The 57,052-nt window shown below is 58.3% G+C and carries 53 protein-coding genes, 1 other RNA gene, 1 pseudogene and 1 other annotated feature (1 of these 56 running past the window's edge); of the genes and pseudogenes, 39 read left to right on the forward strand and 16 right to left on the reverse strand.

Going from position 1 to position 57,052, the window contains the following annotated elements:
• Nucleotides 1-31: 31 nt before the first annotated feature.
• Complete coding sequence (gene ghoS, locus KHA73_RS10835) at nt 32-331, reverse strand: type V toxin-antitoxin system endoribonuclease antitoxin GhoS (RefSeq protein ID WP_234590832.1); 300 nt, start codon at nt 329-331, stop codon at nt 32-34.
• 109 nt (nt 332-440) lie between these two features.
• Between ghoS and KHA73_RS10840 the strand changes: the two genes are divergently transcribed.
• The 5 genes from KHA73_RS10840 (at nt 441) to KHA73_RS10860 (ending at nt 6,817) form a co-directional block, all read left to right on the forward strand.
• Entirely contained in the window at nt 441-1,109 is a 669-nt protein-coding gene (locus KHA73_RS10840) for a transglycosylase SLT domain-containing protein (protein ID WP_234590833.1), read from the forward strand.
• A gap of 308 nt (nt 1,110-1,417) precedes the next feature.
• The gene (locus tag KHA73_RS10845) at nt 1,418-2,143 is read left to right on the forward strand and encodes a gluconate 2-dehydrogenase subunit 3 family protein (protein WP_234590834.1); all 726 of its coding nucleotides are present in this window, start codon (nt 1,418-1,420) and stop codon (nt 2,141-2,143) included.
• A gap of 2 nt (nt 2,144-2,145) precedes the next feature.
• Entirely contained in the window at nt 2,146-3,927 is a 1,782-nt protein-coding gene (locus KHA73_RS10850; protein WP_234590835.1) for a GMC family oxidoreductase, read from the forward strand.
• A 12-nt stretch (nt 3,928-3,939) separates the two neighbouring features.
• Complete coding sequence (locus KHA73_RS10855) at nt 3,940-5,277, forward strand: c-type cytochrome (protein ID WP_234590836.1); 1,338 nt, start codon at nt 3,940-3,942, stop codon at nt 5,275-5,277.
• 256 nt (nt 5,278-5,533) lie between these two features.
• Entirely contained in the window at nt 5,534-6,817 is a 1,284-nt protein-coding gene (locus tag KHA73_RS10860) for an SLC5/6 family protein (RefSeq protein ID WP_234590837.1), read from the forward strand.
• 62 nt (nt 6,818-6,879) lie between these two features.
• On the opposite strand, the gene KHA73_RS10865 is transcribed toward KHA73_RS10860, so the two are convergent.
• Together KHA73_RS10865 and KHA73_RS10870 are read right to left on the reverse strand one after the other, a co-directional pair.
• A protein-coding gene (locus KHA73_RS10865) for an IS3 family transposase (protein ID WP_234585830.1) occupies nt 6,880-8,237 on the reverse strand; the annotation gives its coding sequence in 2 pieces (ribosomal slippage) (nt 6,880-7,760 and nt 7,760-8,237; 1,359 coding nt in all).
• A gap of 77 nt (nt 8,238-8,314) precedes the next feature.
• Nucleotides 8,315-9,004 carry a MarC family NAAT transporter gene (locus tag KHA73_RS10870; protein ID WP_314725587.1) on the reverse strand — a complete coding sequence of 230 codons (690 nt, stop codon included), beginning with the start codon at nt 9,002-9,004 and terminating at the stop codon, nt 8,315-8,317.
• A 100-nt stretch (nt 9,005-9,104) separates the two neighbouring features.
• On the opposite strand from KHA73_RS10870, the pseudogene KHA73_RS10875 reads away from it, so the two are divergent.
• The 9 genes and pseudogenes from KHA73_RS10875 to ihfA form a co-directional block, all read left to right on the forward strand.
• A pseudogene (locus KHA73_RS10875) lies at nt 9,105-9,332 on the forward strand (hypothetical protein); the annotation flags it as partial.
• Between the two features lie 181 nt (nt 9,333-9,513).
• Nucleotides 9,514-11,442 (forward strand): threonine--tRNA ligase, encoded by a 1,929-nt coding sequence (gene thrS / locus KHA73_RS10880; RefSeq protein WP_234590838.1) that lies wholly within the window; start codon nt 9,514-9,516, stop codon nt 11,440-11,442.
• Between the two features lie 3 nt (nt 11,443-11,445).
• Entirely contained in the window at nt 11,446-11,997 is a 552-nt protein-coding gene (gene infC / locus KHA73_RS10885; RefSeq protein WP_071586675.1) for a translation initiation factor IF-3, read from the forward strand.
• A gap of 98 nt (nt 11,998-12,095) precedes the next feature.
• Nucleotides 12,096-12,293 (forward strand): 50S ribosomal protein L35, encoded by a 198-nt coding sequence (rpmI, locus tag KHA73_RS10890; RefSeq protein WP_004931418.1) that lies wholly within the window; start codon nt 12,096-12,098, stop codon nt 12,291-12,293.
• A 43-nt stretch (nt 12,294-12,336) separates the two neighbouring features.
• Nucleotides 12,337-12,693, forward strand: coding sequence for a 50S ribosomal protein L20 (gene rplT / locus KHA73_RS10895; protein WP_004931417.1), 357 nt, complete (start codon nt 12,337-12,339; stop codon nt 12,691-12,693).
• 113 nt (nt 12,694-12,806) lie between these two features.
• Nucleotides 12,807-12,929 (forward strand) — a sequence feature (Phe leader region).
• A complete protein-coding gene (gene pheM, locus KHA73_RS10900) occupies nt 12,811-12,855 on the forward strand; it encodes a pheST operon leader peptide PheM (RefSeq protein ID WP_121626058.1) in 45 nt (14 codons plus the stop codon). (Overlaps the previous feature by 45 nt.)
• Nucleotides 12,930-13,131: 202 nt before the next feature.
• Nucleotides 13,132-14,115, forward strand: coding sequence for a phenylalanine--tRNA ligase subunit alpha (gene pheS, locus KHA73_RS10905; RefSeq protein ID WP_061795483.1), 984 nt, complete (start codon nt 13,132-13,134; stop codon nt 14,113-14,115).
• A gap of 14 nt (nt 14,116-14,129) precedes the next feature.
• Nucleotides 14,130-16,517 (forward strand): phenylalanine--tRNA ligase subunit beta, encoded by a 2,388-nt coding sequence (pheT, locus tag KHA73_RS10910; RefSeq protein WP_234590839.1) that lies wholly within the window; start codon nt 14,130-14,132, stop codon nt 16,515-16,517.
• A gap of 4 nt (nt 16,518-16,521) precedes the next feature.
• Nucleotides 16,522-16,818: an integration host factor subunit alpha gene (gene ihfA / locus KHA73_RS10915; protein ID WP_004943604.1), complete on the forward strand. Its 297-nt coding sequence runs from the start codon at nt 16,522-16,524 to the stop codon at nt 16,816-16,818.
• A gap of 187 nt (nt 16,819-17,005) precedes the next feature.
• Here the strand turns inward: ihfA and KHA73_RS24545 are convergent, their stop codons facing one another.
• Complete coding sequence (locus KHA73_RS24545; RefSeq protein WP_261082595.1) at nt 17,006-17,137, reverse strand: hypothetical protein; 132 nt, start codon at nt 17,135-17,137, stop codon at nt 17,006-17,008.
• Nucleotides 17,138-17,373: 236 nt separating this feature from the next.
• Between KHA73_RS24545 and KHA73_RS10920 the strand changes: the two genes are divergently transcribed.
• From KHA73_RS10920 to KHA73_RS10990, 15 genes are all read left to right on the forward strand, one after another.
• Nucleotides 17,374-17,799, forward strand: coding sequence for a DUF2502 domain-containing protein (locus tag KHA73_RS10920; RefSeq protein ID WP_234590840.1), 426 nt, complete (start codon nt 17,374-17,376; stop codon nt 17,797-17,799).
• Nucleotides 17,800-17,973: 174 nt separating this feature from the next.
• On the forward strand, nt 17,974-18,981 hold the full coding sequence (gene btuC, locus KHA73_RS10925; RefSeq protein WP_234590841.1) for a vitamin B12 ABC transporter permease BtuC: 1,008 nt from the start codon (nt 17,974-17,976) through the stop codon (nt 18,979-18,981).
• A 43-nt stretch (nt 18,982-19,024) separates the two neighbouring features.
• The gene (locus KHA73_RS10930; RefSeq protein ID WP_234590842.1) at nt 19,025-19,576 is read left to right on the forward strand and encodes a glutathione peroxidase; all 552 of its coding nucleotides are present in this window, start codon (nt 19,025-19,027) and stop codon (nt 19,574-19,576) included.
• 6 nt (nt 19,577-19,582) lie between these two features.
• Nucleotides 19,583-20,338 (forward strand): vitamin B12 ABC transporter ATP-binding protein BtuD, encoded by a 756-nt coding sequence (gene btuD, locus KHA73_RS10935; RefSeq protein WP_234590844.1) that lies wholly within the window; start codon nt 19,583-19,585, stop codon nt 20,336-20,338.
• A gap of 391 nt (nt 20,339-20,729) precedes the next feature.
• Entirely contained in the window at nt 20,730-21,884 is a 1,155-nt protein-coding gene (gene arnB / locus KHA73_RS10940) for a UDP-4-amino-4-deoxy-L-arabinose aminotransferase (RefSeq protein WP_234590846.1), read from the forward strand.
• On the forward strand, nt 21,871-22,851 hold the full coding sequence (gene arnC / locus KHA73_RS10945; RefSeq protein ID WP_234590848.1) for an undecaprenyl-phosphate 4-deoxy-4-formamido-L-arabinose transferase: 981 nt from the start codon (nt 21,871-21,873) through the stop codon (nt 22,849-22,851). Before arnB ends, arnC begins: the two co-directional genes overlap by 14 nt.
• The gene (gene arnA / locus KHA73_RS10950) at nt 22,851-24,833 is read left to right on the forward strand and encodes a bifunctional UDP-4-amino-4-deoxy-L-arabinose formyltransferase/UDP-glucuronic acid oxidase ArnA (RefSeq protein ID WP_234591249.1); all 1,983 of its coding nucleotides are present in this window, start codon (nt 22,851-22,853) and stop codon (nt 24,831-24,833) included. Before arnC ends, arnA begins: the two co-directional genes overlap by 1 nt.
• A complete protein-coding gene (arnD, locus tag KHA73_RS10955; RefSeq protein WP_234590849.1) occupies nt 24,830-25,735 on the forward strand; it encodes a 4-deoxy-4-formamido-L-arabinose-phosphoundecaprenol deformylase in 906 nt (301 codons plus the stop codon). The genes arnA and arnD overlap by 4 nt, the downstream gene beginning before the upstream one ends.
• Nucleotides 25,732-27,399: a lipid IV(A) 4-amino-4-deoxy-L-arabinosyltransferase gene (gene arnT, locus KHA73_RS10960; protein WP_234590850.1), complete on the forward strand. Its 1,668-nt coding sequence runs from the start codon at nt 25,732-25,734 to the stop codon at nt 27,397-27,399. Before arnD ends, arnT begins: the two co-directional genes overlap by 4 nt.
• Entirely contained in the window at nt 27,396-27,740 is a 345-nt protein-coding gene (arnE, locus tag KHA73_RS10965; RefSeq protein WP_234590851.1) for a 4-amino-4-deoxy-L-arabinose-phosphoundecaprenol flippase subunit ArnE, read from the forward strand. Before arnT ends, arnE begins: the two co-directional genes overlap by 4 nt.
• A complete protein-coding gene (gene arnF, locus KHA73_RS10970; protein ID WP_234590852.1) occupies nt 27,737-28,129 on the forward strand; it encodes a 4-amino-4-deoxy-L-arabinose-phosphoundecaprenol flippase subunit ArnF in 393 nt (130 codons plus the stop codon). The genes arnE and arnF overlap by 4 nt, the downstream gene beginning before the upstream one ends.
• 177 nt (nt 28,130-28,306) lie before the next feature.
• On the forward strand, nt 28,307-28,771 hold the full coding sequence (locus KHA73_RS10975; protein ID WP_234590853.1) for a C40 family peptidase: 465 nt from the start codon (nt 28,307-28,309) through the stop codon (nt 28,769-28,771).
• 56 nt (nt 28,772-28,827) lie between these two features.
• Nucleotides 28,828-29,841 carry a lipoate--protein ligase A gene (locus KHA73_RS10980; RefSeq protein WP_234590854.1) on the forward strand — a complete coding sequence of 338 codons (1,014 nt, stop codon included), beginning with the start codon at nt 28,828-28,830 and terminating at the stop codon, nt 29,839-29,841.
• Nucleotides 29,842-30,355: 514 nt separating this feature from the next.
• Nucleotides 30,356-31,093 (forward strand): EAL domain-containing protein, encoded by a 738-nt coding sequence (locus KHA73_RS10985; protein WP_234590855.1) that lies wholly within the window; start codon nt 30,356-30,358, stop codon nt 31,091-31,093.
• 251 nt (nt 31,094-31,344) lie between these two features.
• Nucleotides 31,345-32,787, forward strand: coding sequence for a protein adenylyltransferase SelO (locus KHA73_RS10990; RefSeq protein ID WP_234590856.1), 1,443 nt, complete (start codon nt 31,345-31,347; stop codon nt 32,785-32,787).
• 35 nt (nt 32,788-32,822) lie between these two features.
• Here the strand turns inward: KHA73_RS10990 and KHA73_RS10995 are convergent, their stop codons facing one another.
• The 9 genes from KHA73_RS10995 to ppsR form a co-directional block, all read right to left on the reverse strand.
• Nucleotides 32,823-33,608 (reverse strand): heme ABC transporter ATP-binding protein, encoded by a 786-nt coding sequence (locus KHA73_RS10995; protein ID WP_234590857.1) that lies wholly within the window; start codon nt 33,606-33,608, stop codon nt 32,823-32,825.
• On the reverse strand, nt 33,601-34,605 hold the full coding sequence (locus tag KHA73_RS11000) for a FecCD family ABC transporter permease (protein WP_234590858.1): 1,005 nt from the start codon (nt 34,603-34,605) through the stop codon (nt 33,601-33,603). Before KHA73_RS11000 ends, KHA73_RS10995 begins: the two co-directional genes overlap by 8 nt.
• On the reverse strand, nt 34,605-35,435 hold the full coding sequence (locus tag KHA73_RS11005; protein WP_234590859.1) for a heme/hemin ABC transporter substrate-binding protein: 831 nt from the start codon (nt 35,433-35,435) through the stop codon (nt 34,605-34,607). Before KHA73_RS11005 ends, KHA73_RS11000 begins: the two co-directional genes overlap by 1 nt.
• Nucleotides 35,432-36,469, reverse strand: coding sequence for a hemin-degrading factor (locus KHA73_RS11010; RefSeq protein ID WP_234590861.1), 1,038 nt, complete (start codon nt 36,467-36,469; stop codon nt 35,432-35,434). The genes KHA73_RS11005 and KHA73_RS11010 overlap by 4 nt, the downstream gene beginning before the upstream one ends.
• A gap of 67 nt (nt 36,470-36,536) precedes the next feature.
• Nucleotides 36,537-38,621 (reverse strand): TonB-dependent hemoglobin/transferrin/lactoferrin family receptor, encoded by a 2,085-nt coding sequence (locus KHA73_RS11015; RefSeq protein ID WP_234590863.1) that lies wholly within the window; start codon nt 38,619-38,621, stop codon nt 36,537-36,539.
• 93 nt (nt 38,622-38,714) lie between these two features.
• Complete coding sequence (hemP, locus tag KHA73_RS11020; RefSeq protein WP_380739682.1) at nt 38,715-38,900, reverse strand: hemin uptake protein HemP; 186 nt, start codon at nt 38,898-38,900, stop codon at nt 38,715-38,717.
• Nucleotides 38,901-39,073: 173 nt separating this feature from the next.
• On the reverse strand, nt 39,074-39,556 hold the full coding sequence (locus KHA73_RS11025; protein WP_234590866.1) for a glutathione peroxidase: 483 nt from the start codon (nt 39,554-39,556) through the stop codon (nt 39,074-39,076).
• Nucleotides 39,557-39,659: 103 nt separating this feature from the next.
• Nucleotides 39,660-40,706 carry a 3-deoxy-7-phosphoheptulonate synthase gene (locus KHA73_RS11030; RefSeq protein ID WP_234590868.1) on the reverse strand — a complete coding sequence of 349 codons (1,047 nt, stop codon included), beginning with the start codon at nt 40,704-40,706 and terminating at the stop codon, nt 39,660-39,662.
• 185 nt (nt 40,707-40,891) lie between these two features.
• Complete coding sequence (gene ppsR / locus KHA73_RS11035; protein ID WP_234590869.1) at nt 40,892-41,713, reverse strand: posphoenolpyruvate synthetase regulatory kinase/phosphorylase PpsR; 822 nt, start codon at nt 41,711-41,713, stop codon at nt 40,892-40,894.
• Nucleotides 41,714-42,122: 409 nt separating this feature from the next.
• Between ppsR and ppsA the strand changes: the two genes are divergently transcribed.
• Nucleotides 42,123-44,501: a phosphoenolpyruvate synthase gene (gene ppsA, locus KHA73_RS11040; protein WP_234590871.1), complete on the forward strand. Its 2,379-nt coding sequence runs from the start codon at nt 42,123-42,125 to the stop codon at nt 44,499-44,501.
• Between the two features lie 105 nt (nt 44,502-44,606).
• Here the strand turns inward: ppsA and rprA are convergent.
• Both rprA and ydiK read right to left on the reverse strand, forming a co-directional pair.
• Nucleotides 44,607-44,716, reverse strand: an RNA gene (gene rprA, locus KHA73_RS11045) — antisense sRNA RprA.
• A gap of 259 nt (nt 44,717-44,975) precedes the next feature.
• A complete protein-coding gene (gene ydiK, locus KHA73_RS11050) occupies nt 44,976-46,076 on the reverse strand; it encodes an AI-2E family transporter YdiK (RefSeq protein ID WP_234590873.1) in 1,101 nt (366 codons plus the stop codon).
• Nucleotides 46,077-46,329: 253 nt separating this feature from the next.
• Here ydiK and ydiJ point away from each other — a divergent pair, with 253 nt between their 5' ends.
• From ydiJ to arsC, 5 genes are all read left to right on the forward strand, one after another.
• Nucleotides 46,330-49,386 (forward strand): D-2-hydroxyglutarate dehydrogenase YdiJ, encoded by a 3,057-nt coding sequence (gene ydiJ / locus KHA73_RS11055; protein ID WP_234590875.1) that lies wholly within the window; start codon nt 46,330-46,332, stop codon nt 49,384-49,386.
• Nucleotides 49,383-49,799 carry a 1,4-dihydroxy-2-naphthoyl-CoA hydrolase gene (menI, locus tag KHA73_RS11060; protein WP_234590877.1) on the forward strand — a complete coding sequence of 139 codons (417 nt, stop codon included), beginning with the start codon at nt 49,383-49,385 and terminating at the stop codon, nt 49,797-49,799. Before ydiJ ends, menI begins: the two co-directional genes overlap by 4 nt.
• A gap of 160 nt (nt 49,800-49,959) precedes the next feature.
• Nucleotides 49,960-50,310: a metalloregulator ArsR/SmtB family transcription factor gene (locus tag KHA73_RS11065; RefSeq protein WP_234590879.1), complete on the forward strand. Its 351-nt coding sequence runs from the start codon at nt 49,960-49,962 to the stop codon at nt 50,308-50,310.
• Between the two features lie 113 nt (nt 50,311-50,423).
• Nucleotides 50,424-51,707 carry an arsenic transporter gene (locus KHA73_RS11070; RefSeq protein WP_234590881.1) on the forward strand — a complete coding sequence of 428 codons (1,284 nt, stop codon included), beginning with the start codon at nt 50,424-50,426 and terminating at the stop codon, nt 51,705-51,707.
• 66 nt (nt 51,708-51,773) lie between these two features.
• The gene (gene arsC / locus KHA73_RS11075; protein WP_234590882.1) at nt 51,774-52,202 is read left to right on the forward strand and encodes a glutaredoxin-dependent arsenate reductase; all 429 of its coding nucleotides are present in this window, start codon (nt 51,774-51,776) and stop codon (nt 52,200-52,202) included.
• A gap of 51 nt (nt 52,203-52,253) precedes the next feature.
• Here arsC and KHA73_RS11080 read toward each other — a convergent pair whose 3' ends face one another.
• Nucleotides 52,254-52,658, reverse strand: coding sequence for a hypothetical protein (locus KHA73_RS11080; RefSeq protein WP_234590884.1), 405 nt, complete (start codon nt 52,656-52,658; stop codon nt 52,254-52,256).
• 523 nt (nt 52,659-53,181) lie between these two features.
• Between KHA73_RS11080 and sufA the strand changes: the two genes are divergently transcribed.
• The 4 genes in view from sufA to sufD are tightly spaced (at most 41 nt apart) and all read left to right on the forward strand, a layout consistent with a single transcriptional unit that may run on beyond the window.
• The gene (sufA, locus tag KHA73_RS11085) at nt 53,182-53,553 is read left to right on the forward strand and encodes a Fe-S cluster assembly scaffold SufA (RefSeq protein ID WP_234590886.1); all 372 of its coding nucleotides are present in this window, start codon (nt 53,182-53,184) and stop codon (nt 53,551-53,553) included.
• 14 nt (nt 53,554-53,567) lie between these two features.
• Nucleotides 53,568-55,064, forward strand: coding sequence for a Fe-S cluster assembly protein SufB (sufB, locus tag KHA73_RS11090; RefSeq protein WP_234590888.1), 1,497 nt, complete (start codon nt 53,568-53,570; stop codon nt 55,062-55,064).
• A 41-nt stretch (nt 55,065-55,105) separates the two neighbouring features.
• Complete coding sequence (sufC, locus tag KHA73_RS11095) at nt 55,106-55,852, forward strand: Fe-S cluster assembly ATPase SufC (protein WP_234590890.1); 747 nt, start codon at nt 55,106-55,108, stop codon at nt 55,850-55,852.
• On the forward strand, nt 55,827-57,052 hold the 5' portion of the coding sequence (sufD, locus tag KHA73_RS11100; protein WP_234590891.1) for a Fe-S cluster assembly protein SufD. It continues 61 nt past the right edge of the window; the window shows 1,226 of its 1,287 coding nt (coding positions 1-1,226); the start codon lies at nt 55,827-55,829; its stop codon lies off the right edge, out of view. The genes sufC and sufD overlap by 26 nt, the downstream gene beginning before the upstream one ends.

Here is a 57,052-nt window from a genome sequence, read left to right on the forward strand (position 1 = left end):
AAAATAATACCGTCTGGTGAGTTATAGCATTTTATGTATCAGTATGTAACTGCTTAACGTAGTCATCATAGGTGCAGATCTCCACCTCGGGCGTTTTTCCCAAGGCTACCTGCCCGAGGCCTTGCGCCAGCTGTTGTACATCCTCTTGATTCATAGGGGTTATAAAAGCAAAGCTGTTGCTGCCCAGCTCATGGTGAACGCCGTTTTCGTCTGTCACCGACGTGACAAATCCATCTCGGGTTAATTGCCCCGTCAGCTTGGCCAAATCAGTTAATCCTGCTTCCTGGTAGTGAAAAGTCACCACAAAGCATGTCGTTGCAGATTGACTCATAAATCACCTCTTGGTATATGGATAGCTTGAGATTAGACCAAAAAATTAATGCAGGCGTCCTTACAAGTTGTATATGCTACGCAACCCATTGAAAGGAGTGAGGGATTCTGTGAAAACCAAAATAGGTTGTCTGACGGCAATTTTGCTTTTGTCCGGGTGCGCCAAAGAGCCGCAAACGGCGAGCAATATTTCAGGCAGTGGCACCACGCGCGGCGGTTGGCTGAAGCAGCCCCCTCCGCAGGCTCCGGTAAACCGCACGGGCACGCCGGTAGCCTATAACGATTACATTCGTCAGGCCGCCAGCAACTATGGCGTTGACGAGACTTTAATCAAGGCGATTATTCAGGTGGAGTCCGGCTTTAACCCGAATGTGGTCAGCACCTCGAACGCCGTGGGATTAATGCAGCTGAAGGCTTCTACCGCCGGGCGCGACGCCTATCGGATGAAGGGAAGAAACGGGCAGCCAAGCTCACGTGAGTTGAAGGATCCGGCGGTCAATATTGATCTGGGAACGGCCTATATCAATATTCTTCAAAGCCAGCAGCTAGCCGGGATCAACAACCCACAGACGTTGCGTTATGCCACCATCGTTTCTTACGTTAACGGAGCGGGCGCCATGCTGCGCACCTTCTCGTCGGATAAGCGCGTGGCGGTGAACCGCATCAACCAGATGAGCCCGGATGAGTTTTATCAACACATCCAGAAAAAGCACCCGGCCCCGCAGGCGCCGCGCTATTTGTGGAAGGTCACCACCGCCTATCAGGCGATGTCGCAGTAACCCCCAGCCTTGGCAAAAACGGCCGCTTTATGCGGCCGTTTTTATCCTGAACCACCGCCAAAATGGCGACCCACCTCTCATTTCTCGTTATTTCCCATCCTGTTACCTGAAAAACCGCACAAAAAGTTAAATTTACACTAGCGGCAAAATCTTTACGCTTATTCAGTAAGTTACCGGTAACATTTTTGCCAGTGCTCACATTGTGGTCTTCAATAAATATACAAATAAGTAACAAATTATTTTAAAAACCCGTATCGACCGCAAGGTTGAGGTTAAATAGTTGTGATTATCTTTGGATGGAATGTGACATGTCGAACGATAAAACTAACAATTCACGGCGCGATTTTTTGCTGAAATCGATGACCTTAATTCCTGCGGCGGTGATCGGCGGCAGCGGCGTTAGCGCCCTGACGGCGCCAGCCCCTGCGGTTGCTGCAGCAGACACCCCAAAAACTACCGACTACCAACCGACCTTTTTCACCCCGGAAGAGTGGGCGTTCGTCAAGGCGGCGGTTGCGCGGCTGATCCCGGCCGATGAGCGCGGCCCCGGTGCGCTGGAAGCCGGCGTGCCGGAGTTTATCGACCGCCAGATGAACACCCCGTACGCCACCGGCTCCATCTGGTACATGCAGGGGCCATTCAACCCGGACGCGCCGAAGGAAATGGGCTACCAGCTGCCGCTGGTGCCGAAGCAAATCTACAACCTCGGCATCGCCGATGCCGACGCCTACAGCAAGAAAACCGCCGGCAAAGCGTTTGCCGAGCTGGACGCCGCGCAGCAGGACGCTATGCTGCAGAAGTTTGAGTCCGGCGATGCGCAATTCGAGCAGTTACCGGCCAAGCTGTTCTTCTCTTACCTGCTGCAAAACGCCCGCGAAGGTTTCTTCAGCGATCCGATCCATGGCGGCAATAAAGACATGGTCGGCTGGAAGCTGATTAATTTTCCTGGCGCGCGCGCCGACTTTATGGACTGGGTTGAGCGAGGGGAGCGATATCCCTTCCCACCGGTATCAATTCGTGGGGAGAGAGGCTAACCATGGCAACGGTAATGAAAAAAGTAGACGCAGTGATCGTCGGCTTCGGCTGGGTCGGTGCGATCATGGCCAAAGAGCTGACCGAAGCGGGCCTCAACGTGGTGGCGCTGGAGCGCGGCCCGATGCGCGACACCTACCCGGATGGTTCCTATCCGCAGGTGATCGACGAACTGACCTATAACATCCGCCGCAAGCTGTTCCAGGATCTGTCGAAAAGCACGGTGACCATCCGCCACAACGGCAGCCAGACCGCGGTGCCTTACCGTCAGTTGGCGGCGTTCCTGCCGGGAACCGGCGTGGGCGGTGCGGGCCTGCACTGGTCCGGCGTGCATTTCCGCGTCGATCCTATCGAGTTGCGCATGCGCAGCCACTACGAAGAACGCTACGGCAAAAGCTTTATTCCGAAGGACATGACCATTCAGGACTTCGGCGTGACCTACGATGAGCTGGAGCCGTTTTTCGACAAGGCGGAAAAAGTGTTCGGCACCTCCGGCACCGCCTGGACCATCAAGGGCCAGAAGGTAGCGCAGAAGGGCGGCAACCGCTTTGCGGCCGATCGTTCCAGCGATTTCCCGCTGCCGGCACAGAAGAATACCTTCTCCGCCCAGCTGTTCGAGAAGGCGGCGCTGGAGGTGGGCTATCATCCATATAACCTGCCTTCCGCCAACACCTCAGACTCGTACACCAACCCGTACGGCGCGCAGATGGGGCCGTGCAACTTCTGCGGTTTCTGCAGCGGCTACGCCTGCTACATGTATTCCAAGGCTTCGCCGAACGTCAACATTCTGCCGGCGCTGCGCATGGAGAAACGCTTCGAGCTGCGCACCAACGCCAACGTGCTGAAGGTGAATCTGACCGACGATAAGTCCCGCGCCACCGGGGTGAACTATATCGATGCGCAGGGCCGTGAAATCGAACAGCCGGCCGAGCTGGTGATCCTGGGCGCGTTCCAGTTCCACAACGTGCACCTGATGCTGCTGTCGGGCATCGGCAAGCCTTACGATCCGGTGACCGGCGAAGGGGTGGTCGGGCGCAACTTCGCCTACCAGAACATGACCACCATCAAGGCGTTCTTCGACAAGGACGTGTTCACCAACCCGTTCATCGGCGCCGGCGGTAACGGCGTGGGCGTGGACGATTTCAACGCCGACAACTTTGACCACGCCAAAGAAGGCTTCGTCGGCGGTTCGCCGTTCTGGGTCAACCAGGCGGGCACCAAGCCGATCTCCGGCCTGCCGACCCCGCCGGGCACCCCGGCCTGGGGCAGCAAGTGGAAAGCGGCGGTGGCGGATGCCTATACCCATCACATCTCGATGGACGCCCATGGCGCGCACCAGTCGTACCGCAACAACTATCTGGATCTCGATCCCAACTACAAGAACGTGTTCGGCCAGCCGCTGCTGCGCATGACCTTCGACTGGCAGGAAAACGACGTCAAGATGGCGCAGTTCATGTACGACAAGATGGCGCCGATCGCCAAGGCGATGAACCCGAAACTGATCGCCGGCAGCCCGAAAAACGCCAACAGCCACTTCGACACCACCAGCTACCAGACCACCCATATGAACGGCGGCGCGGTGATGGGGGAAGATCCCAAGACCAGCGCAGTGAACCGCTATCTGCAGAGCTGGGACGTGCACAACGTGTTCTCGATCGGCGCATCGGCCTTCCCGCAGGGGCTGGGCTACAACCCGACCGGCACCGTGGCCGCGTTGGCTTACTGGTCTGCCCGCGCCATTCGCGAGCAGTATTTGAAGAACCCAGGCCCCTTGGTGCAGGCATAAGGACGGCGAGCGATGAAAGCATTTGTACCGGCACTGGTTCTCAGTGCACTGAGTTTTTCCGCGTGGGCGCAGGATGCGACGGTCAGCAGTGAGCTGATCAAACGCGGCGAGTATCTGGCGCGCGCCGGCGACTGCGTAGCCTGCCATACCAACGGCAAGAGCGGCAAAACCTTCGCCGGCGGTCTGGCGATGGAAACGCCGATCGGCACCATTTACTCCACCAATATCACGCCGGACAAGAAAACCGGCATCGGCGATTACAGCTTCGAAGACTTCGATAACGCGGTGCGCAAGGGCGTAGCCAAAAATGGCAGCACCCTGTACCCGGCGATGCCGTATCCGTCGTTTGCGCTGGTGAAAGAGGACGATATGCGCGCCATGTACGCCTATTTCATGCACGGCGTGCAGCCGATAGAGCAGGCCAACAAGGATTCCGATATCCCCTGGCCGCTGTCTATGCGCTGGCCGTTGAGCATCTGGCGCGGCATTTTTGCCCCGGCGCCGGCGGACTTTGTTGCCGATGCGAAAGCGGATCCTGTTCTCGAACGCGGCCGCTATCTGGTTGAGGGCCTGGGCCACTGCGGCGCCTGCCACACTCCGCGCAGCATCACCATGCAGGAGAAGGCGCTGAGCAATAACGACGGCGATGACTATCTGTCCGGCAGCAATGCGCCGATCGACGGTTGGGTGGCGTCCAGCCTGCGCGGCGACCATAAGGACGGGTTGGGGAGCTGGAGCGAAGCCGAGCTGACCGAATTCCTGAAAACCGGCCGCAATGACAAGTCCATCGTGTTCGGCGGCATGAGCGACGTGGTGGAGCACAGTCTGCAGTATCTGAGCGACGAAGACCTGACGGCGATTGCGCGCTACCTGAAATCGCTGCCGGCGAAAGACGGCCAGCAGCAGGCGGCACCGGTGGAAGACAGCGTCGCCAAGGACCTGTGGCGCGGCGACGACAGCAAGCCCGGAGCGGCGTTGTATGTCGATAACTGCGCCGCCTGCCACCGCACCGATGGCGTGGGCTATAAACGCGCCTTCCCGGCGCTGAAGGGCAACCCGGTGGTGCAGACCGAGGACGCGACCTCGCTGATCCACATCGTGCTGACCGGCAACACTACGCCGGCGGTGAAGGGGGCGGTGTCCAACATCACCATGCCGCCGTTCGGCTGGCGGCTGAACGATCGGCAGGTCGCGGACGTGGTGAACTTCATCCGTTCCAGCTGGGGCAACAGCGCCAAGCCGGTGAGCGCCGCCGACGTGGCCGATGTGCGTAAGGATCGCACGATGATCCGCGACGAGAAAGAGATGGGCAGCGCGGCGGTACCGGACCATCCGGACGCCAATAAGTAACTCCTTTAGGGCCTCGCGAGAGGCCCTAGTTTTTGCGGGGGTGCGACGATTTTTCCAGCATTTTATGCTCGCAAATCACTCAATCAGCCGATAAAACATAGACCCGGACGCCGTTTTTCATTATCCTTTGCCGTCCTTCCATCAGTCGCAAGTATGAAATATCGCTTTAATTCACTGATTAATATTAAAAAACTCGCGGAGAAGGATATCCCGTTAAGCGCAATCGTTGTCGCTGCAGATTAAGGTAGACTGTCTCATGAGTACGATTTCCCCCGATTCGGGCAGGCTGGCGACCGCTCAGCCGAACAAATGGAACAAAACCGACACCGTTTGGATGTTCGGCCTCTATGCCACCGCCGTAGGTGCAGGCACGTTGTTCCTGCCGATTAACGCCGGTCTGAATGGCCCGCTGGTGCTGTTGCTGATGGCTCTGTTCGCTTTCCCGCTCACCTATTTACCGCACCGCGCCCTGAGCCGCTTTGTGCTCTCCGGCTCCAGCCGCGACGGCAACATTCATGACGTGGTGGTGGAGCACTTCGGCGTGCTGGCCGGCAAGATCATCATGGTGCTGTACCTGATGGCGTTTTTCCCGATCGTGCTGGTGTACAGCATCTCGATCACCAATGCGCTCGACAGCTTTCTGATCCACCAGTTCCAGATGCAGCCGCTGCCGCGCATCTGGCTGAGCCTGGCGGTGGTGGTGGCGCTTAACCTGGTGCTGCTGCGCGGCAAGGACAGCATCGTTGCCGCGATGGGCATGCTGGTGTTCCCGCTGTTGGTGTTCCTGATGGGCATCTCGCTGTACCTGGTGCCGACCTGGCAAACCGCCAACTTCGTCAACGGTCTGGTCAGCACCCCGCTCGACAGCCCGGCGCTGTGGCACTCGCTGTGGCTGGCGGTACCGGTGATGGTGTTTTCCTTTAGCCATGCGCCTATCATCTCTTCCTTCGCCTCGACCCAGAAAAGCCTGTATGGCGACCAGGCCGAGCGCCGCTGCGCGCGCATCATGCGCTATAGCTACGTGCTGATTTGCGTTACCGTGCTGTTCTTCGTGTTCAGCTGCGTGCTGAGCCTGTCGCATGAAGACATGCAGCAGGCGAAAGAGCAAAACATCACCGTGCTGACCACGCTGGCCAATAAGTTCTCCAACCCGCTGATCGCCTATCTTGGGCCGGTGATGGCGATGTTGGCGATGGCCAAATCCTATCTCGGCACGTCGTTGGGCGTGACCGAAGGCGCGACCAGCCTGATCGACGGGCTGACGCGTGCGGTCGGCAAGCCGCTGAGCTCACGCCTGACTCACCGCATCTCTGCGGTGGCGCTGTTCCTGCTCACCTGGGCGGCGACGGTGTGGAACCCCAGCGCCTTGCACATCATCGAGACCATCAGCGGGCCGTTGATTGCGGCGATCCTGTTTATCCTGCCGATGTATGCGGTGCGCGCGGTGCCGGCGATGCGTCGTTATCGGGCGCTGAGCAACCTGTTCGTGCTGGTGATGGGATTAATTGCGCTGTCGGCGTTGATCTACAACCTGGTTTGAATGCGGGTAAAACCGAAGGGGCGCGATTATGAACTGCACCCCAGAAGTTGGACGGTGTAAATTCACGCAGCCTTCGAGGCCTGAGTTCGGTACTCCACCGGACTCAGGCCTTTCAGTTTCTGCCTGATACGATGAGAGTTGTAGTAATCAATGTAAATGTCTATCTCTTGCGCCAGGTGTTCCACACTCTCAAAACGCTGCAAGTAATACAGCTCCGCTTTCAGATGTCCGAAGAAGTTCTCCATCACGGCATTGTCCAGGCAATTTCCCTTGCGAGACATGCTCTGCTTTATCCCGTTAACCCGCAACGCATGCTGATAAGCCGCCATCTGATAGTGCCAACCCTGGTCACTGTGCAACAGCAACTGCTCACCCGGCTTCATCCTGCTTACCGCCTTGTCCAACATCCTTTTAACCAGCCTAAACTCTGCCCGGCGAGCCACTTCATAAGCGATGATTTCACCGTTGTACAAGTCGAGCACCGGTGATAAATACAGCTTATCCTCACCAACCCGGAACTCCGTTACATCCGTTACCCACTTTTGATTGGGGCATTGAGCGGTAAAATTACGCTGCAGGAGATTGGGTGCCAACTTGCCTGTATTCCCCTTGTATGAGCGGTACTTTTTACGGCGAACCGGTGACTTCAGCTGCAGCGCTGTCATCAGTTTTTGCACGGTTTTATGATTTAAACCGTACCCTTCCTTTCGCATTACGCAGGTTATGCGACGATAGCCGTAACGGCCTTTATGGACGTTAAAGACTTCGGCTATTCGTTGTTTAGCCTCACGGTATTTATCCGGCACTCGACCGACTTTACAGCAATAATAGTACGTGCTGCGCGCCAGCCCACCGGCATGCAACAGCCTGTCTAAACGGTGCTCTTGCCTTAATGCCGTGACTATTTTTGCCCTTTCCGCCGTGCCCGGGCATCGTTTTCCTGCATCAAGGCTCTCAGCTTTTTTATGTAGTCATTCTGAGCGCGTAAAAACTCGATTTCCTCCCGCATCTCTTCGGGGGTCAACTCATCTGGCGACTTATCCGCATGGGGTGTTTTGGGATGCTGATACATTCGGCGACCACGCTGGTTCCGGTTGAGGGCTTCGGCCCCATTCTCCTGATAGAGCTTAACCCAGTGTTCCAGCGTCGTGTATGAGGGGATATCAAATTGTGCGGCAACGTCCGCTAAAGAAAAAGGATTGGAGAGGGCAAACTCGACGACAGAGAGCTTAAATTCGGGTGTGTAATGTCGTTGCCGTCCGGGTTGCAGCCCTGGCTCACCATGATGTTGATAGGCCGCAATCCAGCGACGTAGCTGGACATGGGCGACAGAGAATTTTCTCGCGGTCTGCCTTTGGCTGCCGTGTCCGGTAAGATAGTACCGGACTACGTCGAGTTTGAACGGGAGTGAATATTTCATAAAAACTGCACCTCCAAATGTCAGATGACCTGTCCAACATTTGGGGTGCAGTTCATTATCGCGCCCTTTTTTTATGCTCAGGCGGCGCCCGGCGTGTAGGTGGCGATAATCTCCAGCACGCCGTTGATAATGAACTGCACCCCCATACACACCAGCAGGAAGCCCATCAGGCGCGAAATAGCCTCAATGCCGCTTTTGCCCACCAGGCGCATGATGGCGCCGGAGCTGCGCAGGCAGACCCATAAGATCACCGCCACCGACAAAAAGATCGCCACCGGCGCCACCAACAGTACCCAGTGGGCGAATCCCAGCGTGTTTTCTTTGACGCTCGATGCGGAGCTGATGATCATCGCGATGGTCCCCGGCCCGGCGGTGCTGGGCATCGCCAAAGGCACGAAGGCGATATTGGTTGAGGTTTTTTGGCGCAGCTCATGGGTTTTGCTTTCCACCTCCGGCGTTTCGTCGGCGTTCTGCTGCGGGAACAGCATGCGGAAGCCGATAAAGGCGACGATCAGCCCGCCGGCAATGCGCAGGCCGGGAATGGAAATGCCGAAGGTATTCATGACCACTTGCCCGGCGTAGAAGGCCACCGTCATGATGAAAAACACGTAGACCGACGCCATCAGCGACTGCTGATTGCGTTCTTCGCGCGTCATGTTGCCCGACAAACCCAGCAGCAACGCCACCGTAGTGAGCGGGTTGGCCAGCGGCAGCAGCAGCACCAAACCCAGTCCGATGGCCTGGAATAACTGCAGAATACTCGTCATGTCATCAAATTCCCTGTGCAAAGTGTGAACCGCCATGCGGCGGCACAGCAAAGAGTAGCCTGCCGCGTCATTGGCGGCAATGGGGCGCCCTATGCCTACTATCCTGGTGTTTTCACGTTTGTTCGGCATGCATGTGCTGTGGCAGGAACTGATGCTGGACGGCTACAACCGGGTGGTGAAAAACATGGTGGAAGAGGGCTGCGAGTTGGTGGGGTATGGGTTCTGCCTGATGGCGACCTTGGGCTATATGAAGGAGGCGAACGCCACCGACCCGGACAAAATTGAAGCGCAGGCAAGGCGGCAGTTTATTTATCCGGAACAATTTTAGTGATACTATCCACTTAGCTGAATACGGCTGCGAAGGTATACTTTCCATTCTGTGTACCAAGTTAGGTATCAATCTGGCAATTGTGGGCGAGATCCGAAACCTAACTGACTAAATCCAAACTCAATTTTCGTACTGCATGTGATCTGTCGTGTGGGTCACCACTGTAGATAAGGAATTATTAATGCCTGTTATTACTCTTCCTGACGGAAGTCAGCGTCATTTCGATCACCCCGTTTCCCCCCTGGACGTTGCCCGCGATATCGGCCCTGGCCTGGCGAAAGCCTGCATTGCCGGCCGCGTGAACGGCGAGCTGGTCGACGCCGGCGACCTGATTGAATCCGATGCGCAGTTGGCGATCGTGACCATCAAGGACGCCGAAGGGCTGGAAATCATGCGCCACTCCTGTGCGCACCTGTTGGGCCACGCCATCAAGCAGCTGTGGCCGGACACCAAAATGGCCATCGGCCCGGTGATCGACAACGGTTTCTACTACGACGTCGACATCGACCGTACCCTGACGCAGGAAGACCTGGATCTGCTGGAAAAGCGGATGCATGAGTTGGCCGACAAAGATTACGACGTCATCAAGAAGAAGGTCAGCTGGCAAGAAGCCCGCGACACCTTCGCCGCGCGCGGCGAAAGCTACAAAGTGGCGATTCTGGATGAGAACATCAGCCATGACGACCGTCCTGGCCTGTATCACCATGAAGAATACATCGACATGTGCCGCGGCCCGCACGTGCCGAACATGCGTTTCTGCCATCATTTCAAACTGCAGAAAACCTCCGGCGCTTACTGGCGCGGCGACAGCAAAAATAAAATGCTGCAGCGTATCTACGGTACCGCCTGGGCAGACAAGAAGCAGCTGAACGCCTACCTGCAACGCCTGGAAGAAGCGGCCAAGCGCGATCACCGCAAGATTGGCAAACAGCTCGACCTGTACCATATGCAGGAAGAAGCGCCGGGCATGGTGTTCTGGCACAACGACGGCTGGACCATTTTCCGTGAATTGGAAGCCTTTGTGCGCATGAAGCTCAAAGAGTACCAGTATCAGGAAGTGAAAGGGCCGTTCATGATGGACCGTGTGCTGTGGGAAAAAACCGGCCACTGGGAAAACTACAAAGATGCCATGTTCACCACCTCGTCGGAAAACCGCGAGTACTGCATCAAGCCGATGAACTGCCCGGGCCACGTGCAGATCTTCAACCAGGGCCTGAAGTCGTACCGTGATTTGCCGCTGCGTATGGGCGAATTCGGCAGCTGCCACCGCAACGAGCCTTCGGGTTCTCTGCACGGTTTGATGCGCGTGCGCGGATTCACCCAGGACGACGCCCACATCTTCTGTACCGAAGAGCAGGTGCGCGCCGAAGTGAACGAATGCATCCGCATGGTCTATGATGTGTACGGTACCTTTGGCTTCGACAAGATCGCGGTCAAGCTGTCCACCCGCCCTGAGAAGCGCATCGGCACTGACGATATGTGGACCCGTGCGGAAGAAGACCTGGCCGCCGCGCTGACTGAAAACGGTATTCCGTTTGAATATCAGCCGGGTGAGGGCGCCTTCTACGGACCAAAAATTGAATTTACCCTGCATGATTGTTTGGATCGCGCATGGCAATGTGGTACCGTGCAGCTCGATTTCTTCTTACCGGGCCGTTTAGGCGCGTCGTATGTCGGCGAAAACAACGATCGCGTAGTGCCGGTAATGATTCACCGCGCCATTTTGGGCTCCATGGAACGTTTCATCGGTATTCTTACCGAAGAATACGCCGGGTTCTACCCGACCTGGATTGCTCCGGTGCAGGTGGTGGTGATGAATATCACCGACAGCCAGTCTGATTACGTCCAGCAATTGACCAAAAAACTGCAGGATGCGGGTATTCGCGTTAAAGCGGACTTGAGAAATGAGAAGATTGGCTTTAAAATTCGCGAACATACTTTACGTCGAGTCCCTTACATGTTGGTGTGCGGTGATAAAGAGGTCGAAGCAGGCAAAGTTGCCGTTCGTACCCGCCGTGGCAAAGACCTGGGAAGCCTGGACGTAAACGAAGTCGTAGACAAGCTGCTGAAAGAGATCCGCAGCCGTAGTCTTCATCAACTGGAGGAATAAAGTATTAAAGGCGGAAAACGAGTTCAACCGGCGCGTCCTAATCGCATTAACAGAGAAATTCGCGCGCAAGAAGTTCGCCTAACCGGCGTCGATGGCGAGCAGATTGGTATTGTCAGTCTGAATGAAGCTCTTGAAAAAGCTGAGGAAGCGGGCGTTGATTTAGTAGAAATCAGCCCAAATGCCGAACCGCCAGTTTGCCGAATCATGGATTACGGCAAATTCCTCTACGAGAAGAGCAAGTCGACCAAAGAACAGAAGAAGAAGCAAAAAGTTATTCAGGTCAAGGAAATCAAATTCCGTCCTGGCACCGATGATGGCGACTATCAGGTCAAACTACGCAACCTGATTCGCTTTCTGGAAGATGGCGATAAAGCCAAAATCACCCTGCGTTTCCGCGGGCGTGAAATGGCGCACCAACAGATCGGTATGGAAGTGCTTAACCGCGTCCGTAAAGACCTGTGTGAAGATTCTGATCTGGCCGTTGTCGAATCCTTCCCTACGAAGATCGAAGGCCGTCAGATGATCATGGTGCTCGCACCGAAGAAGAAACAGTAAGGCTTCCAAGTAATCGAACCCGCGCAGCGCTTGCGTTGTGTGGGTTTTATTCGCCCAACTGATTCGTTGTTTAACAATGCGAAGTGGATTTAATTAAAATGCCAAAGATTAAAACTGTACGTGGTGCAGCCAAACGCTTCAAAAAAACCGGCAGCGGTGGTTTTAAGCGTAAACATGCTAACCTGCGTCATATTCTGACCAAAAAAGCAACCAAGCGTAAACGTCACCTGCGTCCGAAAGGCATGGTGTCTAAAAACGATCTGGTCCTGGTTACCGCGTGCCTGCCGTACGCATAAGCCATTTTTTTTGAATCTAGAATAAGACTTTAGGAGAGAGCATATGGCTCGCGTAAAACGTGGTGTAATTGCACGCGCACGTCACAAGAAAATTATGAAGCAGGCGAAAGGCTACTACGGTGCCCGTTCGCGCGTATATCGTGTTGCCTTCCAGGCAGTAATCAAAGCAGGCCAGTATGCTTACCGTGACCGTCGTCAACGTAAGCGTCAGTTCCGCCAGCTGTGGATTGCACGTATCAACGCAGCTGCTCGTCAGAACGGTCTGTCTTACAGCAAGTTCATTAATGGCCTGAAAAAAGCCTCTATTGAAATTGACCGTAAGATCCTGGCTGACATCGCAGTCTTCGACAAAGTGGCCTTCGGCGCACTGGTTGAAAAAGCGAAAGCAGCTCTGGCGTAAGTCAGTAGAAGAGGGAGCTTGCTCCCTCTTTTAATCTTTGTTTTCAACCACAAATATTGACTTTTATTGGCCGCCGCTATATCACTGGTGGACAATCATCGACAAGGTAACGCAATCATGCACGCTGCTATTTTTCGTTTCTTTTTTTACTTTAGCGCCTGATTTCAGGAGGCTTCGCGCGTAAGAAAAGAAACGAAAAGTAGCGCCTAAGCCTCCCCTGTGGAGGCTTTTTTGTTTTTAGCCATACCCTTTGTCTTTCAAACTACAGCGGCGTTGGCCGCGTGTGTTCACCCCAGTCACTTAGTTATCTAAGCTCCCGGGGATTCACCCACTTGCCGCCTGGCTGTAGCTTGAAATCCTGTGGGTATGTCTTAGGCCAGATAACATAAATTATCAGTCATTACTTAGGGCCATATCGGCCAGAGGAAGAGGAAAGCAATGCCACATCTCGCAGAGCTGGTTGCCAATGCCAAGGCAGCCGTAGAAGATGCCCAGGATGTTGCCGCGTTGGATTTGGTACGCGTCGAATATTTAGGCAAGAAAGGCCATTTCACCCTGCAGATGCAGTCTCTGCGCGACGTGCCGGCGGAAGACCGCCCGGCGGCGGGGGCCGTGATCAACCAGGCGAAGCAGGCGGTGCAGGACGCGCTGAACGCGCGTAAAAACACTCTGGAAACTGCGGCGCTCAACGAGCGTCTGGCTGCCGAGACCATCGACGTTTCCCTGCCGGGCCGCCGTATGGAAAACGGCGGACTGCATCCGGTAACCCGTACCATCGATCGCATCGAAACCTTCTTCGGCGAGCTGGGCTTCTCCGTGGCGACCGGCCCGGAAATCGAAGACGACTACCATAACTTCGACGCGCTGAATATCCCCGGGCACCACCCGGCGCGCGCCGACCACGATACCTTCTGGTTCGACGCCACGCGCCTGCTGCGCACCCAGACCTCTGGCGTGCAGATCCGCACCATGAAGAACCAGCAGCCGCCAATCCGCATCATTGCGCCGGGCCGCGTCTATCGCAACGACTACGATCAGACGCACACCCCGATGTTCCATCAGATGGAAGGCCTGATCGTTGATAAAGACATCAGCTTCACCAACCTGAAGGGCACGCTGCACGATTTCCTGAACAACTTCTTTGAAGAGGATTTGCAGGTTCGTTTCCGTCCGTCTTACTTCCCGTTCACCGAACCTTCGGCAGAAGTCGACGTGATGGGCAAAAACGGCAAATGGCTTGAAGTTCTGGGCTGCGGCATGGTTCACCCGAACGTTCTGCGCAACGTCGGCATTGACCCGGAAATCTACTCCGGCTTCGCTTTCGGCATGGGCATGGAGCGCTTGACGATGCTGCGTTACGGCGTCACTGACCTGCGTGCGTTCTTCGAAAACGATCTGCGTTTCCTCAAACAGTTTAAGTAAGGCGGGAATATCACATGAAATTCAGTGAACTCTGGTTGCGCGAGTGGGTAAACCCGGCCATCAGCAGCGAAGCATTATCCGATCAAATCACCATGGCCGGCCTGGAAGTGGACGGCGTGGAGCCGGTCGCCGGCGCCTTTAACGGCGTGGTGGTGGGCGAAGTGGTCGAGTGCGGCCAGCACCCGAACGCCGACAAGCTGCGCGTGACCAAGGTCAACGTCGGCGGCGATCGCCTGCTGGACATCGTCTGCGGCGCGCCTAACTGCCGCACCGGCCTGAAGGTGGCGGTGGCGACCGTGGGCGCCGTACTGCCTGGCGACTTCAAGATCAAAGCGGCCAAGCTGCGTGGCGAACCTTCTGAAGGCATGCTGTGTTCGTTCTCCGAGCTGGGTATTTCCGACGATCACGACGGTATCATCGAGCTGCCGCTGGATGCGCCGATCGGTACCGATATCCGCGACTATCTGCAGTTGAACGACAACACCATCGAAATCAGCGTGACGCCAAACCGCGCCGATTGCCTGGGCATTCTCGGCGTAGCGCGCGACGTGGGCGTACTGAACCAGGTAGCGCTGACCGAGCCGGACATGAGCCCGGTAGCCGCCACCATCGACGCCACTTTGCCAATCCGCGTCGATGCGCCGCAGGCGTGCCCGCGTTACCTTGGCCGCGTAGTGAAAGGCATCAACGTCAAAGCCGCCAGCCCGCTGTGGATGCGCGAGAAGCTGCGCCGCTGCGGCATCCGCTCCATTGATGCGGTGGTTGACGTCACCAACTACGTGCTGCTGGAACTTGGCCAGCCAATGCACGCCTTTGACCTGAGCCGCATCGAAGGCGGTATCGTGGTGCGCATGGCTGAAGAAGGGGAAACCCTGACGCTGCTGGACGGCAACGAAGCCAAGCTGAATGCCGACACCTTAGTGATCGCCGATCATCAAAAAGCGCTGGCGATGGGTGGCATCTTCGGTGGCGAACATTCTGGCGTGAACGACGAGACGCAGGACGTGCTGCTGGAGTGCGCCTTCTTCAGCCCGCTGTCGATTACCGGCCGCGCGCGCCGTCAGGGTCTGCACACCGATGCTTCCCACCGCTATGAGCGCGGCGTTGATCCGGCGCTGCAGTATAAAGCGATGGAGCGCGCGACGCGTCTGCTGATCGACATCTGCGGCGGCCAGGCCGGCCCGGTGATCGATGTTACCGATGAAAACCAGCTGCCTAAGCGCGCCACCATTCTGCTGCGCCGCGAGAAGCTGGACCGCCTGATTGGCCACGTGGTGCCGAGCGAGCAGGTGAGCGACATTCTGCGCCGTTTGGGGTGCCAGGTGACCGAGCAGGGCGATAGCTGGTTGGCTGTCGCGCCGAGCTGGCGTTTCGATATGGAAATCGAAGAAGACCTGGTGGAAGAAGTAGCGCGCGTTTACGGCTACAACAATATTCCGGACGTGCCGGTACGCGCCGATCTGGTGATGACCAAGCACCGCGAGGCCGATCTGACGTTGAAACGCGTGAAAACCATGCTGGTTGATCACGGTTTCCAGGAAGCTATCACCTACAGTTTCGTCGATCCGAAGGTGCAAGCGCTGTTGCACCCGGGCGAAGAAGCGCTGATCCTGCCAAGCCCAATCTCGGTTGAAATGTCCGCTATGCGTCTGTCGCTGTGGACCGGCCTGCTGTCTGCGGTGGTGTATAACCAAAACCGCCAGCAAACTCGTCTGCGCCTGTTCGAAAGCGGCCTGCGCTTTGTGCCTGATACTGCGGCAAATCTGGGTATCCGTCAGGATGTCATGCTGGCGGGCGTCATCGCCGGCCACACTCACGATGAACACTGGGATCTGGCGCGCAAGCCGGTCGACTTCTATGATTTAAAAGGGGATCTGGAATCTGTTCTGGAGCTGACCGGTAAATTATCCGAAATTCAGTTCCGGGCCGAGGCCAATCCGGCTCTGCACCCGGGGCAAAGTGCGGCGATTTATTTACAGGGTGAACGCGTCGGTTTCATCGGTGTAGTTCATCCGGAACTTGAGCGTAAACTGGATCTTAACGGCCGCACAGTGGTGTTCGAACTGGAGTGGAACAAGGTCGCAAGCCGCGCCGTGCCTCAGGCGCGGGAGATTTCTCGCTTCCCGGCAAACCGCCGCGATATCGCTGTTGTAGTGGCTGAAAATGTCGCCGCAGAAGATATTTTGGCGGAGTGTAAGAAAGTTGGCGCAAATCAGGTAGTTGGCGTAAACTTGTTTGATGTGTACCGTGGCAAGGGCGTGGCAGAGGGTTATAAGAGCCTGGCTATCAGTCTGGTATTGCAGGATACCGCTCGTACACTGGAAGAAGAGGAGATAGCCGCTACCGTTGCAAAATGCGTAGAGGCTCTAAAACAGCGATTCCAAGCATCCTTGAGGGATTGAACCTATGGCGCTTACTAAAGCTGAAATGTCAGAACACCTGTTTGAAAAGCTTGGGCTTAGCAAACGGGATGCCAAAGACCTGGTGGAACTGTTTTTCGAAGAGGTCCGTCGGGCTCTGGAAAACGGTGAACAGGTAAAACTGTCAGGTTTTGGCAACTTTGATCTGCGTGACAAGAACCAACGTCCGGGGCGTAACCCGAAGACCGGCGAAGACATTCCGATTACGGCGCGCCGCGTGGTGACCTTCCGTCCAGGTCAAAAGCTGAAAAGTCGGGTGGAGAACGCCAGCCCGAAAGAGTAAGTGACGTAAAACCAAAAAAGGCCGCTTCTGCGGCCTTTTTCTTTGGTGGGCTAAAATTCGGTTTATTCCTAATCAGGATCCACCGCAATATAATTTGGCGTTAATCTTATTCCCAAAAATAAAACCCATCGTGATACGGATTATTCTTATATCAGGTTTATTAAAACTTAATATCTCCACTTGTTAATCAATAATGGTTGTAATGATGGCCCGGGCCACCGCCACGGTGGCCGCCGCCCCAGTGCGGGCCATAGCAGCAGGCGCTCAGCGCGGAGCTCAGTACGACAAGGGCCAACAACAGTCCAATGCGTTTAATCATGATAATAATGCCTCTCTGGTGGGTGTCGGCTTAATGATAAATAGCTTCGCCGCGCGCGGGCGTCAGTTATTCGTTAAGCCTTGTTAGCGGTCATAATAATTAAACGCCCTTCAAAAGAGTGTATGAATTATGTAAGGGAGCCGAAAACAATCTGAAAATAGGCATTGGCGAGATAGGCGGCAAATAACCGCACTGTTATAACCACGTCAGCAAGAAAATAAAACGAGAGTGCAAAAATGAAAAAAATCCTGTTGCTGGTGTGTTTACCGCTGTTGCTGCCGGTGGCGGCGCAGGCCGATGTCTCCATCGATATCAACGTGCCGGGCGTTTCGCTGCACCTGGGGGACCAGGATCGGCGGGGCTACTACTGGGACGGCTACGACTGGCGTCCGCCGCAGTGGTGGCATGCTCACCAGGGCCGCGGCTTCGGCGAGCGCAACGAGCACGGCATGTATTGGGATGGCGGCCGCTGGCAATCTTCCCCGCCGCGCGGTTATGAGCACCGGGGGGCTGAACGTGGCGGCAATCCGTTCCATGGCGATCGCGACAGCCACGATAACGGTAATCGTCACGACGATCGCGATGGTGATAACGGGCGTGGTCACGATAATCGTGGTAATGGCCGGCCTTACCCGCAAAATGGCCATGACTCGCATCGTTAATTGAGTGTCCGGCGGCGGGTTTTGCCATCACCTGAGGGTGGCGGGCAGAGCCAGCCGCCGTTTTCCTGCACGGTTGCATACGCAATGCTTCCCCTAACGGCGTTAACCCCCTAATATTCGACCCAGACGTCATTATTCGGCCGCGTTCGCGGCCAGCAGGGAACCGCCGCATCTATGCCGACCAGCCAGACCTTTACCCTATTGCTGCACGATCAGCGCCATCGCGACAAGCGCCATCTGGCGCTGTTGACCCTGGGCATGGCCGTGGCCTTTGTGGTTAGCCTCAGCGCCGGCGACCAGTGGATCTGGCCGTCTGAGTGGTTCAGCGAGCAGGCGCAGCTGTTTGTTTGGCAACTGCGTTTGCCGCGCGCGCTGGCGGTGATGCTGGTGGGCGCCAGCCTGGCGGTGGCGGGGGCGGTGATGCAGGCGCTGTTCGAGAACCCGCTGGCGGAACCCGGCCTGCTGGGGGTGGCGAACGGCGCCGGGGTGGCGCTGGTGCTGACGGTGTTGCTGGGCAACGGCCTGCTGCCGGTGGCCCTGATGAGCCTGAGCGCCATCCTCGGCGCATTGATCATGACCTTTCTCTTGCTCGGTTTTGCCCGCCGCCGGCGGTTGACCAATGCACGCCTGCTGCTGGTCGGGGTGGCGCTGGGCATTGTTTGCAGCGCGGTGATGACCTGGGCGGTATATTTCAGCTCCAGCCTCGATCTGCGCCAGCTGATGTACTGGATGATGGGCGGCTTCGGCGGGGTCGACTGGCGGCAACAATGGCTGGTACTGGCGCTGCTGCCGGTACTGCTGTGGCTGTGTTGCCAGGGCAGAGCGCTGAATTTCATGGCGCTGGGCGAAGTGCAGGCGCGTCAGCTCGGGCTTTCGCTGCATCTGTGGCGCAACCTGCTGGTGCTGGCGATCGGTTGGCTGGTGGGCGCCAGCGTCGCGCTGGCGGGGGTGATAGGCTTTGTCGGTTTGGTGATACCGCATATGCTGCGCCTCGGCGGCTTGACCAATCAACGCTATCTGCTGCCGGGCTGCGCCCTGGCCGGCGCCGGGGTGCTGCTGGCGGCGGACGTGATCGCGCGCATCACGCTGCTGTCGGCCGAGCTGCCAATCGGCGTGGTCACCGCCACGCTGGGCGCACCGCTGTTTATCTGGTTGCTGATCCGGGTAAAAAGCGTAAGGTAGATTTTCTGTTTCTCCCGCCAATAAAACCAGAGGATGAGATCTGATGAGTCAGTCAATTTATAGCCTGCCGTTGCAAACCATCGAAAATCAAAACACGACGCTGGATGCCTATCAGGGGTCGGTGCTGTTGGTGGTCAACGTGGCCTCGGAATGCGGTTTGACCAAGCAGTATGAAGGCCTGGAAGCGCTGTACGAAACTTACCGCTCGCAGGGCTTTGAGGTGTTGGGCTTTCCGTCCAATGAATTTTTGGGGCAGGAGCCCGGCAGCAATGAAGAGATCCTGGCGTTTTGCCGCGGCACCTTCGGCGTGCAGTTCCCGATGTTCGCCAAGATAGAGGTGAACGGCGAAAACCGTCACCCGCTGTACCGGGCGTTGATTGCCGCTCAGCCACATGCGCAGGCGCCGGAGGGCAGCGAGTTTTTGGCGCGCATGACCAGCAAGGGGCGAGCGCCGAAGCAACCCGGCGACATTCTGTGGAACTTCGAAAAATTCCTGATCGCCCGCGACGGCACGGTGATCCAGCGTTTCTCGCCGGATACGACGCCGGAAGATCCGACGCTGGTGGCGGCGGTCAAACAGGCTCTGGCAGGGTAAGCAGGCATGTTGCAACTCGCTCAGGTTGGGGTTCAAGGGCGCCTGGCTCCGTTTTCAGCGCAGATTGGCGCCGGGGCGCAGGTGCACCTGATTGGCCCGAACGGCGCCGGCAAAAGCACGCTGTTGGCGCGGCTGGCCGGCATATTGCCGGGCATGGGCGAGGTGCGGTTGGCCGGGCGAGAGCTGGCCGCCTATCAGGGCGGCGAACTGGCGCTGCATCGTGGCTACCTTAGCCAACAGCAGCCGCCGGTCGCCCTGATGCCGGTCTTTCAATATTTGGCGCTGCACCGGCCGGCCGGCGCGGCCGAGACTGCCGTGGAAAGCGCCATTCTCTATCTGTGCCAGCGGTTAAAGCTGATGGACAAACTGCCGCGCATGCTGACCCAATTGTCCGGTGGCGAATGGCAGCGGGTGCGGTTGGCGGCGGTGCTGCTGCAGGTATGGCCGAGCGTTAATCCGCACAGCAAACTGCTGCTGCTGGACGAGCCGACCAACAGTCTGGATGTGGCGCAAAAAGTGGCGCTGGACCGTTTGTTGAGAGAATTTTGCCAGAGTGGTCGCAGTGCGTTGGTTTGCGCCCATGACCTGAACCATACTCTGCAACAGGCCGATTGGGTATGGCTGCTTCACGCCGGCCGGCTGGCGGCGCAGGGCGCCACGACTGACGTTATGGAACCGGCGCTGCTGTCCTCTGTTTATGATGTGGATTTCCATTTGCAGGCGGTAGGGGATCAGCGTTGGATTATGACCAGAACGGCATAGGGTAATCGTCGCTTAAACGAAAATTAAACATAGTTGATATAAATAGCCGAGTAATGGCCGGCTATTATTTCGATTTCATCTCGTTTCTCCCCTGTTTCTCTTGAAAACCGTCAATGACGTGCTACGCTGTTGTTGTTGCAAATAAAATAAGTAAGTAATTATTTATAACTATAATCTATTGATTTAGCGATCAATTATAAAATGATGATGATGGCGCCTACCTATCAGATAACCCAACTGATAATAAGTCTCGTCTTAAGGTTTAGTTAAGCTTGCCGCCGTACATTGTGAGTTAATCCACCAGGAACGATTTTCTCTGGCGTTTAATATTCGTTAAATAAAAGAGTTTTACAGTGTCATTAAACGATGTCCGATACGTTTGGGGTTAACTATGGATCAATTTTTACCTTTCTCTCGCCCGGCGATCGGCGATGAAGAAATCGCGGCGGTTGAAAAGGTATTGCGTTCCGGCTGGATCACCACCGGGCCGCAAAATCAGCAGTTGGAAAGCGAGTTTTGCTCTACCTTCGGCTGCAAACACGCCATTGCCGTTTGTTCCGCCACCGCCGGCATGCACATCACCCTGATGGCGCTGGGGATTGGGCCGGGCGATGAAGTTATCACTCCCTCGCAAACCTGGGTTTCCACCCTCAACATGATCGAACTGCTCGGCGCGACGCCGGTGATGATTGACGTTGATCGTGAGACGCTGATGGTCAACGCCGCCGCTGTCGAAGCCGCCATTACGCCGAAAACCAAAGCCATAGTGCCGGTGCACTATGCCGGCGCGCCGCTGCAGATGGACGCGCTGCGCGAGGTGGCCGAACGCCACCAGCTCCCGCTGATCGAAGACGCCGCCCATGCGGTGGGCGCTCGGTTCAACGGCGAGTGGGTAGGGGCGCGCGGCACGGCGATTTTCTCTTTCCACGCGATAAAAAACCTGACCTGCGCCGAAGGGGGGCTGATTGCCACCGACGACGACGCGCTGGCGGATCGCGTGCGCTGCCTGAAGTTCCACGGTTTGGCGGTGGACGCCTTCGACCGCCAGCAACTGGGGCGCAAGCCTCAGGCTGAAGTGGTGGAGCCGGGCTACAAATACAATCTTTCCGATATTCACGCGGCGATCGCGGTGGTGCAGCTGGCGCGTTTGCCGCAGCTTAACGCCCGCCGTCAGGCCCTGGCGCAGCGCTACCTGCGCGCACTGGAAGGCTCACCGTTCCAGCCGTTGGGGCTGCCGGACTACTCGCACGATCACGCCTGGCATCTGTTTATGGTGCGCGTCGACGCCGAACGCTGCGGTATCGACCGCGACCAGCTGATGGAGCGTCTGAAAGAGGTGGGCATCGGCACCGGGCTGCATTTCCGCGCCGCGCACACGCAAAAATTTTATCGCGAACGTTACCCGCAGCTGTCGCTGCCCAATACCGAATGGAATTCGGCGCGGCTATGCACCTTGCCTTTATTCCCCGATATGACCGACGCCGATGTTGATCGCGTGGTCGATGCCTTGTCTTCTGTTGTGGAGTCTTTACGTGTCTCGCGTTGAACCGATAAAAAAAGTGTCGGTGGTTATTCCGGTATACAACGAACAGGAAAGCCTGCCTGCTTTGCTTGAACGTACCACCGCCGCCTGTAAACAATTGTCGCAACCCTATGAAATCATTCTGGTCGATGACGGCAGCAGCGACAATTCCGCCGAGATGCTGACCGCCGCCGCAGAACAGCCGGGCAGCCACGTGGTCGCCGTGTTGCTGAACCGCAACTACGGGCAACATTCGGCGATCATGGCCGGTTTCAACCAGGTGACCGGTGATCTGGTCATTACGCTGGACGCCGATCTGCAAAACCCGCCGGAAGAGATCCCACGCCTGGTCAGCGTGGCGGAAGAGGGCTACGACGTGGTGGGCACCGTGCGCGCCAACCGTCAGGACTCCTGGTTCCGCAAAAGCGCCTCCCGCATCATCAACATGATGATCCAGCGCGCCACCGGCAAATCGATGGGGGACTACGGCTGCATGCTGCGCGCCTACCGTCGACATATCGTAGAAGCGATGCTGCACTGCCACGAACGCAGCACTTTTATTCCGATTCTGGCGAACACCTTCGCCAGACGTACCACAGAAATTGACGTGCGCCATGCCGAGCGCGAGTTTGGCGATTCCAAATACAGCCTGATGAAGCTTATCAACCTGATGTACGACCTGCTCACCTGCCTGACCACCACGCCGCTGCGTTTGCTTAGCGTGGTGGGCAGCGTGGTGGCGCTTTCCGGTTTCGTACTGGCGCTGGTGCTGATTGCGCTGCGCCTGCTCCTCGGGCGGGAATGGGCTGCCGACGGGGTGTTCACCCTGTTCGCGGTGCTGTTTACCTTTATTGGCGCCCAGTTCGTCGGTTTGGGTCTGTTGGGAGAGTACATCGGCCGCATTTATACCGACGTGCGCGCTCGTCCCCGTTATTTTGTTCAGAAAGTGGTCGGCGATCAGCAGGCCCACAATACTCAGGAAGAAGAATGATGAAAGCTATTGTATTTGCTTACCATGATATTGGCTGCGCCGGCCTGAAAGCGCTGACTGAGGCAGGTTATGACGTGCAAGCGGTATTCACGCATACTGACGATCCTGGTGAGAACAACTTCTTCTCCTCTGTGGCGCGCGTTGGCGCCGAACTGGATCTGCCGGTCTACGCACCGGAGGACGTTAACCACCCGCTGTGGGTTGATCGCATTCGCCAACTGCAGCCGGACGTGATTTTCTCCTTCTATTATCGCAACCTGCTGAGCGACGAAATCCTTTCGCTGGCGCCGCTGGGCGGCTTCAACCTGCACGGTTCACTGTTGCCGCGCTACCGCGGCCGCGCGCCGGTTAACTGGGTGTTGGTGAACGGCGAAAGCGAAACCGGCGCTACGCTGCATAAAATGGTCAAACGTCCTGACGCCGGCGACATTGTCGGCCAGCGCAAAGTGGCGATCGCCGCGGAAGATACCGCGCTGACGCTGCACAAAAAAGTGCTGGAGGCGGCGCAAGGCCTGCTGAAGGAAGAATTGCCGAAGCTGAAAAACGGCACCGCCGCGTTCACCCGGCAGAACGAAGCCGAAGCCAGCTACTTTGGCCGCCGCACCGCGGCCGACGGTGAGATCCAGTGGCATAAATCCGCACGGGAAATCAATAATCTGATCCGTGCGGTCACCGAACCTTACCCGGGCGCGTTCAGCTATCTCGGCCAGCGCAAGCTGATCGTCTGGCGCTCCCGCGTGCTGGAAACCCAGCACGACAAGCAACCGGGCACCGTGCTGAGCACCGTGCCGCTGGTTATCGCCTGTGGCGAAGGCGCGCTGGAGATCGTCGCCGGGCAGAATGAAAGCGGTCTGTATGTGCAGGGCAGCCGCCTGGCGCAGGAAATGGGCATCGTTACCGACGTGCGCCTGGCCGCCAAGCCGAATGCCGTGATGCAGCGCCGCACCCGCGTGCTGATCCTGGGGGTTAACGGTTTTATCGGCAACCACCTGACGGAACGCCTGTTGCGTGATGACCGTTACGATATCTACGGCCTGGACATCGGCTCCGACGCGATCAGCCGTTTCCTCGATAACCCGCGCTTCCACTTTGTGGAAGGGGATATCAGCATCCACTCAGAGTGGATCGAATACCACATTAAAAAATGCGACGTGGTGCTGCCGCTGGTGGCGATCGCCACGCCGATCGAGTACACCCGCAACCCGCTGCGCGTATTCGAGCTGGATTTCGAAGAAAACCTGAAGATTGTCCGCGACTGCGTGAAGTACAACAAGCGCATCATCTTCCCGTCCACCTCTGAAGTGTACGGCATGTGCGACGACAAAGAGTTCGACGAGGACCACTCGCGCCTGATCGTGGGGCCGATCAACAAGCAGCGTTGGATCTACTCGGTTTCCAAACAGCTGCTGGACCGGGTGATCTGGGCCTACGGCGCCAAAGAAGGGCTGAAGTTCACGTTGTTCCGTCCGTTTAACTGGATGGGGCCGCGCCTGGATAACCTGGATGCCGCGCGCATCGGTTCATCACGCGCCATCACCCAGCTGATCCTCAACCTGGTGGAAGGTTCGCCGATCAAACTGATGGACGGCGGGGCGCAAAAACGCTGCTTCACCGACATCAACGACGGCATTGAAGCGCTGTTCCGCATTATCGAGAACCGTGACGGCCTGTGCGACGGCCAGATAGTCAACATCGGCAACCCGACCAACGAAGCGAGCATCCGCGAGCTGGCGGAAATGCTGCTGGAAAGCTTCAACCGCCATCCGTTGCGCGACCGCTTCCCGCCGTTTGCCGGCTTCAAGGACGTCGAAAGCAGCAGCTACTATGGTAAAGGCTATCAGGACGTCGAACACCGTACGCCGAGCATCAAAAATGCCCGCCGTCTGCTGGGCTGGCAGCCGACGATCGAGATGCAGCAAACCGTTGCCGACACGCTGGACTACTTCTTGCGGACTACCGTTCAGGAAGGTAAGGGTGCATGAAGAAAGTCGGTCTGCGAGTTGACGTAGATACCTTCAGCGGCACCCGGGAAGGGGTGCCGCAGTTGCTGGATCTATTCGAGAAGTACGGCATACAGGCCAGCTTCTTCTTCAGCGTCGGGCCGGACAACATGGGGCGCCATCTTTGGCGCCTTTTGCGTCCGAAATTCCTGTGGAAAATGTTGCGTTCGAACGCCGCCTCACTGTATGGCTGGGACATTCTGTTGGCCGGTACCGCCTGGCCGGGGCGCAATATTTCACGCGCGCTGGGGCCGTTGATGAAGCGTACCGCCGAGGCAGGCCATGAAGTGGGGCTGCACGCCTGGGATCATCAGGGCTGGCAGGCCAACGTCGGCCGCTGGTCGGAGGCGCAGCTGACGCAGCAGGTCCAACGGGGGGTTGACGCCCTGAACGCCAGCACCGGCCAGCCGGTCAGGTGTTCCGCGGTGGCGGGATGGCGGGCGGACACGCGGGTGCTGGAGGTGAAACAGCGCTTCGGTTTCCATTACAACAGCGACTGCCGCGGCACCCATCCGTTCAGACCGGTGCTGAGCGACGATCGGCTGGGCACGGTGCAAATCCCGGTGACGCTACCGACCTTTGACGAAGTGATCGGCAGCGAAGTCAGCATGGCCGATTTCAACGACTACATCCTGCGCGCGATTGAAAACGATCGCGGCGTACCGGTTTACACCATTCATACCGAAGTAGAGGGCATGTCGCAGGCGGCGATGTTCGAACAGTTATTGCAACGGGCGCAGCGGCAGGGCATCGAATTCTGCCCGCTGAGCGCGTTGCTGCCGCAGGATTTGGCGTCATTGCCGTTGGGCCGCATCAAGCGCGCTCCTTTCCCCGGCCGCGAAGGTTGGCTGGGTTGTCAAACTGATGTGAAGGACGATTCATGAAGGCGCTAAAAGGATCCTGGGCCATTTTGCTGGCCGTTTTTTTTGCTCTGGTGTATTTGATCCCTCTGAATGGCCGGCTGCTGTGGCAGCCGGATGAAACCCGCTATGCCGAGATCAGCCGCGAAATGCTGCAGCGCGGCGACTGGGTGGTGCCGCACCTGCTGGGGCTGCGTTATTTTGAAAAGCCGGTGGCGGGTTATTGGTTCAATAACGTTAGCCAATGGCTGTTTGGCGACACCAATTTTGCGGTGCGTTTCGGTTCGGTATTCAGTACCGGCATGACCGCGCTGTTGGTGTTTGCGCTGGCGATGCTGATGTGGCGCAATGCGCGCCGCGCCTGCCTGGCGGCGCTGATTTTCCTGTCGATGGTGCTGGTGTTCAGCATCGGCACCTACAGCGTGCTTGATCCGATGATCGCCCTGTGGCTGACGGCGGCGATGGTCAGCTACTACCTGACGCTGAAGGCCACCTCGGCCACCGGCAAGCTGGGCGGTTATGCGCTGCTGGGCCTGGCCTGCGGCATGGGCTTTATGACCAAAGGCTTCCTGGCGCTGGCGGTGCCGGTGATCGCGGTGATCCCAATCGTTATCCAGCAAAAGCGCATTAAGGATCTGTTGCTGTTCGGCCCGGTGGCGATCCTGGTCGCGCTGCTGCTCAGCCTGCCCTGGGCGCTGGCCATTGCCCAGCGCGAGCCGGACTTCTGGAACTATTTCTTCTGGGTGGAGCATATCCAGCGTTTCGCGGAAGATAACGCGCAGCATAAGGCGCCGTTCTGGTACTACATCCCGGTGCTGATGGCGGCGGTGCTGCCCTGGCTGGCATTGCTGCCGGGCGCGCTGCTGAAAGGCTGGCGTGAACGCGTTCAGCGCCCGGAGCTGTTCTTCCTGCTTAGCTGGGTCGTGATGCCGCTGATCTTCTTCAGCATCGCCAAGGGCAAGCTGCCGACCTACATTCTGCCGTGCATGGCGCCGCTGGCGCTGCTGATGGCGGCCTATGCCGAGGACTACGCCGCGTCGCTGCGCAGCAAAATGTTCAGGGTCAATGCGCTGTTGAACGGGCTGTTCGGCCTGATCTGCGTGCTGGCGCTGGTGGTGCTGGGCTCCGGCCTGCTGCCTAAGGTGCATTTGTTCACCGCACAGGAATGGCCGAAGATTGTGATTGGCATCGTCGCCTTCGGCGGCTGGCTGCTGTTCGCCGTCGTCTCCGCCGGTGACAACGCGCGGCGGTGGCGCTGGGCGGCGGCTTGTCCGCTGTTGCTGTGCCTGCTGATCGGTTATGCCATCCCGCAACAGGTCACTGACTCCAAGCTGCCGCAGAACTTCATTCGCGTTAATATGGCGGAGCTGGGGAACAGCCGTTATGTGCTGACCGACAGCGTAGGGGTAGCCGCAGGGTTGGCCTGGGAGCTGAAACGCAGCGACGTGCTGATGTACAGTCAAAAAGGTGAGGTTGCCTACGGCCTGGAATATCCGGATGCCAAAGACCACCTGATCGGCGATGCCGACTTCCCGCAGTGGCTGGCGCAGGCGCGCAAGCAGGGTGATGTCTCTCTGGTGCTGCAGCTGTCGCGCGGCGAAAGCATCGAGCAACAGCATCTGCCGACGCCTGACAAGGTTGAGGTGATGAATCGCCTGGCGCTGGTCTGGTATAAACAACAGCCATGATCGCTTTTCTGTTGGTGGTCGTGGTCAGCCTGCTCACCTGCGGTGGGCAGCTGTGCCAGAAACAGGCGGCGCAACGCTGGCAGCAGCCGGACGCGCAGCGGCTGAAGAGCACGCTGCGCTGGCTGACGCTGGCGGTACTGTTGTTGGCGCTCGGCATGGCGGTGTGGCTCAATGTGTTGCAGCGTTTGCCGCTCAGCCTGGCCTACCCGATGCTCAGCTTCAACTTCGTGCTGGTGACGCTGGCGGCGCGCTGGCTGTTTCATGAACCTACCACCGCGCGCCACTGGTGTGGCGTGGCCTCGATTATGCTGGGGATCCTGTTGATGAGCGTGCACGCATGAAGGGCTACGCCTGGGGCTGCGCCAGCGTACTGCTGGTGACGCTGGCGCAGCTGTTGATGAAGTGGGGCATGGCGCAAATCCCGCTGATGTCGTTCGCCGACGTTACGCCGGCGCTGCTGGGCGATTACGGGTTGCCGCTCCTGGCGGTCAGCGGCGGTATCTTCGGCTATGCGCTGTCGATGCTGTGCTGGTTCTTCGCCCTGCGTTACCTGCCGCTTAACCGCGCTTATCCGTTGCTTAGCCTCAGCTATGCGCTGGTCTATCTGGCGGCGGTGATCCTGCCGTGGTTCAACGAATCCGCCACCCTGCTGAAATCCCTGGGTACGTTATTCATCCTGTTTGGCGTGCTGTTGATTAACAGCAAGCCCGCATCAAAAACCCCCGAATAGGGCGAATACCGGCGTTAATGCTATTATCTCCTTCTCAGCGCTTGCCTTTTTCCCTGCGCGGGAGATAAATTAACGCCAAATAGCGCTCTCCTTACGTGGTATCGGCTTTGCCTCGCTGGCGGTGTGGTGTGTTGTACCGGACGGCATGATGCGCAACGGGTTCAATGAAGGGATATTATGCGGATGCGTGTGTGGTTTTTATTAGCCAGTTTGATTCTTGCCGGGTGCAGCAGCCATGCGCCGCCGCCCAGCGGGCGGCTGGCCGATTCTATCGTGGTGGTCGCCCAACTGAATGAACAGCTGCGCCAGTGGTACGGCACGCCATATCGCTATGGCGGGATGGATCGCGGCGGCGTAGATTGTTCCGGGTTTGTTTATCGCACTTTCCGCGACCGTTTCGACATGCAGCTGCCGCGCTCGACCGAGGAGCAGACTTCGCTGGGCACCAAGGTTTCTCGCGATGAGCTGATGCCGGGCGATTTGGTATTCTTCAAAACCGGTGGCGGTGAAAACGGCCTGCACGTCGGCATCTACGACACCAACGATCAGTTTATTCACGCCTCGACCAGCCGCGGCGTTATTCGCTCCTCGCTGGACAACGTCTACTGGAAGCGCGTTTACTGGCAGGCGCGGCGCATTTAGCCTTAACCCGTTGATTTGTGTATCATGGCGGCATCACGACTTAAAGGGTGGCCGCCATGAATAACTTACGCCTGCTGATTTCCGATTCCTACGATCCCTGGTTCAACCTGGCGGTTGAAGAGTGCATCTTCCGCGAAATGACCAGCCAAAAAATTCTGTTCCTCTGGCGCAATGCCGAAACCGTTGTGATTGGCCAGTCGCAAAACCCGTGGAAAGAGTGCAATACCCGGCGCATGGAGCAAGACGGTATACGGCTGGCGCGCCGGAGCAGCGGGGGCGGGGCGGTATTTCACGATCTGGGCAATAGCTGCTTTACCTTTATGGCCGGCAAACCGGGCTACGATAAAACCGTTTCTACCGGCATTATTTTGCAGGCCTTGGCGCAATTGGGCGTGACCGCCAGCGCGTCGGGGCGCAACGATCTGGTGATGGAAACTGCCTCTGGGCCGCGCAAGATCTCGGGATCGGCCTATCGCGAAACGCAGGATCGCGGTTTTCATCACGGCACGCTGTTGCTGAACGCTAACCTCGATCGCCTGGCGGATTACCTTAATCCAGATCCGAAAAAGCTGCAGGCCAAAGGCATCACCTCGGTGCGCTCGCGGGTCGCCAATCTGGCAGAATTTCTGCCGGACGTCAGCCACCAGCAGGTATGCGACGCGATCATCGAGGCCTTTTTCAACCATTATGGCGAGCGCGTCGCGCCAGAAGTCATTTCCCCGGACGTGTTCCCCGACCTGCCCGATTTCGCCGCTCAGTTCGCCAAACAAAGCAGCTGGGAATGGAACTTCGGCAAAGCCCCGGCCTTCAGCCACTTGCTTAACGAGCGTTTTGTCTGGGGAGGCGTGGACCTTTTCTTCGATGTGGAACAGGGGAGCATCGTGCGGGCGCAGGTCTTCACCGACAGCCTGAACCCGGCGCCGCTGCAAAGGCTGGCGGAAATGCTGGTAGGCCGCGCTTATCGCAGCGACGCTTTGGCCGCCTGTTGCGACGGCCTGATTGCGCAGTTCACGCAGCGGTCGGACGAATTGCTGGAACTGCGGCAATGGTTGATCGAAACCGTAAAATAACGCCGCAAAGCGCCGCCGGGGGACGAGGAAGCTCGTCCCCTTTTTTATGTTCCCAATTAAAAGGATCTGCAGCGAACCCATGCATAAATTCGTCAAAAATCAAGACGGGCACTTTTGGGCTTTTTCAATAGCGAGAATAACAGCGGGAATTGAAGCGTTATTAAATTTAATCAGTTCTCTTCGTGCCTGGTCTCATAGTGGGGGTGAACGAGGATGTTATTTTTTTTCATTTAGGATTTTTCTTAACAAAAACAAAGGAGATAAGTCAAATTTTTAACATGCCGCTATCACTTAAGTGAAATATTCTTTAAATCCGGCCAGCCTGGCCTTGGCGCGCCATAAGCCAAACTGGTTTTTACTTGGCAAATTCCGAAGTGAATATAGCTTTAAACTATCAATTAAATGATAACTTATTGGTAATTACATTGATATTTCCGATTAATCCCAGAGGGATTGATCGATAAAATATATTGATATACGATGAGACGCTAGCCATTCAGCCTGTGGCATTAAAATGAAAATCCAATTCGAAGCTGACTTTATTAGTAGCTATGTTTTTCAACCCGTTTACTCAATGGAGGGTAGGCTGCTGGCGGTGGAAATATTGAGCCGTTTCAATAGCCTGGATGGCGATTTGGCCATGCCTGCCGAAATTGGGATTAATTTATTGAGCCCCGCTCAAAGGATTGAGTTATTTAATGAGCAATTGATGCTCGCGCAGCAACACGCCGCCTGGTTTAACCGGCATGATGTGTTGCTGACCATCAATATCGAAGAAGTGGTTGTTGAATTGATTCTTTCCGATCGGCAACTGTGTCAACGCATCAGGCAATGCCCATTTATTGCATTTGAAATTAGTGAGGGTTTTCCGAATTTATCCGCCGGAAAAAACAATGAAAACGTAAGCCGATTAAGCGAGATGTTTACGCTGTGGCTGGACGATTTCGGTTCGGGGAAGGCGACGTTAACCGCACTCTATGATGGCCTGTTTGACTATGTAAAGATCGACAAGCGTTTTTACTGGCAGCTGTTTACCCATCAGGGATATGACGTTGTCATCGACTCGTTGCTAAAGAATATCAATCTGCTCTGCAAGGGGGTGATCGTCGGAGGAATAGAGAAAAAAGAGTACTTTAATAAGCTCAGACACGCCGGCGTTTTTGGTCTGCAAGGTTTTTTATGGCCCAGCGTTGGTGTGGATAACCTGCAGGCTTTGCGGGCGATGCCCGACGAGTTCAATAAAAATAACTGATAAAATACTACACACAATGGGGTAAATAATGGACTGGATGATGTTTGCTGTGATTCCGGCGCTGTTATTCATTATCGTATTCTCGCTGATAAAGTATTTCCTTAATCAGCGCTCAAGGGCATTTAAGCCGCATCGGCGTAAACGCTGATCTCCACGCATCTGTTCTGGCTGCAGACAGATGCGTTTTCCCTGCTTTTCCTCTGTGTTAATCCCCGCCTTCAGGCCCTACACTAAGGGTAAACGGAGGGCCTATGCCGCAGTTCGACAACGCTTATCACCAACAGTTAGCCGGTTTTTATACCGAACTCACCCCAACGCCGCTAAAGGGCGCGCGTCTGCTGTATCACAGCGCGCCGCTGGCGCGAGAACTGGGGCTGGACGAAAGCGAATTTACCCAAGACAAAACCCCGATTTGGGCGGGAGAGACGCTGTTGCCGGGCATGCAGCCTTTGGCGCAGGTCTATAGCGGCCACCAGTTCGGCGTTTGGGCCGGGCAGTTGGGCGATGGCCGCGGTATCCTGCTCGGCGAGCAGGTGCTGGCGGACGGCAGCCACAGAGATTGGCACCTGAAGGGCGCCGGGCTGACGCCGTATTCCCGCATGGGCGATGGCCGCGCGGTGCTGCGCTCGGTGATCCGCGAGTTCCTGGCTTCCGAGGCGCTGCACCATCTGGGCATTCCCACTACCCGAGCGCTGACCGTCGTCACCAGCGATCAACCGGTATTCCGCGAACGGCCCGAACGCGGCGCGATGCTGCTGCGGGTCGCGGAAAGCCACGTGCGGTTTGGCCACTTCGAGCATTTTTATTACCGCAAACAGCCTGAACAGGTGCGGCAACTGGCGGATTTCGTTATCGCTCGTCACTGGGCGCAGTTGCAGGATCAAGAGGATCGTTATCTGCTTTGGTTCACCGACGTGGTGGAACGTACGGCGCGGCTGATGGCCCATTGGCAAACGGTGGGCTTTGCGCATGGCGTCATGAACACCGATAACATGTCGATATTGGGCGTCACTATCGACTACGGCCCCTACGGTTTCCTGGACGATTACCAGCCGGGTTATATCTGCAACCATTCCGATCATCAGGGGCGCTACGCCTTTGACAACCAGCCTGCGGTGGCGCTGTGGAACCTGCATCGCTTGGCGCAGACGTTGTCCGGCCTGATGAGCGCCGAGCAGCTGCAGCAGGCGCTGGCGGCCTACGAGCCGGCGCTGATGCGCGCTTACGGCGAACAGATGCGCGCCAAACTGGGGTTCTTTACCCAATCGACGCAGGATAACGATCTGCTGACCGGATTGCTGAGCCTGATGGCGCAAGAAGGGCGGGATTATACCCGCACCTTCCGCTTGCTGAGCGCAACCGAACAGCAGCAGGCGCAGTCGCCGCTGCGGGATGAGTTTATCGATCGCACGGCCTTCGACCTCTGGTATCGGCAATATCGCGAGCGTTTGCAGCAAGAGCAGGTGAGCGACAGCGAGCGGCAGCAGGCGATGAAAGCAGTGAACCCGCGCCTTATTCTGCGTAACTATCTGGCGCAGCAGGCGATAGAGGATTCGGAGAAGGATGATGTCGGCCGGCTGGCGCGGCTGCACCAGGCATTGCTGACGCCGTTCGCCGATGGGCCTGAGTATGAGGATCTCGCCGCTTTGCCGCCGGATTGGGGCAAGCATCTTGAGATTTCCTGTTCAAGCTGAAAAGACAAAAAAGGGCGCGAAATGCGCCCTGATGCTTATTGCCGTAAATATACCTGCGGCAGCGCCACTTCCGGATGCTGCACCACCCCCAGATCCGCCTGATACCAGCGGGTGAGAATGTCGGCCTGCAGCACCTCCCGCGGCGTGCCCGTGGCCACCAGCCGCCCCTGATGCAGCAGCAACACTCTGTCGGCATAGAGCGCGGCCAGATTGAGATCGTGCAACACACAGCAAACGCCAAGCGGTTGTTGGCGCGTCAGCGAGCGCAGCAGCCGCAGCGTATGCTGCTGGTGATACAGATCCAGGGCCGAGGTGGGCTCGTCGAGGAACAGCCAGGCGGGTGAGGGGTGCGGCTGCCACAGCTGCGCCAGCACGCGGGCCAACTGCACCCTTTGCTGCTCGCCGCCGGAGAGCCGGCGATAGTCCCGCTGCGCCAGCTCGAGGCAGTCCGTTTGCGCCATCACCTGTTGTATCGCCGGCTGCCGATCGCGCTTGCCATGCGGTGAGCGGCCCATGCCGACCACTTCCTCCACGCTGAAAGGAAACGCCAAATCGCTGTGCTGGCGCATCACCGCCCGCACCTTGGCCAACTGCTGCGGCTGCCATTGCTCCAGCGGCCGATCGAGCAACCGGCATTCGCCGCAGCCGGGCGTCAGATAACCGGTCAGCAGGCGCATCAGCGTTGATTTTCCGGCGCCGTTCGGCCCGATAATCGCCACCATTTCGCCGCTGGCGATGCTGAGTGACACATCGTTGATCAACCGGCGCGAACCCATGCTGTAACGCAGCTGCTGGGCCGTCAGGTATGCGGTGTTATCCACCCGCAGGCTCCCGCTGGCGCATCACCAGCCACAAGAAGTAAGGACCGCCGATCAGGCTGGTCATCAACCCCACCGGCATTTCGGCCGGCGCCACCAGGGTGCGCGCCAGCGTATCGCTGACCAGCAGCAGGCAGGCGCCGCCCAGTGCGGAACAGGGCAGCAGCCAACGGTGATCGCCACCCAGCCGCATGCGCACCAGATGCGGCACCACCAGCCCGACAAAGCCGATCACGCCGCTCATCGCCACCGCAGCGCCGATCAGCAGCGCGCTCAACAGCAGCAGTTGCAGCTTGGCGCGCTGGACGTTGACCCCCAGATAATGGGCCTCTTCGTCGCCCAGCTGCAGCAGGTTCAGCCGGCGCGCCTGCAGCAGCGTCATCAGCGCGGCGGGCAGGATCAGCGAAGCGGAAACGATCAGCGTCGGCCACTGCGACTGGCTGAGGCTGCCCATCATCCACAGCGAGAACTGACGCAGCTGTTGATCGCTGCTGACGTAAGACAGCACGCCGATGGCCGCCATGCACAGGGCGTTGATGGCGATGCCTGCCAACAGCAGGCGCGACAGGCTGCCGTGGCCGCTGCGGCTGATGCCGTAGATCAGCAATGAAACCAGCAGGCTGCCGAGAAAGGCCGCCAGCATGTGGCCGTACAAGGCGAGCACCGGCGGCAGCGCCAGCGGCATGACGATAATCAGCGCGACAAACAGCGCGCCGCCGCTGCTGATGCCCAACAGGCTGGGATCGGCCAGGGGATTGCGGAACAGCCCCTGCATCACCGCGCCGGAAACCGCCAGCGCGCAGCCGATCACCACCGCCAGCAGTACGCGCGGCAGGCGGATGTTCAACCAAATATGCCAGGACGCGTCGCTGAAGGGTTCACGCCACAGGGTGCGGAACGACAGCGTTAGCGCGCCCATGTTGGCGGCCACCAGCGCCAGCAGGGTCAGCAGCACCAGCAGGCCGGCAATGGCCAACTGGGGTGAGGTGCGGCAGCGCATCACTTTTGCTCCGCCGCTTGGCGCAGCCTGGCCAGCGTCGCCGGCGTTTCCAGACCGAAGCCCAACAGCGCCATGTCATCGACGATCAACAGGCGGCGATTTTTGCCGGCCGGCGTCAGCGCCAGACCCGGCAGCGACCACAGCTGCTCCTGGCCGCCTATCGAGCGTACGCCGTCGGTGGTGACCAACAGCAAATCCGGCGCGCTGGCGATCACTCCCTCCTGGGAAAGCGGGCGATAGCGCTCGAAGCCCTGCATGGCGTTTTTCAATCCGGCGGCGGCGATCACCGCGTCGGCGGCGGTGTGCTGCCCGGCGGCCATCGGCGTAATGCCGCCGTGGCTCATCACGAACAGCACCTTGACCGGCAGCGGGCTGGTGTTGACCGCCGCCAGCTGCTGCTGATAGCGGGCGCTGAGCTGTTTGCCCTGTTCGCTGCGCTGCAGCGCATCGGCGATTGCGGTGATTTTTTTCGGCACGGCCTGCAGGGTGGTGTCACCGGGCACAGTGACGACCCTAACGCCGCTATCCGCCAGCTGTTTGAGCACCAGCGCCGGCTGCGCCAGTTCGGTGGCCAGCACCAGCGTCGGTTTCAGCGCCAGAATGCCTTCGGCGTTCAGCTGGCGCATATAGCCGACGTCCGGCAGCTTTTTCACCGCCGCGGGGTGCAGGCTGGTGCTGTCTCGCGCTATCACTTCATCGCCCGCGCCAAGTGCGAAGGCAATTTCGGTGACGTCACCGCCTATCGAGACGATGCGCTGCGCCGCCGTAGCGGTTAACGGCAGCGCCAGCGCAATGACCAGCGCCAGGCGACGGGTCAATGAAGTTCTCATGCGGCGATGTCCTTGGCGGCAAGCGCGGCGACCTGCTCGCGCCATTGGGTTTGTTCCGGCTGGCCTTCGGTGCGTTGACCATACAGCTGGGCTATCTGCGTGCCGTCGGCGGCAAACAGCTCCAGGCTGGTGACGATGCCGTCTTTGGTCGGTTTGCGGGTGATCCAGCTTTCGGCGATCGCATTTTCAATCAGGTGCAGGGTGAAACGGCGGTTGAATACGTTGATCCAGCCTTCCTGCGGCATCAGCCGTTCGATCTGGCCGGTGAAGATCTGCACGCAGCCGCGGTTGCCGACGAAAATCATGATTTCGTTCTGCAGCTGTTGCGCGGCGTTCAACAACTGCGACAGCGCGCCGTTATCCACCTGATAGGCCAGATCGTCACCGACGGCGCGAAATGCTTGCTGGCGCGTCAGCTTATTGCGGCTCAACAGCTGGAAGAACTGATGGACGTCGGTCATTTCGCGCCATTCACGGTCGATCTTACCGGTATCCTGCGGCGCCGGGAGTTCCGCCGCCGCGGCCGCAGGCTGCAATTCCAGCGCCGGGTTTTCTGCGTTCAGGTGGCGCTCGACCAGCGCCATCCAGGCCGGCAGATCGGTCTCGTCGGTAGTGTAGACCTTATGCAGCGCATCGCCCTGATGGTCGAAGAACTGGATGCTGTGGCGCACGCCGCGCTTGTTGGTTTCGCTCATGGCGAAGGCGCTGGCCCATTGGTTGAGGAACAAACGCAGGTCCAGCTCGCGCGGGTTGAGGATCAGGCCGGCATGGCCGTTCAGGTGCTGATTGCGGTAGCGGCCCACCTGCTCATGCACCGCATAGCCGTTGCGGGTGATGGACTTGGTGACGCCAACCTGCTCGAGCTCGGTCAACAGCGTGCGGGCATCGGCCTGCAGGCGACGGGTATCCTGGCCGACGCGGGCGTGGGTCAGCTCCGCTTCACTGATGCCAAGGATTTCCGCCAGGTCGCGGGCGTATTTTCCTGGATTATCGATTTTGGCCTGTTGGTAGCGCTCATACAGGGTGTTGCTCATAAGGTTGATCTCCTGTGCCGTGAGTCAAGCGGCGGGCAAGCGGCTTGCCCGCCAGATAATCAAAAAATCACCACTGGTAGCTGACCAGCAGCCTGGCGTTGCGGCCATCCTGCGGAATGCCCTGCGGCGAGTAATATTCTTTGTCGAAGGCGTTGCCCAACACCAGGGTGGTGGTTACGCCCTGCAGGCGCTCGCGCCCTTGGTAGCTCAGATAGAAATCGTTGACGGCGTAACCCGCCTGTTCAGCGGTGCCGGCGGCCACGTGGGTAGAGCGCTGCGCGAAGGTGGCGACCCAGCCGGTAGACAGGCCGGTTTCACCCAGCGGCACGTCCAGCGAGCTGGTGACGGTGTCCGGGTTGATGGTGCTCAGCCAGTCGCCGGTGGTTTCATCTTTCCCTCTGGTGCGGTTATAGGCCAGATCCCAACCGAACAGCGGTGTCTTGTAGCTGAGCGTAGCATCCCAGCCCCAGATTTTGGCGCGGTCGATGTTGGTCGAGAAGGTGGTGCAACTGATGCAATAAGGACCTCGCGGCCCGCGGCCCAACTCCATGGTGACGTCGGTGGCGATGTAGTCTTTGGCCTTGGTATCGAAATAACTGGCTTTGAACTGCAGGCTGTCGTCGGCCAGCAGCAGATCGTCAAAGCGCAGCCCGAAACCATACTCCTGCGTGGCGTTGGTTTCCGGCTTCAGGTTCGGGTTCGGCACCCAGTAGTTGGTAATGGTGGTGGGCCCCATCGGGATCGAGAAATGCTTGGAGTCGTTGTACATTTCTCCCATGGTCGGCGCGCGGAAGGCCTGGGAATAGGAGCCGAACAGCATCAGCCAGTCGGTTGGGGTGACGCTGACGGCGCCGCGAGACGACCACTTGTCGGCATCCACATCGGCGTAACCGTCGCTGGAGCCCTTGTAATTATCGTAGCGGGTACCGGCGAGTAAGGTGACCGGCAGGTCGCGCAGCGTAATCTCGTCCTGCAGCCAGCCCGACGCGAAATTGATTTTTGCCTGCGGGAAGCTTTCGGTGGCGCCGCCAGGGGTCTGTTCCTGTTTATAAGCCTCGGAGCCGTAGGTGAACAGGTGCGAGGCGAAACTGTCGGCAAACAGGCGGGTGCGGTTTTCCAGCTTGGCCCCGCGGGTGGTTTGCTTGCGGTTTTCGTCATCGCTACCCGCCTGGTGCGCATTTATTTCCACGTCGGAATAGTAGATTTTGGCTTCGGCATCCAGCCACTCTTGGCCAACCGGCTTCAGCTTGTAGCTCAGCGCCGCATCGCGCTGAATGGTCGAGCGGTCGGTCAGCGGGTTACCGCTGGAGGCGTCCGGCGTCTGCGGGTTTTTCGGCTCCTGCGCGCGGTTGTTGTAATAGCGCAGATTACCGCTGAGCGACTGGTTATCGTCGAGTTTCCAGGTGCCCTTGGCCAGTACGTTGCTGATGGTTTCATCGTTTGGCGCATCGAAACCGTTGCCCTGGCGCAAATCGCCGACGTCGCGGGTGCCGAACGACAGCAGGCCGTCGAGGTTGTCGGTTTTGCCATAGGCGCTGGCGCCCATGCCCAGGCTGTGGTCGCCGCTGCCGGCGGTGCCGTAGACCCGGTAGCCGCTATCGTGGCCCGGCAACAGCAGATCGGCGGCGTCGATGGTTTCATAAGACACCACGCCACCCAGCGCACCGCTGCCGTACAGCAGGGCGGCGGGGCCGCGCACCACTTCAATGCGCTTCACCAACCCCGGATCCAGGAAGGTGCCGTTGATATGGCCGGTATCGGTGCCCTGGCGAATGCCGTCCACCAGCGTAAGCACGCCACGGCGATCGTAGCCGCGCATCATCAGGTCCTGGCCGTTGCTGCGGCCGGTGCCGGTAACGGTGAGGCCGGGCACGCGGCGCAGCATATCGGCGGCGGTGGCGGCGGTCTGGCTTTCAGGCGTGTCGCCGTCGATCACCGTTACCATCATCGGCGCTTCAAAGCTGCTGCGCGGGTTGCCGGTGGCGGTCACCGTCATGGTCTCGTCGGCGGCTTTGGCTTTTCGGGTGGGCTCCGCCTTGGCGGAGGAAGGTGCTGTGCTGGTGGTTTGTGCAAAGGCCACCGTAGGCAGAGCGCAGGCAATCGCCAGGCTCAATGCGGAAAAACGCAGCCGGGTGGAAATTGTCAGAGGCATGGGGCAACTCTCCGTATGTTTTAAACATATCAATAGATTTGCTGGCTGCCTGGATCAAAAGATCGGGGTGGCTGGCGTTAGAGGGATCTTTCGTTATTTGGTCAGGATCAATTTTCCGGCTTTGGTTTGCCGCAGTTGATAGCGCTGGCCCTGATGGGTAATAACCGCCACGCCATCGGCGCCAAGCAGCTGGGCGCTGTCGTAACAAGGGGGCGCGTCCGCAGCCTGCCCGCTGGAAGGCCTGGCGGTGGAAGGGCGGTGGTTGTTGGGATTATCCATCGTCATTTTGTTTATAAAGCACGCTATTAAATGGTAATTAATATCAAAGTGATAATCATTATCATGTGAACGAAAGGTTACATCAAGGAAAATTTTCTTACGGATGGAACCTTTTTACGGAAAATGCGTCCAGCAGCGGGCCGAAGGCGTTCGGCCCGTAAAAAATCGAGGGGTTACAGCAGGGTTTCGATGCGGTCGAACAGGCGCTCGGGCTTGGTGATGGGGGCAAAGCGGGTCACGCGCTGGCCGTCGGCGGTCAGCAGGAATTTGGTGAAGTTCCATTTGATGCGTTGGCTGCCCATCACGCCGGGCGCCAGGCGTTTCAGCTCGCTGAACAGGGGGTGAGCGCCGGGGCCGTTAACCTCGATCTTGCTGAACAGCGGAAAGCTGACGCCGTAGTTCAGGGTGCAGAAGTTGGCTATCTCGAGCGGGTCGCCGGGTTCCTGCGAACCGAACTGATTGCAGGGGAAGCCCAGCACCATCAGCCCGCGTTCGCGGTAGTATTGCCACAGATTCTCCAGCCCGCGGTACTGGGGCGTGAAACCGCATTTGCTGGCGGTGTTGACCACCAGATAAGCGCGAGCGCGAAAGTCGCCCAGGGTTTTGGCTTCTCCCTGCAGCGTGACGCAGGGGATGGATAACAGTGAGTGAATCATGCCGGGGCTCCGATCCTTTCCATAGGGTTGCTGCGGGAATGGTTACCAGTATAGATGAGCGGCGAAGAGGCGAAAAGCCGGGGCCAGACGCCCCGGCAGCGCGTCAGAAGCGGGTATCCACCGCATCCGCCAGCATCGCCAACAGCTGCTCGCTGTCGGACCAGCTCAGGCAAGGATCGGTGATCGACTGGCCATAGGTCAGCGGCTGGCCGGCGACGATTTTCTGCGTGCCTTCCACCAGGAAGCTTTCCGCCATCACGCCGGTAATGGCGGCGGAACCGGCGCGGATTTGCTGGCAGACGTTCTCGGCAACGTCCAACTGGCGGCGATGCAGCTTCTGGCAGTTGCCGTGGCTGAAATCGATAACCAGGTGTTCCGGCAGATCGAACTCGCGCAGGCTATCGCAGGCGGCCACGATGTCGGTAGCGTGGTAGTTCGGCGTTTTGCCGCCGCGCATGATGATGTGGCCGTACGGGTTGCCGCTGGTCTGGTAGATGGTCATCTGGCCGTTTTTATCCGGCGAGAGGAACATGTGGCCGGCGCGCGCCGCGCGGATGGCGTCGATCGCGATGCGGGTGTTGCCGTCGGTGCCGTTTTTGAACCCGACCGGGCAAGAAAGAGCGGAAGCCATTTCACGGTGGATCTGGCTTTCGGTGGTGCGCGCGCCGATGGCGCCCCAGCTGATTAAATCGGCGATGTATTGGCCAACCACCATATCCAGGAACTCGGTTGCGGTCGGCAGGCCGAGCTGATTGACCTCCAACAGCAGGCGGCGCGCCATTTCGATGCCGCGGTTAACCTGGAAGGTGCCGTCCAGGGCCGGATCGGAAATCAGGCCTTTCCAGCCCACCACGGTGCGCGGCTTCTCAAAATAGGTGCGCATCACGATTTCCAGGCGATCCTGGTAACGCGCGCGCAGGGCGTTCAGGCGGCCGGCGTAGTCGATGGCGGCGTCGAGATCGTGGATAGAGCAGGGGCCAATCACCACCAGCAGGCGCTTGTCCTCGCCGGACAGGATTTTTTCAATGCGTTTTCGTGACGCGGTCACGTTATCTGCGATATCCGCCGAGATCGGCAGCTTGTCCGCCAGCGCTTGCGGCGTGACGAGGCTGTCGATGCGCGCGGTCCGCAGTTCATCTGTTTTGTGCATGGTTTTCTCTGGAAACTGTTCTTCTCTGCGGCAGGAGTGCCGGGAAGTGATGGCGATCACAATAACGCAAAAATCGCTGAATTCAACCGTAGAGATTGTGTTCTGTTGATCAAGACCGCTAAAAAAAGCACAAAAATTACCGCCGGCGCTGAAATAAGCGGCAGGGCAGCCCCTGCCGGTGCGAATCAGAACATGCGGCGGCTCATGCCGAGGATGTCGAGGATCTTGGTCGAGATTTCCTCCACCGAGTAGTTGGTGGTATTGAGATAGCGGATCTGGTTTTTGCGGAACAGCGCCTCCACCTCGGCGATTTCCATTCTGCATTGGCGCAGCGAGGCATAGCGGCTGTTTTCGCGCCGTTCCTCGCGAATGGCGGCCAGGCGCTCCGGATCGATGGTCAGGCCGAACAGCTTGTGCTGAAACGGCTTCAGCGAGGCGGGGAGGTGCAGATTGTCCATATCGTCGGCGATAAACGGGTAGTTGGCGGCACGGATGCCGAACTGCATCGCCAGATACAGGCTGGTGGGGGTTTTGCCGCAGCGCGAAACGCCCAGCAGGATAACCTGCGCCTGGTCGAGGTTGCGCAGCGAGATGCCGTCGTCGTGCGCCAGCGTGTAATCGATGGCGGCGATGCGCGCGTCGTATTTGCCGAGGTTGTTGGCGGTCAGCCCATGGGTGCGGTTCGGCACCGGTGTCGGTTCTACCTCCAGTTCGTCCTGTAACGGGCCGACCAGCGCTTGCACGATATCCTGGCAGAATCCCTGGCTTTGCACGATCACGTCGCGCACCTCCGGCGAAATGATGGAGTAGAACACCAACGGCCTGACGCCGGTTTCACGGTAAATATCATCAATTTGCTGGCAAACCGCCCGCGCGCGCGCCTCGGTTTCGACGAACGGCAGCGTAAAGGTGGTGGCCGTCACCGGAAACTGCGACAGCACCGCGTGGCCCAACACCTCAGCGGTAATCGCCGTGCCATCCGAAATATAAAAAACGCTTCTTTCCACCCGAGGCTCCTTACCTGAAAACGGTGTTCCTGCATTAACCACTAAGAGACATCATGTGCCGCGGAGGATCCGCCGGTAAAGAGGTTAGCGAAAAAATTGTGACTATGCGCCTCGTTCAGCGCAAACCGGCCGGGAGGGTATCGATTGCCTGGCGCGTTAACCGAAAGTTTAAAAACTACTTAATTTGTTGAGAATTAAGCTTTTAGTGCCGTTGGGAACGGTTCCCATGAAAATCAGACGGTTAGGTAATTCTCTTAAAATCCATTTTCTTCAGCCGGTTGATCGATTCACCTTTCCATTTCCTGGGGATCATTGTGCTAGTCTGGTCCAGCTCCGTTTTTAGCGGCGCTGAGATAGCAAGCGAATTAAATCCGTCTATACCCTACTGATAGCAATAAGGATTGTCTCGATGTCCAACAATGGCCCAGACTTGCGGAATGTGCTTTGGTACAACCAGCTTGGCATGCACGACGTTGACCGCGTCGGCGGCAAAAACGCCTCCCTCGGTGAAATGATCACCAACCTTTCCGACTTGGGCGTGGCCGTGCCAAACGGTTTTGCCACCACCGCGCAGGCGTTTAACGATTTTCTCGAACAAAGCGGTGTTAACCAGCGCATCTATCAGTTACTGGATCAAACTGACGTTGACGACGTTGCCCAGCTGGCCAAGGCCGGTGCGCAAATCCGCCAATGGGTGATCGACACGCCGTTCCATGCGGAATTCGAGCGTGAAATCCTCCAGGCGTACCAACAACTCTCCGACGGCCAGCCGGAAGCTTCGTTCGCCGTGCGCTCTTCGGCCACTGCCGAAGACATGCCGGACGCTTCTTTTGCCGGCCAGCAAGAAACCTTCCTCAACGTGCAGGGCATCGACGCCGTGATGGTGGCGATCAAGCACGTATTCGCCTCGCTGTTCAATGACCGCGCGATTTCCTACCGCGTGCATCAGGGCTACGACCACCGCGGCGTGGCGCTGTCCGCCGGCGTGCAGCGCATGGTGCGTTCAGACCTGGCGTCGTCGGGCGTGATGTTCACTATCGATACCGAGTCCGGTTTCGATCAGGTGGTGTTTATTACCTCGGCCTACGGCCTGGGTGAAATGGTGGTGCAGGGCGCGGTGAACCCCGACGAGTTCTACGTGCACAAACCCACCCTGCAGAAGGGTAATCCGGCGATCGTGCGCCGCAACCTGGGCTCGAAGAAAATCCGCATGGTGTACGCGCCGTCGCAGGATCACGGCAAGCAGGTACGCATTGAAGACGTGCCGGAGCAGCAGCGCAGCCGTTTCTCTCTGACCGACGACGAAGTGCAGGCGCTGGCGCACCAGGCGATGCTGATCGAAAAACACTACGGCCGCCCGATGGATATCGAGTGGGCGAAAGACGGCCACACCGGCAAGCTGCTGATCGTGCAGGCGCGTCCGGAAACCGTGCGCTCCAACGAGCAGACCATGGAGCGCTACCAGCTCAACGGCTCCGGCAAAGTGCTGGTGGAAGGGCGCGCTATCGGCCACCGCATCGGCGCCGGCCCGGTGAAGGTGATCCACGACATCAGCGAGATGGACCGCATCCTGCCGGGCGACGTGCTGGTGACCGACATGACCGACCCGGATTGGGAACCGATCATGAAGAAGGCCGCGGCTATCGTCACCAACCGCGGCGGCCGCACCTGCCACGCGGCGATTATCGCTCGTGAGCTGGGCATTCCCGCGGTAGTGGGCTGCGGCCACGCCACCGACGTGTTGAAAGACGGGCAGAAGGTCACCGTCTCCTGTGCCGAAGGAGACACCGGCTTCGTGTACAGCGACATGCTCGATTTCACCGTACAAAGCTCCGAAGTGACCGAGCTGCCGGATCTGCCGCTGAAGATCATGATGAACGTCGGCAACCCGGATCGCGCCTTCGACTTCGCGCGTTTGCCGAACGAAGGCGTGGGCCTGGCGCGGCTGGAGTTCATCATCAACCGCATGATTGGCGTGCACCCGAGGGCGCTGCTGGAGTTCGATCAGCAGACCCCGGCGCTGCAGAACGAAATCCGCGCGCTGATGCAGGGCTATGACCACCCGGTCGAGTTCTATGTCGGCCGCCTGACCGAAGGCATCGCCACCCTGGGCGCGGCCTTCTGGCCGAAGCGGGTGATTGTGCGCCTCTCCGACTTCAAGTCGAACGAATACGCCAACCTGGTGGGCGGCGAGAAGTACGAACCGCACGAAGAGAACCCGATGCTGGGCTTCCGCGGCGCCGGCCGTTACGTGGCCGACAGCTTCCGCGACTGCTTCGCGCTCGAGTGCGAAGCGGTGAAACGCGTGCGCAATGAAATGGGCCTGACCAACGTCGAAATCATGGTGCCGTTCGTGCGTACCGTGGCGCAGGCGGAAGCGGTGGTGGCCGAGCTGGCGCGCCAGGGGCTGAAGCGCGGCGAGAACGGGCTGAAGGTGATCATGATGTGCGAGATCCCGTCCAACGCCCTGTTGGCGGACCAGTTCCTCGAGCACTTCGACGGCTTCTCCATCGGCTCCAACGACATGACCCAGCTGGCGCTGGGGCTGGACCGCGATTCCGGCGTGGTGTCCGAGCTGTTCGACGAGCGCAACGAGGCGGTGAAAGCGCTGCTGTCGATGGCGATCCAGGCCGCCAAACGCCACGGCAAGTACGTCGGCATTTGCGGCCAGGGGCCGTCCGACCATGAGGACTTCGCCGAATGGCTGATGGAGCAGGGCATCGACAGCCTGTCGCTCAACCCGGATACCGTGGTGCAAACCTGGATTAATCTGTCGAAGAAAAAATAATGCCTTAGGGATTATTTGATGTAAAAGCCGCAGCCTGAGGTTGCGGCTTTTTTATTTCCTAATGTAACAAGCAGGTTGGAAAATAAACATATTGTCGAAAAAACAATAAAAAAAAGCCCATCATAGGAGATGGGCAAAGACTACACACAGCAATTCACATGTATGGCATTACATTGTTTAGAAAGGTTGCTTTAAAATCAGTGATTTGAAGCAATAGATGGCCATAATACTAGATTTTTCAGCGCGATTAGTCATTAAGAATCATCCTAATCAATAGCATCGTTACGTTTTATTTTTTCCGGTGTGGTTTTTTTGCCCGACCGGAAAAGAAGTATTTATCCGGCATGTTTAATTAACGCCTGGCGGGTAGCGTATTCTGCCGCATTATATTTTTGCGCATATTACCCAAAGGAGTTAGGAATAATTAAAGGACGGGAAATATATTCTGCCCGGCGTACCGGGCAGAGGAGGGAATTACATCTCTTCCAGATTTTTTTCTACTTCTTTCAGATCGGCGCTTGGCTCCGGCGCTTCGTCCATCCAGGCGGTGAGCAGGCGATAAGACACCGCCAGCACCACCGGGCCGATAAACAGGCCGATCAGGCCGAAGGCCAACAGCCCGCCAATCACGCCGGACAGGATCAGCAGCATCGGCAAATCGGCGCCCATGCGGATCAGTACCGGCCGCAGCACGTTATCCAGCGTGGCCACCACACAGCTCCACACCAACAGCACCGTGCCCCAGGTGGTGTCGCCGGTCCAGTACAGCCAAATGATAGCCGGCACCAGCACCAGCAATGGCCCCAGCTGCGCCACGCAGCAGATGAAGATCAGCACCGTCAGCAGGGTGGCGGCCGGAATGCCGCTTACCGCCAGGCCGATGCCGCCAAGCACCGACTGCACCAGCGCCGTTACCACCACGCCCAGCGCCACCGCGCGGATCGCCTGGCCGCCCAGCAGCACCGCCGCGTCGCCGCGGTCGGCGCCCAGGCGCACCGCAAAGTGGCGAATGCCCAGCGCCACCTGTTCGCCGCGCGCGTACAGCAGCACGCTAAACAGCAGCATTAGCGTGCAGTGCAGCAACAGGCGGCCGATATGCGCCGCCTGCGCCACAAACCAGGTGGCGGTCTGGCCGAAGTACGGCTGCACCTTGGCCAGCAGCGCGGCGCCGCCGGCGTTGACCATGGTGTGGTAGCTGTTATAGGCCCTGTCGCCGATCATCGGCAGGGACTGCAGCCAGGCCAGATCGGGAATATGCAGCTTGCCGGGCGTGCTGGCCCAGGCGATCACCGGGCCGCTGTTGTCCACCAGGCTGCTGATCATCAGCGAGATTGGCAGGATGAACAGCAGGATCAGCAGCAGCGTCATCACCACCACCGCCAGCGAGCGGCGGCCCCACAGCAGCTTTTGCAGCTTGATCAACAGCGGCCAGGTGGCGATCACCACCATGCCCGCCCAGGCAAAGCCGAGAATGAACGGTTGAATGACCCAAAAACAGGCGACGATCATGATGGCGATAAACAGCACGCCGAAAATAATTCGCGGTAAGTCGTAACGCGAGTGCGGAAGTGGCATCAATGGGTTCTCATCCTGGTCAGTTAAATCCTTGGCACCGTTTAATCATGGTGCATCTTGGCCGATTTTCACAGCCAACGGCGCGTTTTTCCGCGCCGCCGACGGTGCGGCAATAAGGGCAATAATGTGAATGCCTTCACTAAACGAGTATGTTAGTTTTTACCATCAATAAAAAATAGGGTGGGTCTGAATAAAGACCCGATTCAGCGTTCATTGGCGCATAAAAAATAGACAGACAGGGTCAAAAAAGCGAATGATCCCACAAATTTCTCAGGCGCCCGGCCTCGTTCAACGGGTGCTCGACTTTTTGGAAGCACTGAAGCAAAACGGATTTAACGGCGATACCGCCACCAGCTACGCCGATCGGCTGACGATGGCGACCGACAACAGCGTGTACCAGCTGCTGCCGGACGCGGTGGTGTTCCCCCGATCCACCAGCGACGTGGCCCTGATAGCCCGCCTGGCGGCGGAAGAGCGCTTCAAGGCGCTGACCTTCAGCCCGCGCGGCGGCGGCACCGGCACCAACGGCCAGGCGCTCAATACCGGCATTGTGGTCGATATGTCGCGCCACATGAACCGCATTCTGGAAATCAACGTCGAACAGGGTTGGGTGCGGGTTGAAGCCGGGGTGATCAAAGATCGGCTCAATCAGTACCTGCGGCCGTTCGGCTATTTCTTCTCGCCGGAGCTTTCCACCAGCAACCGCGCCACCCTGGGCGGCATGATCAATACCGACGCTTCCGGGCAGGGCTCGCTGGTGTATGGCAAAACCTCCGATCACGTGCTTGGTCTACGGGCGGTGCTGCTGGGCGGCGAAATGATCGACACCCGCGCGATGCCGACGCCGCTGGCGGAAACGATTGCCCAGGAAGACACCGCCGAAGGGCGCATCTACCATCGGGTGCTGAACAGCTGCCGCGACCGGCGTGCGCTGATCCTGGAGAAATTCCCCAAGCTCAACCGCTTCCTGACCGGTTACGACCTGCGCCACGTGCTGAGCGACGATCTGCAGACTTTCGATCTGACGCGCATTCTGACCGGCGCAGAGGGCACGCTGGCGTTTATCACCGAAGCGCGGCTGGACATCACGCCGTTGCCGAAGGTGCGCCGGCTGGTGAACGTGAAATACGATTCCTTTGACTCCGCGCTGCGTAACGCGCCCTTTATGGTGGAAGCCAAGGCGCTGTCGGTGGAGACTATCGACTCCAAGGTGCTGAATCTGGCGCGGGAAGACATCGTCTGGCATTCGGTGAGCGAATTGATCACCAATGTGCCGGACAAAGAGATGCTCGGTCTGAACATCGTGGAGTTCGCCGGCGACGACAAAGAACTGATCGACGGCCAGATGGAAAGCCTGTGTCGGCGGCTGGATGAGCTGATTGCACAACGGCAGGGCGGCGTGATTGGTTATCAGATCTGCGGCGATCTGGCGGGCATCGAGCGCATCTATAACATGCGTAAAAAAGCCGTTGGCCTGTTGGGCAACGCCAAGGGGCAGGCCAAACCTATCCCGTTCGCCGAAGATACCTGCGTGCCGCCGCAACATCTGGCGGATTACATCGTCGAGTTCCGCCAACTGCTGGACGGCCACAACCTGAGCTACGGCATGTTCGGCCACGTCGACGCCGGCGTGCTGCACGTGCGGCCGGCGCTCGACATGTGCGATCCGCAGCAGGAGGTGCTGATGAAGCAGATTTCCGACCAGGTGGTGGCGCTGACCGCCAAATACGGCGGTCTGTTGTGGGGTGAACACGGTAAAGGGTTCCGCGCCGAATACAGCCCGGAATTCTTCGGCGAAACGCTGTACGAAGAACTGCGCCGCATCAAGGCGGCGTTCGATCCGGATAATCGACTCAACCCGGGCAAGATCTGCGCGCCGCTGAACCTGGATGCGCCGATGATGAAGGTGGATGCGGTAAAACGCGGCACTTTCGATCGCCAGATCCCGATTGCCACCCGCACTTCGTTCCGTGGCGCGATGGAATGCAACGGCAACGGCCTGTGCTTCAACTTTGACGTGCGCAGCCCGATGTGCCCGTCGATGAAGATTACCGGCAACCGCATTCATTCGCCGAAGGGGCGGGCAGCGCTGGTGCGCGAGTGGCTGCGCCTGCTGTCAGAGCAGGGGGTCGATCCGCTGGCGCTGGAAAAACAGCTGCCGCAGCAGCGCCTCAGCTTCCGCGGCCTGATCGAAAAAACCCGCAACAGCTGGTACGCCGGCAAGGGCGAGTATGACTTTTCGCATGAGGTGAAAGAGGCGATGTCCGGCTGCCTGGCCTGCAAAGCCTGCTCCACCCAGTGCCCGATCAAAATAGACGTGCCGGGCTTCCGCTCGCGCTTCCTGCAGCTGTATCACACCCGCTACCTGCGCCCGGCGCGCGACTATATGGTGGCCGGAGTGGAGAGCTACACGCCGCTGATGGCCAGGGCGCCGAAGGTGTTCAACTTCTTCTTCCGCCAACCCTGGGTGCGCGAAATGAGCCGCAGCGCCATCGGCATGGTCGATCTGCCGATGCTGTCCAGCCCGACGCTGCGCCAGCAGCTTTCCGGCCACAGCGCCGTCACCCTGACGCTGGAACAATTGGAAGGGCTGAGCGCCGAACAGCGCGAACGGCACGTGCTGGTGGTGCAAGATCCGTTCACCAGCTATTACGACGCCAAAGTGGTGGCGGACTTTGTCCGGCTGGTGGAAAAGCTCGGTTATAAACCGGTGCTGTTGCCGTTCTCGCCGAACGGCAAGGCGCAGCATATTAAAGGTTTTCTCACCCGCTTTGCCCGCACCGCGCGCAAAACCGCCGACTTCCTCAACCGCGTGGCGCAGCTCGGCATGCCGTTGGTGGGGGTCGATCCGGCGCTGGTGCTGTGCTATCGCGATGAATACAACGAGATCCTCGGCGAACGACGCGGTGATTTCCAGGTGCAGCTGGTGCACGAATGGCTGCAGCAGTTGGTGGCGGAACGCGCCGAACAGCCGGCGACCGGCGAACCCTGGTACCTGTTCGGTCACTGCACCGAGACCACCGCGCTGCCGGCCAGCGGCCAGCAGTGGGCGGCGATCTTCGCCCGCTTCGGCGCCAAACTGGAGAACGTCAGCGTCGGCTGCTGCGGCATGGCCGGCACCTACGGGCATGAAGTGAAGAACCTGCAGAACTCGCTCGGCATTTATGAACTATCATGGCATCCGGCGTTGCAGCGCCTGCCGCGGCAACGCTGCCTGGCGACCGGCTATTCCTGCCGCAGCCAGGTGAAGCGTATCGAAGGCAACGGCGTGCGCCACCCATTACAGGCACTTCTGGAGATGATTGTGTGAAACTGTGGAAACGTGAAACGTCGCTGGAGCAACTGAACCGCGCCGGCGAAGGCTGTATGGTCAGCCACGTGGGGATTGAGTTTACCCAACTGGGCGATGACTTCCTTGAGGCCACCATGCCGGTGGACGGCCGCACCCGCCAGCCATTCGGGCTGTTGCACGGCGGGGCGTCGGTGGTGCTGGCGGAGTCGATGGGTTCTATGGCCGGTTACCTGTGCAGCGAAGGCGAGCAAAAGGTGGTGGGGCTGGAGATCAACGCCAACCACCTGCGGGCGGTGTTTGATGGCCAGGTGCGCGGCGTGTGCCGTGCGCTGCACGTTGGCCGCCGGCACCAGGTGTGGCAGATTGAGATTTTCGACCCGCGCGATCGCCTGTGCTGCACATCGCGCCTGACCACCGCGGTGATTGACTGACGGTCCCTTCCCGCAGGCGGTTCGCCTGCGGGTTCGCCTTTGGCGCCGCGAGCATGACCACCTCTGAGATTCTATGTTTATAAATTCGTTTTTTCGAATATGATGTTGACATCGAGAGAAAAAATAATACTGTGGGTAGAAGTAACCCGAGGTGATGAAAATGGCTTTAACGGCCCTGCAGCTTTTCAAAAATCTGTCTGATGAAACACGTTTGAAAATAGTCCTGCTTCTACGGGAGTTGGGCGAGCTCTGCGTCTGTGAACTTTCAGGTTCACTCGAGGAGTTGCAACCCAAAATATCACGACATCTTTCGATGCTCCGTGAAAGTGGATTGTTGATGGATAGACGCGATGGGAAGTGGATCCACTATCGGCTTTCACCGCATATGCCTGCCTGGGCTGCGGCCGTCATTGAACAAGCCTATCTGAGCCAGAAAGACGACGTCATTCAATTGGCTCGACGTGTTGCCCGCAATAATGCAGCTACCGGCGGCAAGGCTGTCTGCCTCTAGTTAACGAAATTTTTTGCTTTTTCATATTCGATTTTTCGAATGTATTTGACGCTGTGTCGTTTTGACGGGGAATGCTTCTCAAACGGGGGAGAACCCAGGCTATCGGAGGTTGTATGGGGTTGGCAGCGGCGATTTTTGTCCTGACTATTGTTCTGGTGATTTGGCAACCGAAAGGGTTGGGGATCGGTTGGAGCGCCATGCTGGGCGCGGCACTCGCTTTGCTATGTGGCGTCGTGCACTTCGGCGATATTCCCGCCGTGTGGCATATCGTCTGGAACGCCACCGCGGCCTTTATCGCCGTCATTATCATCAGCTTGTTGCTGGACGAGTCCGGCTTCTTTGAATGGGCGGCGCTGCATGTGGCGCGGTGGGGCAACGGGCGGGGGCGCTGGTTGTTTACTTATATTGTGTTGTTGGGGGCGGCGGTTGCCGCGTTGTTCGCCAATGATGGCGCCGCATTGATACTGACGCCCATAGTGATCGCCATGCTGGTGGCGTTGGGCTTCAGTCAAGGCGCTACGCTGGCGTTTGTGATGGCCGCAGGGTTTATCGCGGACTCGGCCAGTTTGCCGCTCATCGTGTCGAATCTGGTCAACATCGTCTCGGCCGATTTCTTTAAGCTGGGATTCAATGAATACGCTTCGGTGATGGTGCCGGTCGATATTGCCGCGATCGTCGCTACGCTGGCGATGCTGCACCTGTTTTTCCGCAAAGATATCCCGGCTACCTATGAATTATCCAAATTAAAAGCCCCAAAAGAGGCGATCCGCGATCCGCAGACATTCAAAACGGGCTGGGGTGTGCTGCTGCTGTTGCTGATTGGGTTCTTCGGGCTGGAGCCGTTGGGCGTTCCGGTCAGTTTGGTGGCGGCCGCCGGCGCCTTGATTCTGTTTATCGTGGCTAAGCAAGGGCACACCATCAATACCGGCAAAGTGCTGCGCGGCGCGCCCTGGCAGATCGTCATTTTTTCTCTGGGCATGTACCTGGTGGTTTACGGATTGCGCAATGCCGGGCTCACCGATTACCTGTCATCGATACTCAATGGCTTTGCCGGGCAGGGCCTCTGGGCCGCCACTTTGGGAACCGGTTTCCTCACGGCGTTCCTGTCTTCCATCATGAACAATATGCCAACGGTGCTGGTGGGCGCATTGTCCATCGACGGCAGCGTTGCCACCGGCGTGACTAAAGATGCGATGATCTACGCCAATGTCATCGGCAGTGATTTGGGCCCTAAAATCACCCCTATCGGCAGCCTGGCGACCTTACTGTGGCTACACGTGTTGGCGCAAAAGGACATCAAAATCACCTGGGGATATTACTTCCGGGTGGGCATTGTCATGACGCTGCCGGTGCTGTTTGTCACGCTGGCGGCCCTGGCATTGCGTTTATCCGTGTAGAAAAAATGCCTTTACTCAGCCAACCGCCAGCCGCGAATAGCGCTGGCCAACCTTAGAGAGTGATGTATGAGCGCTATTACGATTTATCACAACCCGGCCTGCGGCACGTCGCGCAATACCCTGGAACTGATCCGCAATAGCGGCGTGGAGCCAAGGGTAATTTTGTACCTGGAGACGCCGCCAAGCCGTGATGAACTGGTCAAACTCATCGCCGATATGACGATCAGCGTGCGCGCCCTGTTGCGTAAAAATGTGGAGCCTTATGAGCAGTTAGGGTTGGCTCAAGCGAAATGGAGCGATGACCAATTGATCGATTTCATGCTCCAGCAGCCGATTTTGATTAACCGGCCTATTGTCGTGACGCCCTTAGGCACCAAACTGTGCCGGCCTTCCGAAGCGGTGCTGGATATTTTACCGGATGCGCAAAAGGGCGAATTCACCAAAGAAGACGGCGAAAGGGTGATCGACGCGCAAGGGCGGCGCGTAGCCAAATGATTTTCCCTCATCCGGACTATTTACCCGATAATTTCATCTCATCAGCCGCCATTACAGCTGGAAAGGCACCCGCTTGACGAAGTCCTTTTGGAAAGCGTTGGCCTTTTCCCAGGTGCCTTCCATCGCATATTTCTGGCAGATCAGCGTCAGCGTATGGCGGGCAAAGTGGTAGCTCTGTACCCGAAACAGCTGGCAGCGCTGCGGGTTGTTGATCTCCACGATCAGCCGGTTGTGCAGCTTGCTGAGCGCATGCAGATAGCTTTCGTCGTCGCCGTTCTCCAGGCACAGATTGGCCATGGTGAGGCTGACGCTGTTGTAGCGCTTCAGGTGGTTAACGTTGCATTCCGGTCGCCTGAGCGCCGCCTCCGCCATGTAGAAATCTACCGTGGCGTCCCGCACGCTGAATTTGTAGTCATCAATCTTGCCCAGCAGCCATGCATTGATCGAAATAGTCATTTGCCCGCGCTCAAATTACAATTGAATGATAATCATTATCATATTTACTGCTGCGTTTGCGATCAATCCTTCTGTTGAATTTTTTATTGGCCGCTGGGGTGCAATAGGCCGGCGGCGACCCAATATACTCAGTAACGACTAAACTTTATCCCATGGGGCGGGCTGAAAATACCGGTTATTGCCGTTAAACGCATTTTTACGACAGACAAAATACAGAAATAGGTATTTTCTATGAATGTTTAAATCGGCAATGTTCCGCGCTGCTGTAAAGCCGGCGGGCCACCGGGGAAAGCGGTACGGTGATGCAGGATGTGCAATAAATTCATAGGGATAAAATGAACTCCTTTCCGCAATATCGCGCCAGGCGCCGCAGCTGTCCCGCGCGCTTGCCGCACGCCGCAGCGGAAAAGCGCGCCGGCGACGGATACCCCCGCAAAACAAACGGTTGAAGTGATAATCGTTATCACTAACATATAAGCAACCCAGATTGGCTGTGGTCAAACACGAGTGTGAGGTAGACCCTATGCAAACGGAAAATGTCGGCACTTTTTCTCTGGATGAAAATGTCTGGCAAGGCATTGCGCTCAGCGATAGCGCCGTACAACAAATTACTAAACTGATGCAACAGGATCCGCAGGTGAAGGGGCTGCAGCTAGGGGTGAAGCAATCCGGCTGCGCCGGGTTCGCCTATGTGCTGGATCTGACCCGCGATCCGGCCGATGACGACCTGCTGTTTGAGCGTGAAGGCGCCAAACTCTATGTGCCGTTGAAAGCCATGCCGTTTATCGATGGCACCACGGTGGATTTCGTCCGTGAAGGGCTGAATCAGATATTCAAATTCAATAACCCTAAAGCTCAGCATGCCTGCGGGTGCGGCGAGAGTTTTGGCGTTTGAGCGATGCAATCAACATGACACGAAGCAATGTAGAAATGCCTAATGAAGTACAGGCTTGGGTCAGCGAAGGTCGCTATAAAGAAGGTTTCTTCACTCAGCTGGCCACCGATGAGTTGGCCAAGGGCATCAACGAAGACGTGGTGCGCGCCATTTCGGCCAAGCGCAACGAGCCAGAATGGATGTTGGAATTCCGTCTCGAGGCCTATCGCGCCTGGCTGCAGATGGAAGAGCCCCACTGGCTGAAGGCCAACTACGATCGCCTGAACTACCAGGATTACAGCTATTATTCGGCGCCCTCCTGCGGCAGCTGCGACGACGCCTGCGGCTCACAGCCCGGCGCGGAGCAACAGCCTGGCGCCGCGACGGAAAAAGACTACCTGACCAGCGAAGTGGAACTGGCGTTCAATCAGCTCGGCGTGCCGGTGCGCGAAGGCAGCGAGGTGGCGGTGGACGCCATCTTCGACTCGGTGTCGGTGGCCACCACCTACCGTGAAAAGCTGGCGGAAAGCGGGGTGATCTTCTGCTCGTTCGGCGAAGCCATTCAGGAATACCCGGATCTGGTGCGCCAATACCTGGGCCGCGTCGTGCCGTCCAACGATAACTTCTTCGCCGCGCTGAACGCCGCCGTGGCCTCGGACGGTACCTTCGTCTACGTGCCGAAGGGCGTACGCTGCCCGATGGAGCTGTCGACCTATTTCCGCATCAACGCCGCTAAAACCGGTCAGTTCGAGCGCACCATTCTGATCGCCGACGAAGGCAGCTACGTCAGCTATATCGAAGGCTGCTCTGCGCCGGTGCGCGACAGCTACCAGCTGCACGCGGCGGTGGTGGAGGTTATCCTGCACAAAGACGCCGAGGTGAAATATTCGACGGTGCAAAACTGGTTCTCCGGCGGGGAGAGCAAGGGTGGCATCCTGAACTTCGTCACCAAGCGTGCGCTGTGTGAAGGCGCCGGCTCAAAAATGTCCTGGACCCAGTCGGAAACCGGCTCGGCGATCACCTGGAAATACCCGAGCGTGATCCTGCAGGGCGACAACTCGATCGGCGAATTCTTCTCGGTGGCGCTGACCAGCGGCCATCAGCAGGCGGATACCGGCACCAAGATGATCCACATCGGCAAAAACACCAGGTCGACCATCATCGCCAAAGGCATCTCCGCCGGGCACAGCGAGAACACCTATCGCGGCCTGGTGAAAATCCTGCCGGGGGCGGAAAACGCCCGTAACTTTACCCAGTGCGACTCGATGCTGATCGGGCCGGACAGCGGCGCCCACACCTTCCCGTACGTTGAAGCGCGCAACAACAGCGCCCAGCTGGAACACGAGGCGACCACCTCGAAGATCGGCGACGATCAGCTGTTCTACTGCCTGCAGCGCGGCATCAGCGAAGACGACGCCATCTCGATGATCGTCAACGGCTTCTGTAAGGACGTGTTCTCCGAGCTGCCGCTGGAGTTCGCCGTCGAGGCGCAGAAACTCCTGGCCATCAGCCTGGAACACAGCGTGGGCTAACCGCCGAATTTTTAGCGCACAGCGCTACCTGAGGACACTGCATGTTAAGCATCAAGAATTTGAAAGTCAGCGTGGAAGGCAACGAGATCCTCAAAGGTCTGGATCTCGAGATCAAACCGGGCGAGGTGCACGCCATCATGGGGCCGAACGGCTCGGGAAAAAGCACGCTCTCCGCCACCCTGGCCGGCCGTGAAGAGTATGAAGTGACCGAAGGCGAAGTCAGCTTCAAAGGTAAGGATCTGCTGGAGCTGGATCCGGAAGACCGCGCGGGCGAGGGGGTATTTCTGGCGTTCCAGTACCCGGTGGAAATTCCCGGCGTCAGCAACCACTTCTTCCTGCAGACCTCGGTCAATGCGGTGCGCAAGTACCGTGAACAGGAGCCGCTCGACCGTTTCGACTTCGCGGACTTTATCGAAGAGAAAATCGCGCTGCTGGATATGCCGCCCGACCTGCTGACCCGCTCGGTTAACGTCGGCTTCTCCGGCGGCGAGAAAAAGCGCAACGACATCCTGCAGATGGCGGCGCTGGAGCCGGATCTGTGCATCCTCGACGAAACCGACTCCGGTCTGGACATCGACGCGCTGAAGATCGTCGCCAACGGCGTTAACTCGCTGCGCGACGGTAAGCGCGCGTTCATCATCGTCACCCACTACCAGCGCATTCTGGACTACATCAAGCCGGACTACGTGCACGTGCTGTCCCAGGGCCGCATCGTTAAATCCGGCGATTTCTCGTTGGTGAAACAGTTGGAGGAGCAGGGTTATGGCTGGCTTGCCGACGAACAATAATTCACGCGCGCTGCAGCAGCTGTACAGCCTGTTCGAAGCCCGCGGCGGCGAACACTCCGCCCATGCGCTGGCGCACTGGCAGCAGGCGCTGCGCCTCGGTTGGCCGACGCGTAAGCACGAAAACTGGAAATACACCCCGTTGGAAGGGCTGCTGGAGCAGCGGTTCCTCGATCCGCAGGCCGAGCCGGTCACCGCAGCGCAGCGCGACGCGCTGGCGCTGAACATCGAGGCTTATCGCCTGGTGTTCGTCGACGGCCGTTTCAGCGCGGCGCTCAGCGACAGCGATCTGGGTGATTACCAGTTCGATTCGGCCGCCTACGGCATCCCGCAGGCGCTGCCGGAGCCGATTCAGCCGGAAGTGTTCCTGCATCTGACCGAAAGCCTGGCGCAGGAAACCAGCATCATACGGCTGGCGGCCGGCAAGACCGCGGCACGGCCGCTCTATCTGCTGCACATCAGCAGCGGGCGCGGAACCGAGGGTGAGGTGAATACCGTCCATCATCGCCATCATCTGGAGATTGCGCGCGGCGCGCAGGCCGAGGTGATCGAGCATTACGTCAGCCTGGACGGCGCCGCGCACTTCACCGGCGCGCGCCTGACCGCCAACGTGGCAGACAACGCCGCGCTGCGGCACTGCAAGCTGGCGTTCGAGAGCCAGCCGAGCTACCACTTCGCCCATAACGATCTGGTGATTGGCCGCGATGCGCGGGTGAAAAGCGACAGCTTCCTGCTGGGCGCCGGTTTGACCCGCCACAACACCAGCGCGCAGCTGAACGGTGAGGGGGCCAGTCTGGCCATCAATAGCCTGGTGCTGCCGGTCGGCAAAGAGGTATGCGATACCCGCACCTATCTGGAGCACAACAAAGGCTACTGCGAAAGCCGTCAACTGCACAAAACCGTGGTCAGCGATCGCGCCAAAGCGGTGTTTAACGGCATGATCAAAGTGGCCAAGCACGCGATCAAGACCGACGGCCAGATGAACAACCACAATCTGCTGCTGGGCAAGGTGGCGGAAGTGGACACCAAGCCGCAGCTGGAGATCTACGCCGACGACGTCAAGTGCAGCCATGGCGCCACCGTCGGGCGCATCGATGAGGAGCAAATGTTCTACCTGCAGTCGCGCGGCATCGACCAGCACGCGGCGCAGCAAATGATCATCTTCGCCTTCGCCGCCGAACTGACCGAAGGCATCGCCAATGA

Source organism: Serratia entomophila, assembly GCF_021462285.1.
GTDB lineage: Bacteria > Pseudomonadota > Gammaproteobacteria > Enterobacterales > Enterobacteriaceae > Serratia > Serratia entomophila.

Excerpts from the sequence above, each read along its gene's own strand:
- ghoS (WP_234590832.1), bottom strand. The coding sequence starts at position 331 with ATGAGTCAATCTGCAACGACATGCTTTGTGGTGACTTTTCACTACCAG.
- KHA73_RS10845 (WP_234590834.1), top strand. The coding sequence starts at position 1,418 with ATGTCGAACGATAAAACTAACAATTCACGGCGCGATTTTTTGCTGAAA.
- KHA73_RS10850 (WP_234590835.1), top strand. The coding sequence starts at position 2,146 with ATGGCAACGGTAATGAAAAAAGTAGACGCAGTGATCGTCGGCTTCGGC.
- KHA73_RS10855 (WP_234590836.1), top strand. The coding sequence starts at position 3,940 with ATGAAAGCATTTGTACCGGCACTGGTTCTCAGTGCACTGAGTTTTTCC.
- KHA73_RS10860 (WP_234590837.1), top strand. The coding sequence starts at position 5,534 with ATGAGTACGATTTCCCCCGATTCGGGCAGGCTGGCGACCGCTCAGCCG.
- KHA73_RS10870 (WP_314725587.1), bottom strand. The coding sequence starts at position 9,004 with ATGACGAGTATTCTGCAGTTATTCCAGGCCATCGGACTGGGTTTGGTG.
- thrS (WP_234590838.1), top strand. The coding sequence starts at position 9,514 with ATGCCTGTTATTACTCTTCCTGACGGAAGTCAGCGTCATTTCGATCAC.
- rpmI (WP_004931418.1), top strand. The coding sequence starts at position 12,096 with ATGCCAAAGATTAAAACTGTACGTGGTGCAGCCAAACGCTTCAAAAAA.
- rplT (WP_004931417.1), top strand. The coding sequence starts at position 12,337 with ATGGCTCGCGTAAAACGTGGTGTAATTGCACGCGCACGTCACAAGAAA.
- pheS (WP_061795483.1), top strand. The coding sequence starts at position 13,132 with ATGCCACATCTCGCAGAGCTGGTTGCCAATGCCAAGGCAGCCGTAGAA.
- pheT (WP_234590839.1), top strand. The coding sequence starts at position 14,130 with ATGAAATTCAGTGAACTCTGGTTGCGCGAGTGGGTAAACCCGGCCATC.
- ihfA (WP_004943604.1), top strand. The coding sequence starts at position 16,522 with ATGGCGCTTACTAAAGCTGAAATGTCAGAACACCTGTTTGAAAAGCTT.
- KHA73_RS24545 (WP_261082595.1), bottom strand. The coding sequence starts at position 17,137 with ATGATTAAACGCATTGGACTGTTGTTGGCCCTTGTCGTACTGAGCTCC.
- KHA73_RS10920 (WP_234590840.1), top strand. The coding sequence starts at position 17,374 with ATGAAAAAAATCCTGTTGCTGGTGTGTTTACCGCTGTTGCTGCCGGTG.
- btuC (WP_234590841.1), top strand. The coding sequence starts at position 17,974 with ATGCCGACCAGCCAGACCTTTACCCTATTGCTGCACGATCAGCGCCAT.
- KHA73_RS10930 (WP_234590842.1), top strand. The coding sequence starts at position 19,025 with ATGAGTCAGTCAATTTATAGCCTGCCGTTGCAAACCATCGAAAATCAA.
- btuD (WP_234590844.1), top strand. The coding sequence starts at position 19,583 with ATGTTGCAACTCGCTCAGGTTGGGGTTCAAGGGCGCCTGGCTCCGTTT.
- arnB (WP_234590846.1), top strand. The coding sequence starts at position 20,730 with ATGGATCAATTTTTACCTTTCTCTCGCCCGGCGATCGGCGATGAAGAA.
- arnA (WP_234591249.1), top strand. The coding sequence starts at position 22,851 with ATGAAAGCTATTGTATTTGCTTACCATGATATTGGCTGCGCCGGCCTG.
- arnD (WP_234590849.1), top strand. The coding sequence starts at position 24,830 with ATGAAGAAAGTCGGTCTGCGAGTTGACGTAGATACCTTCAGCGGCACC.
- arnT (WP_234590850.1), top strand. The coding sequence starts at position 25,732 with ATGAAGGCGCTAAAAGGATCCTGGGCCATTTTGCTGGCCGTTTTTTTT.
- arnE (WP_234590851.1), top strand. The coding sequence starts at position 27,396 with ATGATCGCTTTTCTGTTGGTGGTCGTGGTCAGCCTGCTCACCTGCGGT.
- arnF (WP_234590852.1), top strand. The coding sequence starts at position 27,737 with ATGAAGGGCTACGCCTGGGGCTGCGCCAGCGTACTGCTGGTGACGCTG.
- KHA73_RS10975 (WP_234590853.1), top strand. The coding sequence starts at position 28,307 with ATGCGGATGCGTGTGTGGTTTTTATTAGCCAGTTTGATTCTTGCCGGG.
- KHA73_RS10980 (WP_234590854.1), top strand. The coding sequence starts at position 28,828 with ATGAATAACTTACGCCTGCTGATTTCCGATTCCTACGATCCCTGGTTC.
- KHA73_RS10985 (WP_234590855.1), top strand. The coding sequence starts at position 30,356 with ATGAAAATCCAATTCGAAGCTGACTTTATTAGTAGCTATGTTTTTCAA.
- KHA73_RS10990 (WP_234590856.1), top strand. The coding sequence starts at position 31,345 with ATGCCGCAGTTCGACAACGCTTATCACCAACAGTTAGCCGGTTTTTAT.
- KHA73_RS11000 (WP_234590858.1), bottom strand. The coding sequence starts at position 34,605 with ATGCGCTGCCGCACCTCACCCCAGTTGGCCATTGCCGGCCTGCTGGTG.
- KHA73_RS11005 (WP_234590859.1), bottom strand. The coding sequence starts at position 35,435 with ATGAGAACTTCATTGACCCGTCGCCTGGCGCTGGTCATTGCGCTGGCG.
- KHA73_RS11010 (WP_234590861.1), bottom strand. The coding sequence starts at position 36,469 with ATGAGCAACACCCTGTATGAGCGCTACCAACAGGCCAAAATCGATAAT.
- KHA73_RS11015 (WP_234590863.1), bottom strand. The coding sequence starts at position 38,621 with ATGCCTCTGACAATTTCCACCCGGCTGCGTTTTTCCGCATTGAGCCTG.
- hemP (WP_380739682.1), bottom strand. The coding sequence starts at position 38,900 with ATGGATAATCCCAACAACCACCGCCCTTCCACCGCCAGGCCTTCCAGC.
- KHA73_RS11025 (WP_234590866.1), bottom strand. The coding sequence starts at position 39,556 with ATGATTCACTCACTGTTATCCATCCCCTGCGTCACGCTGCAGGGAGAA.
- KHA73_RS11030 (WP_234590868.1), bottom strand. The coding sequence starts at position 40,706 with ATGCACAAAACAGATGAACTGCGGACCGCGCGCATCGACAGCCTCGTC.
- ppsA (WP_234590871.1), top strand. The coding sequence starts at position 42,123 with ATGTCCAACAATGGCCCAGACTTGCGGAATGTGCTTTGGTACAACCAG.
- ydiK (WP_234590873.1), bottom strand. The coding sequence starts at position 46,076 with ATGCCACTTCCGCACTCGCGTTACGACTTACCGCGAATTATTTTCGGC.
- ydiJ (WP_234590875.1), top strand. The coding sequence starts at position 46,330 with ATGATCCCACAAATTTCTCAGGCGCCCGGCCTCGTTCAACGGGTGCTC.
- KHA73_RS11065 (WP_234590879.1), top strand. The coding sequence starts at position 49,960 with ATGGCTTTAACGGCCCTGCAGCTTTTCAAAAATCTGTCTGATGAAACA.
- KHA73_RS11070 (WP_234590881.1), top strand. The coding sequence starts at position 50,424 with ATGGGGTTGGCAGCGGCGATTTTTGTCCTGACTATTGTTCTGGTGATT.
- arsC (WP_234590882.1), top strand. The coding sequence starts at position 51,774 with ATGAGCGCTATTACGATTTATCACAACCCGGCCTGCGGCACGTCGCGC.
- KHA73_RS11080 (WP_234590884.1), bottom strand. The coding sequence starts at position 52,658 with ATGACTATTTCGATCAATGCATGGCTGCTGGGCAAGATTGATGACTAC.
- sufA (WP_234590886.1), top strand. The coding sequence starts at position 53,182 with ATGCAAACGGAAAATGTCGGCACTTTTTCTCTGGATGAAAATGTCTGG.
- sufB (WP_234590888.1), top strand. The coding sequence starts at position 53,568 with ATGACACGAAGCAATGTAGAAATGCCTAATGAAGTACAGGCTTGGGTC.
- sufC (WP_234590890.1), top strand. The coding sequence starts at position 55,106 with ATGTTAAGCATCAAGAATTTGAAAGTCAGCGTGGAAGGCAACGAGATC.